Origin of the sequence: Nonomuraea sp. NPDC048916 (assembly GCF_040649575.1) — a bacterium.
Classification (GTDB): Bacteria; Actinomycetota; Actinomycetes; order Streptosporangiales; family Streptosporangiaceae; genus Nonomuraea.
In genome coordinates, this window is sequence record NZ_JBEZFS010000003.1 from 55948 (window position 1) to 113291 (window position 57344).

The following is a 57344-nucleotide window of genomic DNA, read 5'->3' on the forward strand; positions in this document are numbered from 1 at the left end:
GTAGCTGTCGATGAGCGAGACAGCGTGCGCGGCCATCTGCAGCGTGAACCCCACCTCCCGGAGAACGCCGAGGACGGCGTCGTGGTGGCGTAGCGTCGCCGGCCCCGGGTTGCGACGGGAGTCCATGAGGCCGAGAGCCCAGCTGTGCTGCGACAGGACCGCCCGTGCGGAGCAAGCGCGCGCACGGATCGCGTCGCGCCAGTCGTCGCACTCGACGCTGGGGAGCTTGATCGCCGCGAACACCATGTCGACCACGCCGTCGAGGATGGCGTCCTTGTTCGGCACGTGGTGGTAGAGCGACATCGCTTCCACGCTCAGTTCCTGCGCCACCCGTCGCATGGTGATCGCCTCGACGCCGCCGCGATCCGCGACCCGGATCGCGGCTTCGAGGACGAGACCTCTGCTGAGCGGTTGTGATGCTGGTGACACGACGGCTCCGGGGTGTGGGCGGGTTGACAGCCTTACAAGCGTAAGCCAGCCTTACAAGCGTAAGCCGACTTACTGGCGTAAGCCATTCCGGGGCGGCGATCAGCCTGGCCAGGCGCGGGCTTCGAGATCCGCACTGTTATGGGCGCCGACCGCTTGGACTCGGCGAACATCCGACCTACGACGCCTCCGGGGGCGAGAGAAGGAGATTCCGATGCCGATGCCGAGGTGGTGGGGGCACGTGAACAAGAGGGTGTTCAACCCTCGCGCGATCGCGGGCGGGAAGTGGCCGGTGCTGATTCACGTCGGGCGCACTTCTGGCGCGACGTATCGCACGCCGCTCGATGCGCATCCTGTCGACGGCGGCTACCTGTTCGTCCTGGTATACGGGTCGCGCTCGGACTGGGTGCAGAACGTCCTGGCGGCCGGCGGTGCGCGGCTCCGGGTCGACGGGAAGGAGGTGGCACTCGCCGCCCCACGCCTCGTCGGCGAAGCCGAGGCGTTCCAGGCCCTCTCCGATGAGGTGACACGCCCACCGAAGCTGCTCCGCATCACCGAGTTCCTCCGCATGGACCTGGTCACAGGCTGACCCCGGCCGCCGCCCTGGCGGTCCTCGTCCCGCGAGTCGAAGAGCCTGAACCGGCTCGCCGATTCGGCGCCGAATACACTCCGCCACCGCGACAACGTCCCCGCGCCCGCGCCGAGGGGCGTCCACGGCGCACTGTTGCTTCTCGCCCGACATTTCTGGCGTATACCGGCTCGGACGCTGTCCAAACTGAGCGGCAAACGCTGCCACTCGTCAACGACATAATCAACGGCCCCGACACGTACAGGAAAGTGTTATGCATACAAACAGGCGAGTAACCACAATTGCAGGTGTACTGGCCATCGTGGGTATGATCGCCGGCGCGCTGAGTATCGTTCCCGCCCTCGAGGAGCCACGCTATCTCGATCTCATTTCCGCACACGAGCGCCAGGTCATGGTCGGCGCAGTTTTTCAGTTCATCATGATCCCCTCCTATGTTGGGTTTGCACTGTACCTTTATCCGACATTGAGGGTGGCGAATGAAGCGCTCAGCCTGGGCTTCCTTGGATTTCGGCTGATCGCAGCGACGTTCCATTTCATAGGCGTGATTCTCTTGCCCCTGTTTCTTGTACTGGGCCATGAATTTGGCCAAGCCGACGCTTTGGGCGCATCCCGTCTTGCGGCCTTAGGCGAGCCGCTACGGACGGCGCGCGACTTGGTCAATCATGTCGCATTAATCATCTCGCTAGGCCTCGGAGATCTCCTGTTGTTCTGTATTCTGTATCGGTCGAGATCTGTCCCTCGCTGGTTGTCCGCATGGGGGTTTCTTGGGATCGGATTAGCTGTGTTGGCGAGCTTCTTGGTGCTGTTTCGTCTAACTGATGTGGTCACGCCACTCTACCTGGCCATAAATGCACCACTGGCCCTGCAGAGCTTTGTCTTCGCCGTGTGGTTGATCACAAAGGGCTTCGATACAAATGCATTAACTATGGGCCACTACCACGTCGGCCGGCGCGGCTGACGCGCACGTCGTCCCACCTTGGTGCGATGGCCTGCGGGTGCCGAGAACTCGGTCATGTCATGCGTCCGCAGATACTGGCATGAGCCGCCGAGTCGATCCCGTCTCATGGGTCGAGCAGTCGCTGCGGAGGGCCGGGGAGTGCGGGCGGCTCGCCTGCCGTACCAGCCGGGCACGGTGGCCATCCAGTGCCACACCGCCCGGTCCCGGTTCCGCCTGGCGCCCTCACTGGCCAAGGCGCTGAACGTGCCCACCCCAACACTCGATGATCATGCGGTGGCTGTATCCATGCGACCTCAGCCATGAAGATCGCGAAGTGTCACTGGAGTACTAGGTCGTGCTGCGCCTGCCCGATCCCTGCCTGGCCGGTCCGGCTCCCGCCGGCACTGCTGGAGGCCGGTGGGCTGGGAGGTTCGCCGGCCCGGAGGGTTCAGGGCCGGGTCACGAGCGAGTCAGGAGGCCATGGTGAGCCGATACGCTGAGAGGGCGATGAATCTGGTCAATCTCGAGTCTGTCTCCCATGCCTACGGGCCCAAGCCGCTGCTCCACGACGTCTCCCTCGGCGTCGAGGCCGGAGAGCGGATCGGCGTCGTGGGCCGTAACGGCGGTGGCAAGACCACCCTGATGTCGCTGATCGCGGGGGATGTGAAGCCCGACAGCGGGCGGGTGACGCAGACCCGGGGCCTGCGGGTGGGGTTCCTGTCGCAGCGTGACGACCTCGATCCGGATCGCACCGTGCGGGAGCTCGTGCTGGGTGACCGGGCCGAGCACGAGTGGGCCGGTGACCAGGGTGTTCGCGAGCTTCTCAACAGCCTGATCGGCGACCTCGACCTCGACGCGCGGGCGAGTGAGTTGTCGGGTGGAGAGCGCCGGCGCACCGCGCTGGCCAGGCTGCTCATCGACGAGCACGACCTGATCATGCTGGACGAGCCCACCAACCATCTCGACATCGAGGCCATCGCCTGGCTGGCCGCGCATCTGGCCACCAGGAAGAGCGCGCTGGTGGTCGTGACGCACGACCGCTGGTTCCTCGACGCCGTGTCCACCAGGACGTGGGAAGTGGTCGATGGGCGGGTCGAGCATTATGAGGGGGGATATGCCGCTTACGTTCTCGCGAAGGCGGAGCGGGCGCGCATCGCCCAGGCGTCCGAAGAGCGCCGCCAGAACCTCATGCGTAAGGAGATCGCCTGGCTGCGGCGTGGGCCGCCCGCCCGTACGTCCAAGCCGAAGTTCCGCATCGAGGCCGCCCAGGCGCTGATCGCCAACGAGCCGCCGCCCCGCGAGAGTGTCGAGCTGGTGAAGTTCGCCACGGCGCGGCTCGGCAAGACCGTCTACGACCTGGAGGACGTGACGCTCCACGCCGGTGGTCCCGGCAGCGGGCCGCTGGTGCTCGACCGCACCACCTGGCAGTTCGGCCCGGGTGACCGCATCGGGCTGATCGGCGTCAACGGCTCCGGCAAGTCGTCGGTGCTCCGCCTGCTCGCCGACACGGTCAAGCCCGACTCGGGGCGCGTGGTCAGAGGCAAGACGGTGCGGATGGCGCACCTGTCGCAGGAGCTGGCCGAGCTCGACCCGACCCGGCGGGTGCTGGAGACGATCGAGGACGTACGCAAGTACATCCAGGTCGGCAAGAAGGAGTGGACCGCGTCCCAGCTGCTCGAACGCCTGGGCTTCAAGGGCGACGCGCAGTGGAAGGTGATCGGCGACCTGTCCGGCGGCGAGCGACGGCGGCTGCAACTGCTCCGGCTGCTCATGGACGATCCCAACGTGCTGCTGCTCGACGAGCCGACCAACGACCTCGACATCGAGACGCTCAACGAGCTCGAAGACCTGCTCGACGGCTGGCCGGGCACGCTGATCCTGGTCAGCCACGACCGCTACTTCCTGGAGCGGGTGACCGACCACAGCGTCGCGCTCCTGGGCGATGGCAGGTTGTCGCTGCTGCCTGGTGGGGTCGACGAATACCTCCAGCGCCGGGCGGCGGGCGCCGCGCTCACGGCCAGGGTCGGTTCGGCCGGGCCTGCCGAGCAGGTGGCCGAGGCTCCGGCGCAGCCGGCGGGGATGTCGGCAAAGGAGGAGCGGGAGCTGCGCAAGGAGCTCAACCGCCTCGAACGCCAGCTCGACCGGCTCACTGGCCAGGAGGCGCGCCTGCACGCCGCGATGGCCGAGGCGGCGAGCGACTACGGCCGGCTCGGCTCGCTGGACGCCGAGCTACGCGACGTTCTCGGCCAGAAGGACACCATCGAGGCCGAGTGGCTGGAAGTCGCCGACCGCCTCGGCGACTGACTGTCACCGGGCTGAGCGCCGCCGGGGTCCGCCGGAAGCGGCGGAAGGCGTTCTTCTCACGAACGGAAGGCGTTCTTCTCATGAACGGAAGGCCTTCTTCTCATGAACGGAAGGCCTTCTTCTCAGGAGTCGAGCGGAAGGCGTTCTTCTCAGGAGTCGAACGGTGTGAGCAGGGTGCGGAGGAGCGCGGCGAGGGTGCGCCGGTCGTCGGCGCCGAGGCCGGAGAGCAGCTCCCGCTCCCGCCGCAGCAGGTCGGAGAAGGCGGCGTCGACGCGCGCCCGCCCGGCCTCCGTCAGGGAGACGAGGACCCCGCGGCGGTCCTCCGGGTCGGGCCGGCGGACGACGAGGCCGGCCTGGGCGAGCCGGTCTATGCGGTTGGTCATCGTGCCCGAGGTCACCAGTGTGGCCCGGATCAGGCTGCCCGGGCTCAGTTCGTACGGCTTGCCGGCCCGGCGTAGCGCGGTGAGTACGTCGAACTCCCAGGGCTCCAGGTCGTGCTCGGCGAACGCCGCCCTCCTGGCCCGGTCGAGGTGTCTGGCCAGGCGCGACACGCGGGAGAGCACCTGGAGCGGCTCGACGTCGAGGTCGGGGCGCTCCTCCCGCCAGGCCCGGACGAGCCGGTCGACCTCGTCGTGCGGATCCTCCGTCATGACACGAGTGTACTGTCTTGACATCGAGATAACTATCTCGCTATCAATTATCTCTATGTCGAGAGATATTTGGGATCCCGCGGCGTATGCCAGGTTCGCCGACGAGCGGTCGCGGCCGTTCTTCGAGCTGATGGCCAGAGTGGGGGCTGACCGTCCCGATTATGTCGTGGACGCGGGCTGCGGCAGCGGCGAACTCACCGTGGAATTGGCCCGGCGCTGGCCGGAGGCGACCGTGGAGGGTTTCGACTCCTCCCCAGCCATGATCAAGCAGGCGAGGGAGCTGGGGGCGAGGCCCGGGTTCGAGGTCGCGGACGTGACCAGGTGGCGGCCCGACCGCCCGGTCGACGTGATCGTCTCCAACGCCGTGCTCCAGTGGGTGCCCACGCACCGTGACGTGATCGAGCACTGGGTGGAGGCGCTGAGCCCCGGCGGCTGGCTGGCCTTCCAGGTGCCGGGCAACTTCGACGCTCCCAGTCACCGGCTCATCCGCGAGCTGTGCGCCTCGCCCGCCTGGTCCGACCGGCTCGGCGACTTCGACCGGGGCGCCCCGGTCGGCGGCCCGGTCGACTACCTCGACCTCATGGTCGGGTTCGGCTGCCGGGCCGACACCTGGGAGACGACCTACACGCACGTGCTACGGGGCGAGAACGCGGTGCTCGACTGGATCTCGGGCACCGCTCTGCGGCCCGTGTTCGACCGGCTGGGCCCGGACGAGGGCGGCAGGTTCGCCGCCGAGCTCGCCGGGCCGCTGGCCGAGGCCTATCCGAGCAGGGAGTACGGCACGCCCTTCCCGTTCCGGCGGATCTTCGTGGTGGCCCAGAATTGATCAGAGGGCTGCACCACGTACAGCTGGCCGCGCCTCGGGGGAGTGAGCCGCTGCTCCGGGAGTTCTACGTGGGCGTGCTCGGGCTGCGTGAGGTGCCCAAGCCGCCCGAGCTGGCCAAACGCGGCGGTGCCTGGTTCCGCGGCGACGGGGTGGAGATCCATCTCGGCATCGAGGACGACTTCCGGCCCGCGCGCAAGGCGCATCCCGCCTTCCTGGTCGACGACCTGGACGCGTTCGTCGCCGGGCTGCCCGGCGCGGTGCCCGACGATCTGTTTCCCGGCTACCGTCGCGTGTACGTCTCGGACCCGGTCGGCAACAGAATCGAGCTGCTCCAGCCCATGTGATTGCCCAGCTCCAGTGGCATGATTGTCCCGGAACCGGACTTTTTGCGAGGTGCAGTGGGCATCGAGATCGAGGACAAGTTCGACGTTCCGCCCGACTACGAGATTCCGGATCTGAGCGGGCTGGCCGAGGTCGTGGGCCCGAAGAGTCATCGGCTGGTGGCGCTCTACTACGACACTCCCGATCTCCGCCTGGCGGCGCGAGGAGTCACGCTCAGGCGCAGGCGCGGCGGCGACGACGCCGGGTGGCACCTGAAGCTCCCCAAGGCCAAGGGGGTCCGCCAGGAGATCACCCGGCCGCTGACCCCCAGTACGAAGGTGGTGCCGCCGGACCTCGCCGAGCTCGTACGCGCCTATACGCGCGGCGCGGAGCTGCGGGCGGTCGCCGAGCTCGACACCCGCAGGAGCGTCACCCTGCTGCGCGACGGCGAGACCAGGCTGATCGAGGTCGCCGACGACCGGGTCAAGGGGACCGTCCTCGACGAGGAGCGCAAGATCGTCCGCTGGCGCGAGGTGGAGGCCGAGATCCTCGACGGCGACCGGGCCCTGCTGGCCAAGGTCGGCAAACGGCTCAGGAAGGAGGGCGCGACCCCGTCCGGGGCGGCCAGCAAGCTCGCCAAGCTCCTCGACCGGCCCCCTGCGCCCGTGGCCGACACCGAGCCGGGCAGCGCCGGCCGGGTCGTCGTCGACTACCTCGCGAGCCAGGTCGCCGCCCTCCTCTCCGAGGATCCCCGGGTCCGGCGGGCCGAAGAGGACGCCGTGCACCAGATGCGCGTCGCCTCCCGCAGGCTGCGCAGCGCGCTGAAGGCGTTCAAGACCGTCGTGACCGGCACCGGCGACGTCCAGGAGGAGCTCCGGTGGCTGGGCACGGTGCTCGGCGAGGCCAGGGACCTGGAGGTGATCAGGGCCAGGTTCGCCGGCATGCTGGACCGGCTGCCCCCTGAGCTGGTCGAAGGTCCGGTGCGGATCAGGCTCGACGACGACCTGCTCGCCCGTGAGCGGGAGGCGTACGGGCGGATCGGCGACACCTTGAGCGGCCACCGCTACTACGACCTGCTCGACGCGCTCGACACGCTGGTGGCCGAGCCGAAGCTGGCCAAGGCCGCGGCGAAACCCGCCCAGGAGAAGCTCATGGACGTAGCGTCCGCCGCCTGGGACCGCGTCACCAAGGCGTACGACACCGCCCAGGCCATCGTGGACCCGGAGCAGCGGGAGCTCGCCATGCACGACGTGCGCAAGGCGGCCAAGCGGGCCCGATACACCGCGGAGGCGCTCGAACCCACCATCGGCGACCGGATGGGCGAGCTGGCCCAGCTGGCCGAGGCCGTACAGGAGGTGCTGGGGGCGCATCGGGACGGTGTGGTGGCGCAGGAGACGCTCGCCGAGGAGGCGGAACGCGCCCGCCGGGCAGGCGAGGACACCTTCACCTACGGCCTGCTGATCGGCCTGGAACGCGCCGCCGCCGAGCGGGCTGACACGCGGTTCCCCAAGGTGTGGGCGCGGACCGTCAAAGCTGTTAGGAAGGTGATATGAGTGACTTTCCCATCGTGCCATTCGCTCGGAGCGACCCGCTGAGTGTGCCCGCGGCCTACCGCGAGCTACGCGCGAAGGAGGGCATTGCCAAGGTCCGCACCCTCATGGGCGACGAGGTCTGGCTGGTCAGCGGCTACGAGGACGCGCGCACGCTGTTCGCCGACAGCCGGCTGAACCGTTCCCACCCCGCCCCCGGGCAGGCGGCCCGCGTCTCCGCCTCGGCGCTGCTCGGTGGCCCGCAGGGTGACGCCGCGACCGAGAAGGCCGAGCACGACCGGATGCGCAGGCTGTTCGTGCCGTCGTTCTCGGCCCGTCGCATGAAGGCTCTCAGCGAACACGTCGGTGTTCTGGTCGACGAGCGGCTGGACCATCTCGCGACGCTGACACCGCCCGCCGACCTGCACGCCGAGCTCTCCTTCCCGCTTCCGGTGCTGGTCATCTGCCAGCTGCTGGGCGTGCCCTTCGAGGACCGCGACTACTTCAGCGGCGTCTCGGCCCGCATGGGCGACGCCACGGACGAGGCTCTGGGCATGGCCGCCCGCGAGGAGATGGGCTCGTACATGGCGGATCTCATCGAGCGCAAGCGGCACGCGCCGGGTGAGGACGTCCTGTCCGACCTGGCCGGTGAGCTGGACGACGACGGGAAGATCGCGCAACTGGCCGGCGCGCTGCTGTTCGCCGGGCACGAGACCACGGTCAACCGGATCGACTACGGTGTGCTGCTGCTGGAGGCCAACCCGGCCCAGCTCGCGCTGCTCAGGGCCGATCCGGGGCTGGCGGGCGCCGCCGTGGAGGAGATCCTGCGGCTGGCCGCGCCGAGCCTGCACGGCCTGCCCCGCTACGCCCACGACGACCTCGAGGTGGGCGGGGTCACGATCCGCAGGGGCGAGGCGGTGCTGCTCATGCCTGGCGCCGCGAACAGGGACGAGCGCGTCTTCGCCGATCCCGACGCCTTCGACCTGCGCAGGCCGCCGGGCGACCCGCAGCTCAGCTTCGGGTACGGGCCGCGGTTCTGCATCGGGGCCGGCCTGGCCAGGGTCGAGCTGGAGGCCGTGTTCGGCAGGCTCTACCAGCGCTTCCCCGACCTGCGCGTGGCCGTGCCCGTGTCGGAGTTGCCCCGGGCGGAGGGCCGCATCACCGAGGGGTTCGCGGAGCTGCCCGTCACGTGGAGTGGCACTCCGCGCTGATCACCCGTCCGTCGATCCGGTGCAACACGGCGAACCCCCCCTTGCGCAGGTGCGTCTCCTCGCCGCTCAGTGCGCGGATCAGGCCGGGCAGCACCTTGCGGTGGCTGCACACGGCCGCCGGCACGCGGATCGCCCCTACCAGCGCGGGCGTCTTGCGCGGGTCCTGGCTCTCCTCGCTGAGCAGCGGTTCCAGCCGGATCTCGGCGCCGTACGGCTCCAGGGTCTGGACGCACCGGCGGCTCGGCGAGCTGAGCAGCGACTCGGGCCGGTAGGCGGGCAGCACGCCGGCCAGGGTCGCCGCCTGGGCCAGGCCGTCGGGGTCGAGCGGCCGGAGCGCGTCGTCGCCCTCCCATTCCTGCCTGGCGCCCGCGGACGCGTGCCGTATCAGGACGAGGGGGACGGTGCCGAGCGGCGCGGCCGGGAGCGCGCGCAGCAGGCCCGCGTCCCACTCGTAGGTGAGCAGCGCTCGGGCCTCGTCCGGCGGCAGCCAGCGCAGCTCGTCCACCTCGTCGCCCGGGACGAAGTCGTCGTGCGCCGCCACGCGGCCCACCCAGTAGTCGACCCGCTTCGTCCTGTCCTGGCGTGGATAGTGGACGGGCGGCAGGGCGCGGCCGAGCGTCACGGTCAGGCCCGTCTCCTCGCGCACCTCGCGCAGGGCGGCGGCGATCACGTGCTCGCCGGGCAGCAGCTTGCCCTTAGGGAAGGTCCAGTCGTCGTAGCGCGGCCGGTGGATGACGGCCACCTCCGGCCGGCTCTCGTCGCCTCGCCAGACCACGGCTCCCGCGGCCCGGAGCAGGTCAGTCGTCAACGGTCCTCCAGCGGCGGCTGCCGACGAGGTGACTCTGCAGGTCCTCGCCGTGATGGCGGACCCACGTGCCGTCGGCGTTGAGCCACCACGCGTTCGTGGTGTCGGCCATGGCCAGGTCCATCAGCTCGATCAGGTACGTCTTGTGCTGCTGGGAGGTCACCTTGACCAGGGCTTCCACGCGGCGGTCCAGGTTGCGGCGCATGAGGTCGGCGCTGCCGATCCACACCTCGGGCCGCCTGCCCAGGCCGAACTCGTAGACGCGGGAGTGCTCCAGGAAGCGCCCCAGGATCGACCTGACCCGGATGTTCTCCGACAGGTCGGGGACGCCGGGCCGCAGGATGCAGACCCCGCGTACCCACAGGTCCACCGGCACGCCCGCGCGGGAGGCGCGGTAGAGCGCGTCGATGGTCGGCTCGTCCACCAGCGAGTTGGTCTTGATCCTGATCCGCGCCGGACGGCCCGCCCGCTGGTGCGCGATCTCCCGGTCGATCCTGGCCAGCAGCCCGCCGCGCAGCGAGTGGGGCGCGACCAGCAGCCGCCGGTAGGCCGAGTGGTTGGAGTAGCCGGTCAGGTGGATGAACAGGTCGGTGACGTCCTCGCCGACCAGCGGGTCGGCGGTGAGCAGGCCGAAGTCCTCGTACTGCCGGGCGGTCTTGGGGTTGTAGTTGCCGGTGCCGATGTGGCAGTAGCGGCGCAGCTCGCCGGAGGGCTCCTGGCGGACGACCAGGGCCAGCTTGCAGTGTGTCTTCAGGCCGACCATGCCGTAGACCACGTGGCACCCGGCGCGCTCCAGCTTGCGGGCCCAGCTGATGTTGGCGTGCTCGTCGAAGCGGGCCTTGATCTCGACGACGACCACGACCTGCTTGCCCGCCTCGGCCGCGTCGATCAGGGCGTCGACGATGGGGGACTCGCCGCTGGTGCGGTAGAGGGTCTGCTTGATCGCCAGGACCCTGGGGTCGGCGGCGGCCGTCTCGATGAACTTCTGCACGCTGGTCGAGAACGAGTCGTACGGGTGGTGCACCAGCACGTCGCGTTCGCGCAGCAGGCCGAAGATGTCCTCGTCGGCGCCCACGGCCTCGGCGGGGACGAACGGCCGGTAGCTGAGCTCGCCGCGATCGAGGTCGGCGATGGCGTGCAGGCCGGTCAGGTCGAGCGGCCCGGCGATCCGGTAGATCTCGTACGGGGCCACGCCGAGCTCCTCCACCAGCAGGTCCAGCACCTCGGTGGAGATCGTGTCCTCGACCTCCAGCCGGACGGGCGGGCCGAACCGCCGTCTGAGCAGCTCCTTCTCCAGGGCCTGCATGAGGTTCTCGGTGACGTCCTCGTCGACGTCGAGGTCCTCGTTCCTGGTCACGCGGAAGACGTGGTGCTGGACGATCTCCATGCCCTTGAAGAGCTGCCCGAGATGCGCCGCGATGACGTCCTCCAGGGGGACGAACCGATCCTTGGACGCGTGGACGAACCGGGGCAACTGCGAGGGCACCTTCACCCGGGCGAACACCGTGTGGTCGTTGGCCGGATTCCGCACCACGACCGCCAGGTTGAGGCTGAGCCCGGAGATGTACGGGAACGGGTGGGCGGGGTCGACGGCGAGCGGCGTCAGGACCGGCCGGATCCGCTCTCTGAACAGTTTGCGCAGCTCCGTGCGCTCCTCGCGGCCCAGGTCCTCCCATCTGACGATCGCGATGCCCTCGGCGGCGAGCCGGGGGGAGACCTGCTCGTGGAAGGCCGCCGCGTGCCGCCGGGCCAGCCCGTCGGCGATCGTCGCGATCCGCGACAGCTCCTCGCGTGGTTTGAGTCCGCTCTTGGTCCGCAGCAGCAGGCCGGTCGCCATCCGTCGTTTGAGCCCCGCCACCCGGACCCGGAAGAACTCGTCCAGGTTGCTCGCGAAGATGGCCAGGAAGCGCACGCGTTCCAGAAGGGGGAGGGAGGAGTCTTCGGCCAGTTCGAGCACCCGCTCGTTGAACTGCAGCCAGCTCTCCTCACGGTTGAGGTACCTCTCCTGAGGCAGCGGGAGGTCGCTGTCCGGGTGGAGCATTTCAACGGACATATATAAAATATGCCCTCTTGGGTTGAACGGAACGTTAACTAAGTCGCAACGACTTATTCTGGCTGGTCAGGCTGGCCGAGCCGGGCCACGCGCTCGGCGAGCCGAGTCTCCCGCTGGCGCATCCTGTCGTCGCGCTCGCGGGCCTTCTCCGCCTCCTTCTGGAGGCGTTCGCGCTCCTTCTCGGCCTCCTTCAGCGCTCGTTCGCGCTCCTTCTCCGTTTCCTTCAGCAGCCGCTCGCGCTCTTTCAGCTCGCGGGCGCGCGCCTTCTCGGCCTCACGGAGCTCCCGCTGACGGATCTTCTCCGCCTCACGGAGCTCCTTCTCCCTGGCCTTCTCCAGCTCGCGCAGCTCCTTGTCGCTGGAGCGGGGCTTGGCCACGGTCGAATGCGTCCGGGTGGCGACGGTGATGGCCGGCTGCGGATTGAGGTTGGTCAGGCCGTTCCACGCCAGGTTGACGAGGTGCGCGGCCACCTCCTCGCGTCCCGGCTTGCGCACGTCGAGCCACCACTGGCCGGTCAGCGCCACCATGCCGACCAGCATCTGGGCGTACATGGGCGCCAGCTTGGGGTCGTAGCCCCGGCCCGCGAACTCGTCGGCGAGCACGTCCTCGACCTGGCTGGCGATCTCGCTGATCAGGCTCGCGAACGTGCCCGTGCCCGACGCGGCGTGCGAGTCGCGCACCAGGATGCGGAAACCCTCGCTGCTCTCCTCTATGTAGCGCAGCAATGCCAGAGCCGCGCGCTCCAGCTTGATGAGCGAGTGGCTGGCGGACAGCGCCTCGGTGATCATGCTGAGCAGCTTCTGCATCTCGCGGTCGACGACCACCGCGTAGACGCCCTCCTTGCCGCCGAAGTGCTCGTAGACCACGGGCTTCGACACCTGGGCGGTCGCCGCTATCTCCTCGATAGAGGTCCCGTCGAACCCCTTTTCGGCGAACAGGGTGCGGCTGATGCGAATCAGCTGCTCTCTTCGCTCTCTTCCGGACATGCGCCTACGGGATCGGGATTCGGTCACAGTTTCCATAATGGCGCTGCCGGAGGCGGAACCGGTCACCAAGGTGCCGGCGTCAGGCAACCCGCTTCGCCGCCAGCCGCTCCGGGGTGGGCCAGCGCACGTCGTGGGCCCAGCCCAGCTTCTCGAACATCCTGATGACTCCCGCGCTCAGGTCGATCTGCCCCTTCAGCACGCCGTGCCGGGCGCAGGTGGGGTCGGAGTGGTGCAGGTTGTGCCACGACTCGCCGAACGACGGGATCGCCAGCCACCACACGTTGCGCGACTTGTCGCGCACCTGGAACGCCTCCTCGCCGAAGACGTGGCAGATCGAGTTGATCGACCAGGTCACGTGGTGCAGCAGGCCGATGCGGACCAGCGTGCCCCAGAACAGCGCGGTCAGCGCGCCCTGCCAGGACCAGGTGATCAGCCCGCCGAGGATGCCGGGCAGCACCAGCGAGGTGATGGCCAGCGCCGGGAACGCCTTGTGCAGCTTGACGACGTCGGGGTCCTTGATCAGGTCGGGAGCGTACTTCTCGCGGTTGGTCCGCTCGGCGTCGAACATCCAGCCCATGTGCGCGTAGAGCAGGCCCTTGGACATCGACCTGAAGCCGGGGCCGAAGCGCCACGGGGAGTGCGGGTCGCCCTCCTTGTCGGAGAACTTGTGGTGCTTGCGATGGGTGGCGACCCAGTCGAGCACGGACATCTCCAGCGACAGGCTTCCGGCGATGCCCAGCGCGATCTTCAGCGGGCGCTTGGCCTTGAACGAGCCATGCGTGAAGTAGCGGTGCAGCCCGACGGTCACGCCGAGTCCGGTGACGACGTAGAAGACGAACGCGATCGCGATGTCCGTCCAGCCGAGCCCCCATCCCCAGGCGACCGGCACGGCCGCCGCGATGGCGATCAGGGGCAGTCCGACCACCAGTCCGAAGGTGAAGAGCTCGGTCTTGGTGCGCGCTTCCGGGTCGGCATCGGGCTTCGGTGTCGGTGTCGGGCGCTCGGAGAGAACGGTCATGGGCTACCTCTCACGACATATATGAGGACGAATGTCCGGCTACGCAACCGTAACCTACGCCATCGTAAGTTAGGAAGACCTAAGCCACGCATATGAGATAGGTGACGCTCCGCGGTGTCATGAGAGTCGGTTTCGTGGCTTGCCGGATATCGGGCTGTCTGCTAAGGCACGACCACTACCCATCGGGAGCGGAGGCAATCAGCCGTGACGTGACGGTGATCCCTTGCGGCGACGTTCCCGGCGCGCGTCAAGGCGCGGGATCGGTATCGTAGACATGTCGGGCGCGGCCGGTGTCCGATTAGTCCCGGATCGTCTAATCGGCAGGACAAGTGGTTTTGGTCCACTTTGTAGGGGTTCGAGTCCTCTTCCGGGAGCTTTGAGGCTCTCCCCCGGCGCGAACGAGCCGGGCTCGGGCGGGTATCCTCACGGTGTCGGGAGGGTTGCCGTGCGGTGGTTCGTACGAAAACCCTGATCTGTCCAGCCACAGGGAGCCTCAGTCCGTGAGTGTGCCGCGCCCGGCAGCCGTCATCGTCCTCGCCGCGGGCGAGGGCACCCGGATGAAGAGTCAGACCCCCAAAGTCCTGCACGAGGTGTGCGGTCTCGCGCTGGTCGACCACATGCTCGCCGCCGCTCGCGACCTGGAGCCCGAACGGCTCATCGTGGTCATCGGCCACGCCCGCGAGCGTGTCGGCGCCCACCTGGCCGAGACCAGCCCCGACGCGCGCGCGATCGTGCAGGCCGAGCAGCGCGGCACCGGACACGCCGTGCGCACCGTGCTGGAGGAGATCGGCGAGATCACCGGCACGGTCCTCGTCACCTACGGAGACGTGCCGCTGCTGCGCACCGAGACCCTCGCCGAGCTGCTCCAGCGGCACGCGGCCGACGGCAACGCGGTCACCGTGCTCACCGCCGAGGTGCCCGACCCGACCGGATACGGGCGCATCATCCGTGACTCCGCGGGCGCGGTGCTGGAGATCGTCGAAGAGAGAGACGCCAGCGCCGAGCAGCGGGCCGTCAAGGAGATGAACTCCGGCATCTACGCCTTCGACGGGGCCCTCCTGGCCGACGCCGTCAAGCGGGTGTCGACCGACAACGCCCAGGGTGAGGAATACCTCACCGACGTGCTGTCCATCCTGCGCGAGGACGGTCACCGGGTGGGCGCGCACGTCGCGGGCGACTACGCCGAGGTCGAGGGCGTCAACGACCGCGTCCAGCTGGCCTTCGTCCGCAAGGTGCTCAACCGGCGGCTGCTGGAGCGGCACATGCGCGCCGGAGTCACGGTCGTCGACCCGTCGGGCACCTGGATCGACGTGGGCGTGCGGATCGAGCCCGACGCGGTCATCCATCCCGGCACGCAGCTGCACGGCCACACGGTGATCGAGTCCGGCGCCGAGATCGGGCCGGGCACCACGCTGACCGACACCCAGGTGGGCGCCGGGGCGGTCGTGCGCAACGCGGTCTGCGACGGCGCCGTCGTCGGGCCGCAGGCCAGCGTCGGCCCCTACGCCTACCTCCGGCCGGGCACCGTGCTCGGGCGAGGAGCCAAGGCCGGCACCTTCGTCGAGATGAAGAACACCCAGGTCGGCGAGCGGTCCAAGGTGCCGCACCTGTCCTATGCCGGCGACGCCACGATCGGCGACGACGCCAACATCGGCGCCGCCGTGATCTTCGTCAACTACGACGGCGTCGCCAAACATCGCAGCATCGTGGGCGACGGCGCCTTCGTGGGCTGCGACACCATGCTCGTCGCCCCGGTCACGGTCGGCGACGGCGCCTACACGGCGGCAGGCTCGATCATCGACGGCGACATACCACCGGGAGCGATCGGCGTGGCGCGCGCACGGCAACGCAACATCGAGAAATGGGTCTTGCGCAGGCGCGCGGGCACGAAGTCGGCAGCGGCGGCCGAGCGGGCGCTGGCCAAGCAAGAACAGCAGGAGAGTGGCACATGACCAGCATCAAACAGCCGGGCGAGAAGAACCTGATGCTCTTCTCCGGCCGGGCCTACCCCGAGCTGGCCGACGAGGTCGCCGAGCACATCGGTGTCTCACTCACCCCCACCAAACTGATCGACTTCGCCAACGGCGAGATCTACGCCCGCTACATCGAGTCGGTTCGTGGCTGCGACGCCTTCGTGATCCAGAGCCACACCGAGCCGATCAACAAGTGGATCATGGAACAACTCATCATGGTCGACGCGCTCAAGCGGGCCTCCGCCAAGCGCATCACCGTGGTGATGCCGTTCTTCGGCTACGCCAGGCAGGACAAGAAGAGCCGCGGCCGCGAGCCCATCACGGCCAGGCTGATGGCCGACCTGTTCAAGACCGCGGGCGCCGACCGGCTGATGTCGATCGACCTGCACACCTCGCAGATCCAGGGCTTCTTCGACGGCCCCGTCGACCACCTGTTCGCGATGCCGGTGCTCGAGAGCTACCTCAAGAACCGGCTCGACCTGGCCAACACCACGGTCGTGTCGCCCGACACCGGCCGGGTGCGGCTGTCGGAGCGCTGGGCCGACACGCTCGGCACCCCTCTCGCCTTCATCCACAAGCGGCGCGACCTCGACGTCGCCAACTCGGTGAAGGTCAGCGAGGTGGTCGGCAAGGTACGCGGCCGCACTTGCGTGCTGATCGACGACATGATCGACACCGCGGGCACGATCTGCAAGGCGGCCGACGCCCTCTACGAACAGGGCGCCACCAACGTGATCACCGCGGCCACCCACGCGATCTTCTCCGACCCGGCGGTCGACCGGCTGAAGAACTCCCGCATCAGCGAGGTCGTGGTGACCAACACGCTGCCCCTGTCGGAGGCCGCCCGGTTCGACAAGCTGACCGTCCTGTCCATCGCGCCGCTGATCGCCCGGGCCATCACCGAGGTCTTCACCGACGGCTCGGTCACCAGCCTGTTCGAGGGCGACACGTGACCGGCGAAGGCCGCCGCCCGAGCCGGTAGACTGGCCAGGTTGCGCTCGTAACGCCTTCCGCTAGGGCGGGTGAGGGGGAGCGCCCAACATCCGACTTCCGCATCCCTAGGAGATGTCGTGTCCGAAGTACGTATCGCCACCGAGCCCCGCACGGAGTTCGGCAAGGGCGCCGCTCGCAAGATCCGCCGCGCCAACAAGGTGCCCGCCGTTCTCTACGGGCACGGCATCGACCCCAAGCACCTGACCCTGCCCGGTCACGAGGTGCTCCTCGCGCTCCGCACGGCCAACGTGCTGATCCGCCTCCAGGGCGACGGCGTCGACGAGCTCGCGCTGCCCAAGGGCGTCCAGCGCGACCCGATCAGGGGCTTCGTCGAGCACGTCGACCTGCTCCTGGTCAAGCGCGGCGAGAAGGTCACCGTCGAGATCCCGGTCACCACCGTCGGCGACGTCAACTCCGAGGGCCTGCTCGACCAGCAGCTCGTCTCGATCGCCGTCGAGGCCGAGGCCACCCACATCCCGACCGGCGTCGAGGTTGACGTCGAGGGCCTGGTGATCGGCACCGTGGTCACCGCCGGCGACCTCAAGCTGCCGCAGGGCACCACGCTGATCGCCGACCCCGAGGTCGTGGTCCTGCAGGTCATCTCCAAGCCGGTCGAGGCTCCGGCCGAGGGCGAGGCCGTCGAGGGCGTGACCCCCGAGGCCGAAGCCGAGAGCGGAGAGGCCGCCTCCGCCGAATAACCGCTGGGCGACGGGGCAGCCGGTCAGGTCGGCTGCCCCGTTTCGTTTGAGGGGTTGATCGAAGGGTCGTTCGAGGGTCGTTCGAGGGGAGACATGGACCGCTGGCTGATCGTCGGGCTGGGCAACCCGGGCGCCGAATACGCAGGCAACCGGCACAACGCCGGTTTCATGACCCTTGACGAGCTGGCCACCAGGGCCGGTGGGCGGTTCAAGGCGCACAAGAGCCGGGCCGAGGTGCTGGAGACGCGCGCCGCGGTGCTGGCCAAGCCCCTGACCTACATGAACCTGTCCGGCGGTCCCGTGAAGGCGCTGTCCGACTTCTACAAGCTCGGCCCCGACCGGCTGATCGTGGTGCACGACGAGCTCGACGTTCCCTACGGCGCGCTGCGGGCCAAGCTCGGCGGCGGCGACAACGGCCACAACGGGCTCAAGTCGATCACCAAGGTCCTCGGCACCCGCGACTACCTGCGAGTCCGCTTCGGCATCGGCCGTCCGCCCGGCCGCATGGACCCTGCCGCCTACGTGCTCAAGGACTTCGGCACCGCCGAGCGCAAGGATCTGCCGTTCCTGGTGGACCGAGCCGCCGACGTGGTGGAGTCGCTGATGGAACGCGGGCTCGAAGTCACACAGAACGAATTCCATCGGGCGGATCTCAAGATTTCCGGCCCTCCTCGCTGATCACCGCATAGCACCGTTCGAGGTTGCCTCGTCGCCTCACACCGCTATCATCTGGTGACTGTCCGCTATCACATGGTCACGTGGAGGCGCGTTGAGCGACGGCGAGGGGCTGATGACCGTCGTCGGTTTCGGTCCTGACGCTTCCTGGCGGGTCAGTCCGCGCCTGCCCGGCTGGGTGCGCTCCTACCGCGCGCGAGCTTTTGCGGCCGACTTCCTCGGCGCCGCCGCCGGGTCCAGCGCCGCCTTCTTCGGCCGGTTCGGCGAGATCACCCCCTACGTCACCCCGTACATCCTGGTGAGCGCGGCGCTGCCGCTGGTGTGGGTCTGCGTGGTCGCGCTCAACCGGGCCTACGAGCCCCGCATGATCGGCATCGGCTCGGAGGAGTTCCGCCGCGTCCTGCAGTGCGGCGTGGCGCTGACCGCCGCGATGGCCATCGGCTCCTACCTGACCAAGACCGACGTCGCCCGCGGCTACGTCGTGCTCGCCCTGCCGCTGGTCACGTTCTTCACCCTGGTGTTCCGCTACGCGCTGCGCCGCTCGCTGCACCGGCGCAGGGCGGGCGGCGCCTGCATGCGCAGAGTGGTGGCGGTGGGCCACGCCGCCTCGATCAGCGAGCTCGTGCAACTCTTCCGCAGGGAGCGCCACCACGGCATGGAGATCGTCGCGGCCTGCCTGCCGCGCGACGTGCCGGGCGAGATCGTCGCCGGGGTGCCCGTCGCCGGTGACTTCAGCGACGTGCCGATCGTCGTCGACCAGCTCGGCGTCGACACCGTGGCCGTGCTCGCCTGCCCCGAGATGGACGGCGTGGCGCTGCGCCGCCTCGCCTGGCGACTGGAGCGCACGCACACAGAGCTGGTCGTGGCCCCCGCGCTGATGGAGGTGGCGGGGCCGCGCACCACGATCAGGCCCGCCGCCGGGCTGCCCCTGCTGCACGTTGAGCATCCCGAGCTGGCCGGCGCCAGGCAGCTGGTCAAGAACGTCTTCGACCGGCTGGTCGCCGCCCTGCTGCTGGTCGCCCTGGCTCCGCTGCTGATCGTGATCGTCGCCGCCGTGCGCGCCACCAGCCCGGGGCCCGCGCTGTTCAGGCAGACCAGGGTGGGCAAGGACGGCAGGCCGTTCACGATCGTGAAGTTCCGCACCATGCGGCTCGACGCCGAGCACCAGAAGTTCACCCTGGTCAGCGAGGGCAACGGCGTGCTGTTCAAGATCCGGCACGATCCACGGGTGACCGGGCTCGGGGCGCTGCTGCGGCGTCACTCGCTCGACGAGCTGCCCCAGTTGATCAACGTCGTCTCCGGGCACATGTCGCTGGTCGGGCCGCGACCGCCGCTGCCCGAAGAGGTCGCCCGCTACGGCGACGACGTGCGACGGCGGCTGCTGGTGCGGCCGGGGCTCACCGGGCTCTGGCAGGTCAGCGGCAGATCAGACCTGTCCTGGGAGGAATCCGTGCGGCTCGACCTGCGTTACGTTGAAAATTGGTCCCTCACGCTCGACCTCCAGATCCTGTGGAAGACTTGGTCGGCTGTCGCCCGCGGGCAAGGAGCATATTGATGACGATTCGTGACGATCACGCCCTCGCCGCCGACCTGGCCACAGAATCAGGCGACCTGCTGCTGGGCATCCGCGAGCGCGACGGCTTCGGCGATCCCTCCGCGCTTCGGGCCGAGGGCGACCGTGCCTCCCACGTGTTGCTGATGGAGTCGCTGGCGCGGCTGCGGCCGAGCGACAGTGTCCTGTCCGAGGAGGCCACGCGCGAGGAGCGGCTGGATCCGCGCAGGCTCGCCGCCTCGCGCGTGTGGATCGTCGACCCGCTCGACGGCACCCGCGAGTTCGCCGAGGAGGGCAGGTCCGACTGGGCCGTCCACGTGGCGCTCTGGGAGGAGGGCAGGCTGACCGCCGGAGCGGTGGCGCTGCCCGCGCAGGGCCGCACCCTCACCACGGCCGAGCCGCCCAAGCTGCCCACCTTCGACGGGGGCAGGTTTCGCATCGCGGTCAGCCGCACCCGGCCGCCCGAGTTCGTGCAGCGGCTCGCCGTCCTCGTCGGCGCCGACCTGGTGCCGATCGGATCGGCCGGAGCCAAGATCTCAGCCGTGCTGACCGGCGAGGTCGAGGCGTACGTACACGCCGGAGGCCAGTACGAGTGGGATTCGGCCGCGCCGGTGGCCGTCGCGCAGGCGGCCGGGGCCCACGCCTGCCGCATCGACGGCTCGCCGCTGACCTACAACCAAGCAGACCCGTCTCTACCCGATATCCTGGTTTCCCTACCTGACTTGGCGTCATCCTTGCTCGCCGGGATTCGGGACCTGCACCGCTAGAACGCCGGAGGAAGCTCTCATGCTCCAGCGCGACTACACGACGTCGCAGCTCGACGTGCTCGAAGCCGAAGCCATTCACATCATGCGCGAGGTGGCCGCGGAGTTCGAGCGTCCGTGTCTGCTGTTCTCCGGCGGCAAGGACTCCATCGTCATGCTCCGCATCGCGGAGAAGGCCTTCTGGCCGGCGCCCATCCCCTTTCCGCTGATGCACGTGGACACGGGGCACAACTTCGACGAGGTCATCGAGTTCCGCGACCGGCGCGTCCAGGAGCTGGGCTCGCGGCTGGTCGTGGCGAGCGTCCAGGACTCGATCGACGCCGGCCGGGTGGTCGAGGACACCGGACGCCGCGCCTCGCGCAACCGGCTGCAGACCACCACGCTGCTCGACGCGATCGAGGGGCACGAGTTCGACGCCGTCTTCGGCGGCGCGCGGCGCGACGAGGAGAAGGCGCGGGCCAAGGAGCGAGTGTTCTCCTTCCGCGACGACTTCGGCCAGTGGGACCCCAAGAACCAACGCCCCGAGCTGTGGAACCTCTACAACGCCCGGATCCGCAAGGGTGAGCACATCCGGGTGTTCCCGCTGTCCAACTGGACCGAGCTCGACGTGTGGGATTACATCCGGCGCGAGGGCATCGAGATCCCGTCGATCTACTTCGCCCACACGCGCAAGGTCTTCGAACGCGACGGCATGCTGCTGCCCGACGCCGACGTCGTCCACCGGGGCGACGACGAGCCGCTCATCGAGGCGGTGGTGCGCTATCGCACGGTGGGCGACATGACCTGCACCGGAGCCGTGCAGTCCACGGCCGCCACGGTCGAGGAGATCATCGAGGAGATCGCGGCCACCCGGATCACCGAGCGCGGGGCCACCAGAGCCGACGACCGCGCCTCGGAGGCCGCCATGGAGGATCGCAAGCGGGAAGGTTACTTCTAAACCGATGGACATTCTGCGTTTCGCCACGGCGGGAAGCGTCGACGACGGCAAGTCCACCCTGATCGGGCGCCTGCTCTTCGACTCCAAGGCGATCTTCGAGGACCAACTGGAGGCGGTCGAGCGCACCTCGCGCGACCGCGGCACCGAATACACCGACCTGTCGCTGCTCACCGACGGCCTGCGGGCCGAACGGGAGCAGGGCATCACGATCGACGTGGCCTATCGCTACTTCGCGACGCCACGCCGCAAGTTCATCATCGCCGACACCCCGGGGCACATCCAGTACACCCGCAACATGGTCACCGGCGCCTCCACGGCCGACCTGGCGATCATCCTCATCGACGCCCGCAAGGGGGTGCTGGAGCAGTCGCGCCGCCATGCCTTCCTGACCTCGCTGCTGCGGGTCCCGCACCTCGTGCTCGCGGTCAACAAGATGGACCTGGTCGACTACTCCCAGGAACGGTTCGAGGAGATCCGCGAGGAGTTCACCGCCTTCGCCTCCAAGCTCAACATCGGCGACCTGACGTTCATCCCGATCTCCGCGCTCAACGGCGACAACGTGGTCTCCCGCTCGGAGAACATGCCGTGGTACAACGGCTCGTCGCTGCTCCACCACCTGGAGAACGTGCACATCGCCTCCGACCGCAACCTGGTGGACGTCCGCTTCCCGGTCCAGTACGTGATCCGCCCGCAGAAGGCGACCGACCACGCCTTCCACGACTATCGCGGCTACGCGGGCCAGGTCGCCGGCGGGGTGCTGAAGCCCGGCGACGAGGTGGTCCACCTGCCCTCCGGCCTGGCCACCCGGATCGCCACGATCGACACCTTCGACGGGCCGGTGGAGGAGGCGTTCCCCCCGATGTCGGTCACGCTGCGCTTCGAGGACGACATCGACATCTCCCGCGGCGACATGATCGCCCGCCCCAACAACCAGCCGCAGGTGGCCCAGGAGCTGGAGGCGATGGTCTGCTGGATGGCCGACAGCGTCAAGCTGGCCCCGCGCTCCAAACTCACCATCAAGCACACCACCCGTACGGCCCGCGCCCTGGTGCGTGAGCTCCACTACCGCCTCGACGTCAACACGCTCCACCGTGACGAAGAGGCCACCTCGCTGGGCCTCAACGAGATCGGTCGGGTGTCGCTCCGGGTCACCCAGCCGTTGTTCGTCGACGACTACGCGCGCAACCGGCTCACGGGCGGCTTCATCCTGGTCGACGAGGCCACGAACGGCACGGTCGGCGCGGGCATGATCACCGACGTTCGCTGACCCCGTTCATCCCTGACGGCCCCCGCCTCGCCGGGGGCCGTCGGCGTTTCCCGGGCCGCCAGGTAGATCCTTAGATGGTTCGCAGATCGTGTGATTACTCTCCGCGCTAGAGTCTCCACGTTCCGTGTTCATCTCAGTAAGGCCCATCCCCTGTGATCGACCCTTCGCCCGCCGTCCGGGTGGTCTTCCTGGGCGGCCTCGGCCGCAGCGGCAGCACGCTGCTCGAAAGATTGCTCGGTGAGCTGCCCGGTGTGGCGCCTCTCGGCGAGGTGGCCCATCTCTGGGCTCGCGGCGTGCTGGCCGGCGAGCCGTGCGGCTGCGGCGAGCCGTTCCCCGACTGCCCGTTCTGGCGCAAGGTCGGCGAGCGGGCGTTCGGCGGCTGGACGGGCCCGCTGGCCGAGCGGGTGCTGGCCCTGCGGCATCGCGTCGACCGTACGCGCAGGGTGCTCCGCATCGGCCACCCCGACCTGGCCGAATACGTCGAGACCTATCGCCGCGTCTACGACGCCGCGGCCGAGGTGGCCGACGCCCGGGTGGTGATCGACTCCAGCAAGCACGCCTCCCTGGCCCACTGCCTGGCGGCGGGCGGCGCCGATCTCCACGTCGTCCAGGTGGTGCGGGATCCGCGGGCCGTGGCCCATTCGTGGCGCAAGACCGTCGAGCGTCCCGAGGACGGCCGCCCGATGACCCGGTGGGGTTCCGGCCGCACCGCGCTCCACTGGACGGCCCAGAACCTCGCCCTCGACCTGCTCGCCCGCCGCGGCGCCCCGGTGACGCGGATCCGCTACGAGGACCTGCTCGCCGCTCCGCGCGCCACACTGGCGGACCTGGCGGGCCGCCTGGGCCTGCGGACCGAGTTGCCCTTCATCACCGGCTCGACCGCCTGCCTCACCATGGCCCACACCGCCTCCGGCAACCCGATGCGCTTCACGGTGGGCCGGGTCGAGCTGGCCCTCGACGACACCTGGCGCTCCGGCTCCCGCCGCAGGCTGGTCGCCGCGCTCACCTGGCCGCTCAGATCCCGCTACGGCTACCGCGGGGTCGCGGTGTGAATCCCCGATCAGGAAGAAGCACGATGCACCCATCTGTCGGCGTGGTGGTCCCCACCCGGGGCGACCGCCCCCAGCAGCTTCGAGCCGCCATCCTGGGGGCGTTGAGGCAGCACCATCCCGGAGAGACCTCCGTGGTCGTCGTGGCCGACGGCGTCGATCCGGAGGCGGTCGCCGCGCAGGTGTCCGGCCTGGCCGCCGGCCGGATCCGGGTTCTGCCCAACACCCTGAGCCCGGGGCTGCCGGGCGCCCGCAACACCGGCATCGCCGCCTGCGACACCGAGCTGGTCGCGTTCTGCGACGACGACGACATGTGGCTGCCGGGCAAGCTCGCCGCCCAGACGGACGCGCTCGAGAGCTGCGGGGCCGAGTTCGCCAGCTGCGGCATCGAGGTCGAGTACGGCCGCCGCCGGGTGCCGCGCCTGGCCGGGACGAGCACGGTGACCCGCGACGACCTGGTCCGCTCCCGCATGGTGATGGTGCACGCGTCCACGTTCCTGTTCCGGCGCGGCGCCCTCTGGGTCGACGAGAGCGCCCCCGGCGGCCAGAACGAAGACTGGGACCTGGCCCTGCGCGCCGCCAAGCGGCGGCCGATCGCCAACGTCGACCGTCCGCTCGTCCGCGTCCGGTGGGGGGCCTCCCATTACGTCACCCGCTGGGCCGACCGCATCGCCGGGCTCGAATGGATGCTCGCCCGGCACCCCGAGCTGGCCGTGGACCCACGCGGCGCGGCACGGATCTATGGCCAGCTCGCCTTCCACCACGCCGCGCTCGGCCACCGGAGGCAGACCGGGCGGTGGGCGGTGCGCGCCTTCGCCGCCCGCGCCGGTGAGCCCCGCGTGCCGCTGGCGCTAGCCGTGGCGACCGGGCTCGTCCCCGCGCCCGCCGTCCTCGCCCTTCTGCACGGCCGGGGGCACGGCATTTGACCAGCTCGCCACAGATCGCGTCGGCTTCTGCCGACCCGCCGCTCGCGTCCGCCCGGTCACCACTCGCCACCGAGACGCCGCCCGTGGCCCCGGCGGGCCTGTCGGCGGCGCGGGTGGCCGTCGCCGGCATCACGGTCGACCGGCTCACCGAGTCCCAGGTGGTCGAGCGCGTCGCCGCCGAGCTGGAGTCAGGACGGGGTGGCCGGATCGTCACCCCCAATGTGGACATCTGCCGGTCGGCCGGCCGCGACCCCGCCCTGAAAGAGCTGGTCGACTCCGCCGATCTGGTCGTGGCGGACGGCATGCCGCTCGTGTGGGCGTCGCGGCTGCTCGGCACCCCGCTGCCCGAACGCGTCACCGGGGCCGACCTCATCTGGTCGCTCAGCAAGCTGGCGGCCCGCCGGGGCTGGCCGATCTACCTGCTGGGCGGGCCACCCGGCGTGGCCGTCGCCGCGGCCCGCGAGCTCACCGGCTGCTATCCCCGGCTGCAGGTCTGCGGGGTCGAGTCGCCGCCCTACTCCTTCGACCAGACCGGCTCCGGCCGCGAGCGCGTGCTGCGCAGGGTCACGGCCGCCCGGCCCAGGCTGGTGTTCGTCGGGCTCGGCTTCCCCAGGCAGGATCTGCTCGTCGCACGGCTGCGCGAGCGGCTGCCCGGCGCCTGGTTCGTCGGGTGCGGCTCGGCCATCGCGTTCGCCTCCGGCGCGGTGCCCAGGGCGCCCGGCTGGATGCGGCGCTCAGGGCTGGAGTGGTCGTTCCGGCTGGTCAGCGAGCCGGGGCGGCTGGCCCGCCGCTACCTGGTGGACGACCTGCCGTTCGCGCTGCGGCTGCTCGGCGGATGCCTGGCCGAGTGCCTTCGCCGGGCCGGGCGGCGCCGTCTCAGGTGGTGAGCTCGCGCACCCGTGACACCTGTGCCGGGGTGAGGCCGCGGGTGGCTCTGTCGAGGACCTGACGTGAGTTCATCGGGCGAAAGGCGGTGCGTGACATGCCCGACCAGGCAAAGCCCCGGTCGGTCGCCCCGGTGCCCGTGCACGCCCGGTCCACGCGGTGCTCCACGGTGTTCGACCACGTCAGGCCCGCGTAGTCGTACAGGCGCCGGAAGCCGGGCACCGGGTCACGCGCCAGGTCCTCGTAGGCGGTGACCAGGACGCCCGGGGTGCGGCGGAGGATCCGGTGGGTCACCCGCCAGAGCGCGGCGGTCTTGGCGACGTGGTCCTGGGAGCCGGCGAAGGCGCGCAGCTCCAGGAGCTCGGGGTGGTCGCGGACGAGCAGGGGCTGTTCGAGCAGCTCGTGGAAGTGGACCGTCCAGCCCAGCCGCTGCCAGCTGGCCACGAACGACACCGGGTCACGCTCCAGGACGATCACCCGGCAGCCGAGGCGGGAGGCGAACCAGCCGGCCGACAACACCGCGAACGGGTCGTCGAGCAGGGCACGCCGCCCGGTCAGGCGGCCCCAGGTGAAGGCGGTGCCGTACTTGACCAGACGGGCGAGATCGTATGGCGAGTGGTTGGCGCGGAGCTCGGGCAGGAAGCGGTAGCGCAGCGTGGTGGTGTCGCGGAAGGCGGGCAGCCAGGTGGAGGTGTTGTCGTCGCAGATGTACTGGAAGCGGTGTGTGACCTCGGCTCGCAGGACACCGGGGCAGCGGCCGGGCGGATGCTGGGGGTTGAGCGGCTCGTTGACGTAGACGACCTCGCCGCCGGCCGCCAGCATCTTGCCGGTCCAGCTCGTGCCGCTCCGGGGCAGGCCCGTCACCAGGATCGGGGGCGGCCCGGTCACGCCGCCGCCCACGATCGGATCCGCAGGGCGCCGAGGCTGTGGCGGCCGAAGGGGCGCAGGCCGTAGCGGTGGTGGAGCTGCCAGAGCGGCAGCAGGTTCTTCGCGAGCATGCCGCCCGACCAGCCCAGCACCGCGCCGAGCGCGCCGTGGGCCGGGATCAGCGCGACGTCGAGCGCGATCGTGATGGCGGTGGCCGCCACGAGGTTGAGCAGGCTGGCCGTGGTGTGCCCGGCGGCGGTGAGGACGACGTCGACCATGCCGCAGGCGGTCGCGACCATCATCGTGGCCGCCAGCACCAGGGCCACGGGCACGGCGGAGCCGTACTCCGATCCGAACAGGCGCAGCAGCCACGGCGCCAGGGCGGCGTATCCGAGCCAGACCGGCCAGGTCAGCATGACCAGCCAGACGGTCGTGACCTGGTAGAGCTCCCGGGCGCGGGCCAGCTCGCCGTCGGCCAGCGCGCGGACCAGGCGTGGCTGCACGGCCTGTGCCAGGCCCTGGTTGGCGAGCTGGCCGACGACCTTGAAGCGGGTGGCCGCGGTGTAGACGGCGGCCTGCGCGGGACCTCCGAGCAGGGCGATGATCACGATGTCGAGCCGCTGGAACACCGCCTGGATGGCGCCCGCCACCGACCGGGGAGCCGTGTAGCGCCACAGGTCACGGGCGGTCCCCGGCAGGTAGCGGGTGCGGGGCACGCGGCCGCGCAGGCTGGTCGCGGCCAGCACCAGCACGGGAAGGTACGGCAGCGCCCACGCGACGGGCAGCCGGCCGGGAGCCGCGACGACGGCCGTGGCGGACACCAGCAGGAGCTGGCCGGCGGGCAGCAGCATGCCGTCGAGGAACACGGTGGGGCGCATGGCGCCGAAGCCCCGGGTGGCGGCCAGCAGGATGTCCGCGGCGACCATCACCGGCACCGCCAGGGCGAGGGGGCCGAGCCGGGGATAGAGGGCGACGGTCGCGACCAGGGCGACGATGACGCTGGGGAGGAGGGCCGCCCGGATATATCCGGATACGCCGAGGTATTCGTCGGCCCTGGCGCGGGCGATGAAGTACACGAGACCGTTGCCCGCGTCGAGCCTGGCCACCCCGGCCGCCATCAGCACCAGGGCCGTGGCGGTGAAGAAGGCACCGGCCTGCTCGGCGCTGAAAGCCCGGGTCACGACCACGACCAGCAGGAACTGGGCCAGCGCGCTGGTGGTGGCCCCCGTCACCCCGGCGAGGCCACCCCTCGCCACCGCCGTCAGCGACGCCACGACGGGTCACCGCCCAGCCACCGGACCAACTGCGTGTCATACACCTCGAAATGGTCGCTCAGCGCCTGTCGTACCGACTCCGGGAGCGGCTTGGGCAGCGACCGGCCGTTGTGCCGCTCGAACATCGGATAGCCCAGCCGCGGCATCTCCAGGAAGTCGAGCACCCGATCGTAGGTGTGCTCGGGCTCGGCGAAGAACCGGTGGCTGTCGAGGACCAGGATCCGCTCGCGCCCGAACAGCGGCTCCAGCCGGTCGAGCTGCTCGGCGTAGCGCCCGCGCGCCAGGTAGGCGTGGTGGCGGTGTGAGTGGTGGACGGAGTAGGGCCTCGCGCGCAGGGCGTCGTCGGCCCCGGCCAGCCGCTGGGCCTCCAGCTCGACCGCGTACTCGAAGTGCGACTCGGTCTCGAACCCCCTGGCCAGCTCGTGGGCGTGGGCCGAGCAGGCCCGCTCGACCGGGTCGCGGACCAGGACGATCAGCTTCACTCCGGGCAGGTCGCCGGCGATGCGCTCACCGGCCAGCGGATGGAACAGGTAGTAGGGCGACGACTCGAAGGCCAGCGGCCGGGCGCCGTGACGACCGGCGAGCAGCGTGGCGCCCACCCGCAGGGGGAAGTGCGCCTGATACCAGGACAGCTGGTGCGAGTAGCCGACGTCGAAGTAGTGGACGCCCTTGTGGAGCACCGGCTTGAGCAGCAGCGGGTGTTGCGCGAGCGCCCGGTAGAGCGAGGTGGTGCCGCATCGCTGCGCCCCCATGATCAGGAAGGCCGGCAGGAGCCGCGCGGCTGACGTGAACCTTCCGGCGGTCCGTGACGCGGACAGCACCGACTGCTTCAGGGCCTTCACGTGAGCAACTCCTGATGGTCGAGGAGCGGGTTGAGCCAGACGGCAGGGGAGCCGAGCGGGGCGTGGCCGTCGGCGGCGTGCCGGTCGGCCAGCGCGATGAGGTAGTGCAGCGCGGTCAGCCGGGCCCGCGCGGCCGACAGCCCGAGCGGCGCGAGCACGCCGACGGACTGCGCGAGGCAGGCCCGTGCGGCCGTCGCCGGGTCCATCCTGCGCAGCGCGCGCTGGAACAGGTGGTGCAGGGCGTCGAATCCGTAGGGCACGCCGACCGCGTAGCGCTCCCAGTCCCAGACGAGCAGCCGGCCGTCGGTGGAGGGGGAGATGTTCCACGGAGACAGGTCGCCGTGCCAGGCGGCGCCCGCCGGGCCGCCGGTCGCGGCGATCTCCTTGATCGCGGCGGTGAGCAACGCGGCCGGGACCCGGCCGCGCCTGACGGGCAGCGGAGAGACCGCCAGCACCGCCAGGTCGCGCCAGTGACCGTGGTGCAGGACGGTCGGGGTGACCACGGTCTTGAGCGCGTGGTCGGCCAGCTTCCGCAGCGCGGCGGCCTCGTTGGCGACCAGTTCGCGGGTCCGCGAGGTGTCACCGATCTTCACGAACGCCAGGCGCTCGCCGCCCGAGCGGGCCTCCAGGATCGGCTTGCGGTTGGCCCGCCGGGCGGGACGTGCATGGAGCACGGTCTCGATCGGGGCGCCCAGCACCTCGCTCAGGTGGGCCGCGATCGACCCCTCCGAGGGAAGCACGACCTTGCGGCCGGTGTGCCACCACCGGCGGGGCGCCAGGCGGCGCGGCAGCAGCCGGTGCGGGAGCACGCTGTAGGCCAGCGGCGAGCCGGAGCCCGGATAGAGCAGCCGCACGGTCTCGCCGAGATAGCGCAGCCGGATCTTCGCGTCGTTCACGAGGTGTTCCTCCACAGGAGGGCGAAGGAGACGAGGTAGAGGATGAGCGGCGTGACGAACCCGTCGTAGATGAACATGTAGAGCAGGACGAGCGCCATCACCAGCACTCCCGCGAGCCCGATCGGGCTGCGGTCGCTCCAGTGGCGGCGGATCGCGCCGACGAAGAACGCCACGTAGAGGGCCGCGCCGGCGAACCCCTGGGTGATGATCAGCAGCCAGAGCTGCCCGTCGCTGCCCAACGGCGGGTGGCCGCAGCCGCCGCACCACGTCGTCTTGCCCGTGGTGATCGTGCGGTGGTTGCCCATCGCGTTGCGGGTGTTGCCGTAGCCGATCAGCGGCGAGTGGCCGGCGGCGTTGATCGTCGCCGACACCGTGAAGGCCCTGATGTCGTTGGAGTGGGGGTTGTCCAGCCGTTGGGCGACCAGCGCGGCGAGGGGGCTGAGCGCGAACACCAGCGCCCCCGTCACGGCCGCGGCGCACACCGCGGCCCTCATCCGGCCGCCCACCCTGACGACCAGGTAGAGGGCGCCCAGCCCGAGCCCGATCCACAGGCCCCGGTTGAGGGAGTAGACGATCGGGATGGCGGCCAGGCCGATCAGCACGACCGCCACGGCCTTGCGGTGCCGGCCCCCGTAGACCCACCAGCCGACCACGAACCAGATCAGCAGCACCGACACGTTGCTGCCCCAGGCGTTGGCCCATTCGAACGGCGCCTCCGGGCGGGGGGAGGCGTAGCCGAGCACCTTCTGCGTCTGCGCGGTGGTGGGGTGGATCAGGTTCTGGACGAACGAGTTGCCGCCGATCCAGTCGGGCAGCACCAGCTCCAGCGGCGAGGTGAACGAGAAGCCCGGGAAGAACACGCCGAGCAGCCCGCCCGCCACGGTCGTCACGAACAGCGCGCCGAGCATCCGCACGAGCCGTAGCTGCGGCAGCTCCCGCTCGCTCAGGTTGCCCAGGTAGAGCACCGTGACCAGCAGTGACACGTAGAGCATGAGCCGCATCAGGTAGCCGATGACCCGGCCCGCGCCGAACTCGCCGTAGGTGTCGGGCGGCATCTCCGACAGCATCAGCGCGCTCAGCCCGTAGCCGGCGAGCAGCAGCAGCCAGAACCCGAACCCGCGCGGCACCCTGATCGGCCTGCGCCGCCAGAGGAGGACCGCCATCGGCACCGCCAGCACGATCACCGCGAGCCCGCCGAAACCCAGGGCCCACCACACGGGATAGCCCACGAGCAGCGCGGCGATGGGCCAGGCGGGCCCTCTCACGTCAGTTTGCCCGGCGGATGCGGCAGCGCCTGCATGGGAGTGGTCTCGGTCGCGATGCCGGGATCGAGTTCGGCGCCGGCCACGAGCTTGCCGAGGGAGGTGCGCGACCGGGCGGTCACGGTGGTGCAGAACACCGGCTCGCGGGTGGCGGTCACGACCCCGATGATCGGCACGTGCTGCCTGGCCAGGGGGCGTATCGCGGCCGTCGCCTCCGCCGAGGTGACCTGGTCGAGCCCGACGACGAGCACCGCGGCGTCGGCTCGGGCCAGGTCGCCCACGTCGGAGCCGTCGAGCACGGTCAGCATCGTGGTGGCGGCGAGCGCCTCGGCCACGGCCGGGCCCGCGAACCCGTTGGGCACCGCCTTGATCAGGAGCCGCTTGCCCTGGCAGCCGGCGATCACGGTGGAGGCCAGGTTGTGCAGCATGTCCTGGTCGGGCCGGGCCGGCAGGTCGGCGATGACGGGCAGCCTGGTCAGCCGTTCGACGTCGCAGGCGGTGCGCAGCCGCGTGTCGATCCGGTCGCGGAAGACCGCCGCCGCGGTGCCGGCGAGCAGGCCCAGCATCAACCCCGTGCCCAGGTAGAGCGGCAGGCTGGGGGAGCTCGGGTCCTCCGGTGGGACGGCCTGGCTGAGGATCGAGCCGGGGGTCACCGTGAGGGTCTTCAGGGCGTCGTACTTCATGGTCAGGTTGTAGGCCTGCCGGTTGAGCACGCCCTGCCTGTGCTGGGCGAGGGTGTGCTCGGCGGTGCCGGCGGGCAGCGTCGGGAGCTCTCTGACCACGGTGTCGAGGTCGGTGTTGACCTGCTTGAGCTTGGCCAGCATGGCCTTCTGCTGGAGCGTGATGGCCGCCTGGGCGGCGTCGGCGCGGACGGCGAGGTAGGCCTCGGCGTAGGCCCGCGACTGGGTCGCCGCGGTGGCCGGGCCGGGGGCGGTCACGGAGATCGACAGCACGGCCGAGTTGGGCGGCACGGTCACCTCGACGGGCTCGGGCTCGGAGGTGTGCAGCAGCTCCGCCGCCTTGGCCGTCACCAGGGCGGACTGCGCGATCTGCGCCTCGGTGTCGAGGTTGAGCGGCTCGCGCTGCCGGTTGGTCACCTGGTTGCCCTGCTCCTGCGGGCCGACGGCCGTGACCAGGACCTGCGTGGTCGCGGTGTAGGCGGACGGCACGATCCACAGCAGCGCCAGGCCCGCCGTGCCTCCGGCCAGGACGAAGCCCAGGAAGAGCTGCCAGCGCCTGCGCAGCAGGGCGAAGTGCTCCCCGAGGTCGGTGCCGGAGCGGCGGGCCGGGAAGTCCGGCGACAGGCTCATGAGGCTCCCAGATGTGTGCGCGTTGTCATCGTGTGGCGACTCAGCGTCACATGTCGAGGCGCCCGCCCACTATAGGCCGGGCAGATATCGCCCATGCTGATTACGGAAGATTTTCTCCGGTAAACCCGGCGATTCGCCCGTCGATAATGCGAATTCAGGTGAAATGTCGGGCCGGGTTTAGCCCATGACAACCAGCGGGAACAGCCGCACCGGCTGACGTCATGGGAACGGCATGGCATGGTTCAGCATTGACAGGGCGGGGGTCCTGGGAAAAGGGGGCGGAGGCTCCAGATGCTAAACGGCATTTCACGTATATCTAAGAGAAAAGGCATGGTCCTGCTGGTCGCCGGGCTGGTCGTGGGGCTCGTCGCCGGGCTGACCGGATGTTCGGGATCAGAGGGCGCGCGCAAGGGCACGGCGTTCCCGGTGGAGGTCAAGCCGTCGAAGGGCAGGGCCGCCTGCACGGTCACCGACAAGCTCATCCCGTCCTGCGGTGCCTGGTGGGGCATGGCGCCCGAGATCTTCACCGGCGTGCCCGTGGACCAGGCCGTGCGCAGCGCCGAGAACCGGATGGGGACCCACGCCGACGTGGTGCACGTCTATCACCGGACCAACGAGTTGTTCCCCACCGAGCGGGAGATCCGGCTGGCCCGTGACGCCGCCCGGCCGAGGCTGTTGCTGATCAACTGGAAGCCGTCGTTCGACCGCACCTGGGCGGAGATCGCCGGCGGGGCCCTCGACCACCGCATCGACCGGCTGGCCGCCTACATCCGGCGCACGTTCCCCGAGCGGTTCTTCCTGACGATTCACCACGAGCCGGAGAACGACGTCCGCGCCGGCCAGGGCTCCGGCATGCAGGCGGCCGACTACGCGGCCATGTTCCGCCACGTCGTGCTCCGGCTGCGCGAGAAGGGCGTGAAGAACGCGGTCACGGTCATGACCTACATGGGCGCCCCCAACTGGGCGGCCAAGGCGTGGTTCGAGGAGCTCTACCCGGGCGACGACGTGGTCGACTGGGTGGCGATGGACCCCTACGCCGACAGCGAGGTGCGCGACTTCGCCGGCCTGGTCAACAAGACCCGGCCCGACTTCCCGCGCTGGCCCGGCTTCTACCGGTGGATGCAGCTGCGCTTTCCCGGCAAGCCGGTCATGGTCGCCGAGTGGGGCGTGTTCGAAAGGGCTGACGACCGCGCGGCGAAGGGCGACTTCTACAATTCCGTACGCGCCCAGATCCGGCATTATCCGCAGATCAAGGCCCTGATCTACTTCGACTCACCCCAGGCGCCGCGGGGCAACACCAGTTTCGACACCGAGCCGATGACCAGCAGGGCGTTCGCCACGCTCGCCCGGGACCCGCACTTCCGCTCGACCCGGGTGCCGTTGCCCTGACCTCCGCCGGTCAGCGCACCCAGCCGCCGCTCCGCAGCGCGCCCATCACCTGGGCGACCGCCGCCTCGATCGACAGGTGGGTGGTGTCGATGACCAGGTCGGCGTCGTCCGGCTGCTCGTAGGGGTCGGAGATGCCGGTGAACTCGGGGATGAGCCCGGCGCGGGCCTTGGCGTACAGGCCCTTGCGGTCGCGGCGCTCGCACTCCTCCAGCGGGGTCGAGACGTGCACGAGCAGGAAGTCGGCGCCGACCGACTCGACCATCTCGCGCACCTCCGCGCGGGTGGCCTCGTAGGGGGCGATGGGAGCGCAGATGGCCAGGCCGCCGTGGCGAGCCGCCTCGGCGGCGACGAAGCCGATGCGCCGGATGTTGAGGTCGCGGTCGGCCTTGGAGAACGTCAGGCCCTTGGACAGCAGGGCGCGCACCACGTCGCCGTCGAGATAGGTGACCGTGCGGGTGCCGAGCTCCAGCAGCGCGTCGCGCAGGCCGCGGGCGACCGTCGACTTGCCCGAGCCGGACAGGCCGGTGAAGAACACCACGAGGCCGCGCCGGTGTGGCGGGCCGGGGATGCTCACCGGCTCGGGCCCGGCCAGGTGCTCGGTCGCGCCGTAGGCGGTGGCGACGTGCTCGCGCAGCTCCAGGTCGATCTCCGGCTCCTCGCGCGGCGCGAGCGGGACCGGCACGACGAGGGTGCCCTCGGGCAGATGGTCTCTGGCCCGCAGCGCCGCCCTGACCACGGACGGGCCCGGCTCGCCGTACGACAGGGGGAGCAGCACGATCACCGCGTCGAGCTCCTTGGCGGTGGCGATGATCTCGGTGAGGTCGTCGAGCGGCCCGCGCATCGTGACGACCAGCGCCGGGCGGCCGCCGAGCGCCTCGCGCACCTGGGCGGGAGTGCGGTGGAGCCGGGCGAACGGGCCGTGCTCCGGCGCGCCGAGGCTCCGGACCGGACCGGCGGTCAGCCCGTCGGGCTCGTGCTCGGTCACGGTAAGGACGGCGAGCGGCACGCCCTCGGGGTCGAGCAGCGTGACCTCGTCGCCGGGGGAGGCGTCGGCGGGCAGGCGCAGTGTGACCGGCGCCGGCCAGGGCGTGCCGTCGGCGAGGGTGCCGCGCTCGGCGACCGAGTGGAGGTCGTCGTGGCCGAGAAACCCGGTCAGGGGCTGGAACGCCCCGGACAGCAACAGCTCGAGATCGGCCAGCTCGCGCGCGTCGGGGGTGTGCTCCACGTTCGAATCCCCAGTGTTCCGGTTCAGTGACCGTCATAGTGTGTCACTAGATGAGGCGGGCGAAGTGGTTCTGCGGCTTCCTGATGACCATGGTGATCTCGTCGTGTGACGAAGGGTAACGGCCGCGGCTCAGCCGGTCGGCCAGCGCGACGGCCGTGCGGCCGAGCCGGCCCAGCGCGGGGCCGCTGGTCCTCGTCTCGTCGTCGGTGATCAGCAGTCCGCGGCTCAGGCAGAAGGCGTGGATCCCGTCGTGCGAGGTCAGCGGCTCATACACCGCGGGCAGCGGGCCGGGCGTGCCGCCGGTCACCAGGTGGCGCCAGAGCACCCGCCGCAGCCACCCCGGCGTGAGGCGGTCGCACAGGCCGTAGGCCGATCTGCGGTCGCGCATCCGCAGCAGCACCAGCCCGCCGGGGCGCAACGCCTGCAGCAGCCGGTCGAAGACCAGCTCCGCGTGCTGGATGCGCTCGAGCAGGAACGACAGCTGGATCACGTCCACCGACCTCGGCGGCACCGGGGCGGAGCGCAGGTCGCCGAGCGACCACGTGATCAGGTCGGCTCGCTCCTCGACCACGCTCCTGATCGCCGGCAGGTCCTCGTCGACCCCGGTCAGCCGGGTCTCGATCCGGTCGAGGACCAGCGGCTCGTCGTGCGCGCATCCGGCGATCAACAGGTCGAGCCGCCTGCCGAGCTGCCCGGCCCACTGCTCGCGGATCCGCTGATCGAAAAGGTCGCCTCCCGGCGCGACCGACCGCACTTCAGACATGTCACTTACAGTAGTCGAGCTATGGCGATTAGTGAGGGATTTCCCCTGCTGTCGCCCGGGCGGGCCGTGCTGGCGGCGCGGCGCGGCGACTACGTGGCGTGGGGGCGGGGCGTCGACCACTCCTGGCGTGCCGAGGAGGAGCCGGCGGCCCTGACGGTTCGATGGCCTTCTGTGGCGGGGTACGCGGTCGTGCGGGGCGAGACGGCCAGTACTCTGGAGAACTGACACCCCCGCGACCTTCCCGGCCGGGGGTAATCGTGTTGCCGTCGTGGGGCTGTGGGCGTATCTGATGAGTCTTTCCGGGCTGCTTGACCTTGTTGCCGCCGACCCGAAGCTGACCGCCGCTCTCGAAGAGGGCGGCGACGTCTCGCTGGTGGCGCCCTCCGCGCTGCGCCCGTTCGGCGTGGCCGCGCTGACCGGGCACGACCAGCGCACCGTGCTCGCGGTGACCGCGACGGGCCGTGAGGCCGAAGATCTGGCCTCCGCCCTGACCAGCCTCATCGAGCCCAGCTCCGTGGCGGTCTTCCCGGCCTGGGAGACGCTGCCGCACGAACGGCTCTCGCCGCGCAGCGACACGGTGGGCCAGCGGCTGGCCGTGCTGCGCAGGCTCGCCCACCCGGTCAAGGGCGACACGGCGGCCGGGCCGCTCAGCGTCGTCGTGGCCCCGGTGCGCGCGCTGCTGCAGCCGATCGTCAAGGGCCTGGGCGACCTGGAGCCGATTCGCCTGAGGGCGGGCGACGACGCCGACCTCGACGCGGTGGTCGACGCTCTCGTGGGCAACGGCTATCACCGGGTCGACATGGTGGAGAAGCGCGGCGAGGTCGCGGTGCGCGGCGGGCTGCTCGACGTCTTCCCGCCCACCGAGGAGCACCCGCTGCGGCTGGAGTTCTGGGGCGACACCGTCGAGGAGATCCGCTGGTTCAAGGTGGCCGACCAGCGTTCGCTGGAGGCGGCCGAGGAAGGGCTGTTCGCGCCGCCCTGCCGCGAGCTGCTGCTGACTCCCGAGGTGCGGGCGGCGGCGCGCGAGCTGGCCGAGCGATACCCGGCGCTGGCCGAGGTGCTCGACCAGCTGGCCGAGGGCGCACCGGTCGAGGGCATGGAGGCGTTCGCGCCCGTGCTGGCCGGCGAGATGGACCTGCTGCTCGACCACCTGCCCGCCAGGGCCGCGGTGTTCGTGTGCGATCCCGAGCGGATCAGGGGCCGGGCCGAGGAGCTGGTGCGCACCTCGCAGGAGTTCCTGGAGGCGTCGTGGATCAACGCGGCGGCCGGCGGCGAGGCGCCGATCGACCTCGGCGCGGCGGCCTTCCGCGGTCTCGACGAGATCCGCGACCACGCCGGCGTGCTGGGGCAGCCGTGGTGGACGATGGCGCCGTTCGGCACCGGGGTCGAGCTCGACGCCCACGACTCCGAGGCCTACCGGGGAGACACCAGGAGGGCGCTCGGCGACGTCAAGAGCTGGCTCGCCGAGGGCAAGGCCGTCGTGCTGCTGAGCGAGGGGCATGGCCCGGCCGAGCGCATGGTGGAGGTCCTCAAGAGCGTGGACGTTCCCGCCCGTCTTGAGAAATATCTGGATGAGGCGCCCGAGGCCCAGGTCGTCCACGTCACCACCGGGCTGATCGAGCACGGCTTCATCACCCCCGGCCTGGCCGTGCTCACCCATCTCGACCTCGTGGGCCAGAAGGCGTCCACGAAGGACATGCGCCGCCTGCCCTCCCGCCGCCGCAACATGGTCGACCCGCTGCAGCTCAAGGTCGGCGACCACGTGGTGCACGAGCAGCACGGCGTCGGCCGCTACGTCGAGATGGTCCAGCGCACGGTCCAGGGCGCCACGCGCGAATACCTGGTCATCGAGTACGCCAAGGGCGATCGCCTGTACGTGCCCACCGACCAGCTCGACGAGGTCACCCGCTACGTCGGCGGCGAGGCTCCCACGCTCAACCGGATGGGCGGCGCCGACTGGGCCAAGGCCAAGTCCCGGGCGAAGAAGGCGGTCAAGGAGATCGCGGGCGAGCTCATCCGCCTCTACTCCGCCCGCATGGCCTCGCCCGGCCACGCCTTCGGCGCCGACTCGCCGTGGCAGCGCGAGATGGAGGACGCCTTCCCCTACGCCGAGACCGGCGACCAGCTGGAGGCCATCGACGAGGTCAAGCGCGACATGGAGCGCGGGATCCCGATGGACCGTCTGATCTGCGGCGACGTCGGCTACGGCAAGACCGAGATCGCCGTGCGGGCGGCCTTCAAGGCCGTCCAGGACGGCAAGCAGGTGGCCGTGCTGGTGCCGACCACGCTGCTGGTGCAGCAGCACATGTCGACGTTCACCGAGCGCTTCTCCAGCTTCCCGGTCACGCTCAAGCCGGTCTCGCGCTTCCAGAGCGACGCTGAGGTCAAGGGCACGCTCGAAGGGCTTCGCGCGGGCGCCGTGGACGTGGTCATCGGCACCCACCGGCTGCTCGGCCCCGAGGTGCGGTTCAAGGACCTGGGCCTGATCGTCATCGACGAGGAGCAGCGGTTCGGCGTCGAGCACAAGGAGGCCATGAAGCACCTGCGCACCCAGGTCGACGTGCTGGCCATGTCGGCCACGCCGATCCCGCGCACGCTGGAGATGGGGCTCACCGGCATCCGGGAGATGTCGACCATCCTCACGCCGCCGGAGGAGCGCCATCCGATCCTCACGTTCGTGGGGCCGTACGACGAGAAGCAGATCGGGGCCGCGATCCGGCGCGAGCTGATGCGCGACGGCCAGATCTTCTTCGTGCACAACCGGGTCGCCTCGATCAACCGCGTCGCCGCGCGGATGCGGGAGCTGGTGCCCGAGGCGCGCATCGCGGTGGCCCACGGGCAGATGAACGAACAGCAGCTCGAGAAGATCATGGTCGGCTTCTGGGAGCGCGAATACGACCTGCTGGTCTGCACCACCATCGTGGAGTCGGGGCTCGACGTGCCCAACGCCAACACGCTGATCGTCGACCGGGCCGACAACTACGGCCTGTCCCAGCTCCACCAGCTCAGGGGCCGGGTCGGGCGCGGCAGGGAGCGGGGCTACGCCTACTTCCTCTATCCGCCGGAGAAGCCGCTCACCGAGACCGCGCACGAGCGGCTGGCGACGATCGCCCAGCACACCGAGATGGGCGCGGGCATGTACGTCGCGATGAAGGACCTGGAGATCCGCGGCGCCGGCAACGTGCTGGGCGCCGAGCAGTCGGGCTTCATCGCGGGCGTCGGCTTCGACCTCTACGTCCGGCTCATGGCCGAGGCCGTGCAGGAGCAGAAGGCCAAGCTGTCCGGCCAGGAGGCGCCCGAGGAGCACCACGATGTCAAGGTCGAGCTGCCGATCAACGCGCACATCCCGCACGACTACGTCACCTCCGAGCGGCTGCGGCTGGAGGCGTACAAACGGATCGCCGGCATCTCGGCCCGCGTCCACATCGACGAGGTGCGCGACGAGCTGACCGACCGCTACGGCAAGCCGCCCATGGAGGTGGAGAACCTCCTGGAGGTGGCCGGGTTCCGCATCGAGGCCCGCAGGGCCGGGCTCACCGACGTCACCCTGCAGGGCCAGAACATCAAGTTCGGCCCGGTCAGGCTGAAGGAGTCGCAGCAGGTACGCCTCGACCGCCTCTACAAGAAGGCCATCTACAAGCAGGCCGCCGAGACCCTGCTCGTGCCGGTGCCCAAGACCAAGCCGCTGGGCGGCCAGCCGCTCCGCGACCTCGAGTTGCTCACATGGTGCGGCGAGCTGGTGAAGGCGATGTTCCTGGAACCAGCACGGGTAAGCTAGCGGCGGTTTTTGTCGGAAAGGGACGCATGTGAAGTCGATTCGAGTGGTTGTGGCCGCTGCCGCACTGGGTGTCGTGCTGACCGCCTGTTCCTCCCCCATGGAGGCGGGCGCGGCGGCCGTCGTCGGGAGCGAACGCATCCCGGCGAGTGAGCTGAACAGAAACGTCCAGGAATACGAGGCCGCGCTGCGCAAGGCCGGCGTCTCAGCCGATCAGATACAGCTCCCGGGCACGGTGCCCGAGGTCGTGCTCTACCAGCTGGCCAACATCAAGCAGGCCGAGCAGCTCGTGCGCGGGGCCGGCGTGGAGGTCAGCGAGGGCGAGATCGACCAGGCCATCGCCGCCGCCCAGCAGCAGGGGGGCACCCTGGACCAGAACATGATCTCCCGCGGCATGGCGCCGAGCCGGGGGCGCGACTACATGCGCGTCTCGATCGGCATCCAGAAGCTGCTCCAGCAGTACGGCGGCGGCACCGACGAGGCGGCCCAGCAGCGCGGCAACGAGCGGCTGCAGAAGGAGGCCGCGGCGATCTCGATCACCTTCAGCCCGCGCTACGGGGTGGTCAACCAGCAGCGGACGGCGGAGAACCAAGCGCTGTTCGCCGACGCGGGACGCTTCGGCAAGGCGGCCGAGCCCGCCCAGCAGCAGCCGCAGGGCTAGCCGTGCCGCTGATCGTCGTCACCACCTCGCCGCGGATCCCGCCGGGCCTGCTGAGTCACCAGGCCTGGCAGGCGCTGCGGTCGGGCCGCGTGCTGACCGCCTCGGAGGACCATCCGCAGCTGCCCTACCTGGCCGAGGCGGGAGTCGAGGTGACGGTGGTCACGCCCGACCCCCACCGGCTGGCGGGCGAGGCGGTCACCGAGACCGTCGTGTGGCTGGCTGGCGACGACGAGCGGTTCATGCGCGACATCGGGCACGCCGCGATCGCGCTGGACGAACCTCCGGTGATCGAGGTGGTGCCGGGCTCCTACGACCTGCCGGGCGCGCGGGTGCTCGACCTGGTCGCGGTGATGGACCGGCTGCGCGCGGAGTGCCCGTGGGATCGCAAGCAGACCCACGAGACGCTGGTGCCGTACCTCCTCGAAGAGGCGTACGAGGTGCTGGAGACGATCGAGCAGGGCGACTATCCGGCGCTCCGGGAGGAGCTGGGCGACCTGCTGCTGCAGGTGGTGTTCCACGCGCGGGTGGCCGCCGACTTCGACATGGACGACGTGGCCGCCGGGATCGTCGACAAGCTGGTGCGGCGCCACCCCCACGTGTTCGGCTCGGTGCGGGCCGACAGCGCCGAAGAGGTCAACGACAACTGGGAGGCCATCAAGGCCGCCGAGCGGGCCGCGAAGGGCGAGGAGACCTCGCTGCTCGACGGCGTGCCGCTCGGCCAGCCGGCCCTGTCGCTGGCCGCCCAGCTCGTCCGCCGGGCCGAACGCGCCGGCGTGCCCGAGAGCCTGGCCTCGGCGGTCGGCCAGGGGGTCGGCCGCGAGCTGTTCGAGCTGGTACGCCGAGCCCAGGAGGCGGGCGTCGACGCCGAGGCCGCGCTGCGCGCCGCCGCCCGCTCCTACCGTGACCGGGTGCACGCCTGGGAGTCCCGCGAGTCCTGAGGGCGGGCGCGCCGACGAGGCGGGACCGTACCGATAGGCTCTGAACGCATATTACCTTTCGATTTAGGAGCGCATCCCGTGGCTACCATCGAGGTCGTTTACGCTCGCGAGATCCTCGACTCCCGGGGCAACCCCACGGTCGAGGTCGAGGTGGTGCTCGACGACGGCAGCAGTGGCCGCGCGGCGGTTCCCAGCGGCGCGTCGACCGGCCGGTTCGAGGCCGTCGAGCTGCGTGACGGCGGCGAGCGCTACGCCGGCAAGGGTGTCGAGCAGGCCGTGCTGGCCGTCACCGACGAGATCTTCGACGAGGTCCACGGCGTCGAGGCCGAGGACCAGCGCATCGTCGACCAGATCATGATCGATCTTGACGCGACGCCCAACAAGTCGCGGCTGGGCGCCAACGCCATCCTGGGCGTCTCGCTGGCCGTCGCCAAGGCCGCCGCCGACAGCGCCGACCTGCCGCTCTTCCGCTACCTCGGCGGCCCCAACGCCCACCTGCTGCCCGTGCCGATGATGAACATCCTCAACGGCGGCGCCCACGCCGACACCAACGTGGACATCCAGGAGTTCATGATCGCGCCGATCGGGGCGGAGACGTTCCGCGAGGCCGTGCGCATGGGCACCGAGGTCTACCACGCGCTCAAGGGAGTGCTGAAGGAGAAGGGCTACGCGACCGGGCTGGGCGACGAGGGCGGTTTCGCGCCCAACCTGCCGTCCAACCGCGACGCGCTCGACCTGATCCTGGTCGCGATCGAGCGGGCCGGCTACACGCCGGGCCAGGACGTGGCGCTGGCCCTCGACGTGGCCGCCTCTGAGTTCCACAAGGACGGCGTCTACACGATCGACGGCAAGGGCCTGTCGGCCGAGGAGCTCATCGCCTTCTACGCCGACCTGGTCGACACCTACCCGCTCGTCTCCATCGAGGACCCTCTCGACGAGGAGGACTGGGCGGGCTGGAAGGCCATCACCGAGGCGCTCGGCGACCGGGTGCAGCTCGTCGGCGACGACCTGTTCGTGACCAACCCCGAGCGGCTGGCCCGCGGCATCGAGCACGACACCGCCAACGCGCTGCTGGTCAAGGTCAACCAGATCGGCACCCTGACCGAGACGCTCGACGCCGTCGACCTGGCCCACCGCAGCGGCTACCGCTGCATGATGAGCCACCGCTCGGGCGAGACCGAGGACACGACGATCGCCGACCTGGCCGTGGCCGTCAACTGCGGCCAGATCAAGACCGGCGCGCCCGCCCGCTCCGACCGGGTGGCCAAGTACAACCAGCTGCTGCGCATCGAGGAGACCCTCGACGAGGCCGCACGCTACGCGGGTCGCGCGGCCTTCCCGCGGTTCCGGCGCTAGTTTCGGGTACGGCTCGCGGCGGGGCTCCGTCGCGGGCCCGCTACCAAGGGGGGTGCAGCATTGGCGAAGAGGCCGCAGCTGACCGGGCGGGCCGCCATCCTCGCGGTCGTGGTGTGCGCGATCGCGATGAGCCTGGCCTACCCCGTGCGCGAATACATCGCCCAGCGGCGCGGCATCGCGGAGCTGCAGGCGGAGAAGGAGCGGGTCGAGGCCGACCGGCGGGCGCTCGAGGCGCAGGCGCGGCAGATCCGCGACCCCAACTGGATCAAGCGCACCGCCAAGGAGCGGCTCCACTACTGCGGCCCGGGCGAGAAGTGCTTCGTGGTGATGGAGGCCGAGCCTGGTAAGAGGCAGACGGCCGCGAAGCAGGCCGCCCCGCCGCCACCGTGGTACCAAACGCTGTGGGAGTCCGTCGAGGCCGCCGACGCGGGCACCGGCCGCCGGGCGGGCACGGGAGAGAAGGCGAACGTTGAACAGTAGCGAGACCCCGAGCGAGAGCGACGTCGAAGCGGTGCGGCGGCAGCTCGGGCGTCCGCCCCGGGGGCTGCGCGGGGTCGCCCACCGGTGTCCGTGCGGCAATCCCGACGTGGTGGAGACCTCGCCGCGGTTGCCCGACGGGTCGCCGTTCCCCACCCTCTACTACCTGACGTGTCCCAGGGCGGCCGCCGCGATCGGCACCCTGGAGGGGTCCGGCCTGATGCGCGAGATGCAGGCCAGGCTGGCCACCGATCCCGAGCTGGCGTCCGCCTACCAGGCGGCCCACGACGACTACGTCGCCAGGCGCGACAAGGTGGCCGAGGACGAGGGCGTGGAGCCGTTGCCGCGCGACATGCAGAGCACCGGGGGGATGCCGCTGCGGGTCAAGTGCCTGCACGCGCTCGTCGCGCACGAGCTGGCGGTGCCCGGTGCCAACCCCTTCGGCAGGGAGGCGCTCGACGCCCTCCCCGACTGGTGGAGTGGCGGACCATGCGTGTAGCCGCCGTCGACTGCGGCACCAACTCGGTGCGCCTGCTGATCGCCGATGTCTCCGACGACACGCTCGTCGAGATCGAGCGGCTGATGGAGATCGTCCGGCTGGGCCAGGGGGTCGACGAGACCGGCCGGTTGGCGCCCGAGGCGCTGCAACGCACGTTCGCCGCGATGCGGGGCTACCGCAAGCTCATCGACCAGCACGGCGCGAGGCGCACCCGGGTCGTGGCGACCAGCGCGACCCGCGACGCGGCCAACCGGCAGGAGTTCGTCGACGGGGTGCGCGAGATCTTCGGGGTCGAGCCGAGGTGGTCACCGGCGCGGACGAGGCCGAGCTCTCGTTCACGGGCGCGACCAGGGGGCTGGTCAGGCTGTCGCCCGAGACCGGGGTGCCCCAGGGCCCGCTGCCGCCCTACCTGGTGGTGGACATCGGCGGCGGCTCGACCGAGTTCGTGGTCGGCTCGCAGCACGTCGAGGGCGCGATCTCGGTCGACATCGGGTGCGTGCGGCTGACCGAGCGGCACCTGCGCGACGCGGGCGACCCGCCGTCGGCGACCGCGCTCGAGGCCGTGGTGGCCGACATCGAGGCGGCGCTCGACCGGGTGGCCGCCGCGGTGCCGGTGCAGAGGGCGCACACGCTGGTGGGGCTGGCCGGCTCGGTGACCACGGTCGCGGGCATCGCGCTCGACCTGCCCGCCTACGATCCGGAGCGGATCCACCACTCACGCATCGCCGCGAGCCAGGTGCACGACGTCACGCGGCGGCTGCTGGCGATGACCCACGGCGAACGAGCCCGCCTACCCGTGATGCATCCGGGGCGGGTGGACGTCATCGGGGCTGGTGCGCTAATTCTTGATCGAATTGTGAGGCGTTTCGGGTTTACCCAGGTCGTGGTGAGCGAACACGACATTCTGGATGGAATTGCCTGGTCTATCACCTGAAATGCAGTCAAATCGGGGCATTTCGGGTGTGTGTCACTAGTTGAGTACACGATCACTTTTGTGCTTAGGTGAGGGAGCATTACGGGGGCTTTGCCATATTGCCGGACACGGATGATGTCGGCGTGGCGACCGTTCCCGAGCGCATCTTTTCCCTCACGGAATGGAGCACTCTCCACATGATGTCCTCTCCCTTAGCACGCAAGGCGGTGGCGTTCGGCGCCTCCACCGCCCTGCTGGCCGGCATGGTAGCGGCGCTGGCAGCCGCTCCCGCACAGGCCGCCACCTCGGCCTCGGCGGGCACGGCCACCACGGCCGCCGCCCAGGCCACCTCGAAGAAGCCGCAGCCGAAGGTCTCGGTCTCCACGCCGAAGGCCGCGACGCGCGACTACGAGGGAGCCTGTCCCGTCAAGGTCAACGTCTCGGCCAAGATCAAGGTCAAGGCCACCGGCAAGACCACGCTGGCCTACCGCTGGCTCCATGGTGACGGGTCCAAGGGCAAGGTCAAGACCGTCCCGATCAAGGGCCACGGCACGAAGACCGTCACGGTCAAGCAGTCGGCCACCTTCAAGGACGACGTCAAGAAGGGCTGGGAGGCCGTACAGGTCCTCAGCCCGCGCAAGGTGACCTCCAAGAAGGGCTACTTCTCGGTCACCTGTGCCAAGGTCGTCGAGGTGAAGGAAGTCACCAAGGTCTCCGCCCGCGCGTGGGCGAGCCCGAGTTCCTACGTCGGCGCCTGCACCCCTGGCGACAAGATCCACTTCACCGGCCTGATCAAGGTCAGCGACCCGTCCTGGGTCCGCTACCGGTGGATCCTCAACGGCAGGATCGTCGACTACGGCAAGACCAAGGTGTGGCACTCCAAGAAGGTCGGCTTCGGCATCTCCCCGCGCAGCAGCGAGCACGGCTACGCGGTGCTCCAGGTGCTCGGCCCTGACCGCACCTACTCCAACAAGGCCCACTACAAGGTCTGGTGCGAGACCGAGGCTCCGGCCACCCGTGTCGCCGCCACCGACCTGGTCACCGCGACCAACAACGACGGCTGCAAGGTCGGCGCCCACGCCGTCATCCGGTCGACCGGCCCCGGCCGCGTCGAGTGGGTGTGGTCGCTGAACGGCCAGACCGTCCTCAAGGGCGACACCGTGTTCAACCACGGTGGCAAGCGCACCGTCACGCTGCCGGAGAAGGTCCTGACCGGCGCCGCGACCAAGGGCGGCAAGATCACGCTGACGGTCTTCGGGCCGCGCAACAGCGACTCGATCACGCAGTCCTACGCCGCCTGCCAGGCCCCGCAGCCGACGGTGTCGGTCTCGGCGGTCTCGGTGACGGGTCAGCGCAACGAGATGTGCGCTGACAAGAGGGGGCCCGGCGTCGACTTCAAGGCGACCCTCACCAGCACCGGCCCGACCACCGTCAAGTACTACTGGGTGATCAACGGCCAGCGCGACCACAACACGCTCGAGCGCCAGGTCAACGGCAGCCTCGACGTGCAGTGGGGCGTGGGCGGCACCCACGGTGCCTCCGTGACCTCGGGCTCGATCGAGCTCGTCGTCATCACCCCCAACGCGGCGTCTTCGGGCGTTGCGCAGTTCACGGCGACGTGCCCTCCGGCATCCGCCCCGGCGTCGGCCTCCACGCCGTCCGCCTGATCGGTCTCTCCGACCGGTTGACCTGACCGGGTGGCGCCCCTGCGGCGCCACCCGGTTTTTCTTTTCCTGCGTTCCTGCGAGTGCCCGTGACCGCCTGCGACCGCCTGCGACCGCCCGCGACTGCCCGCGACCGCCTGCGACCGCCCGCGCCGCCTCCGGCCACGGCACGCCGTCGCGAAGACCCTGAGCGGTGGCCTGAGCGAAGACCTGGCCGACCGTCCGGGGCCGCACCCGGTCCGAAGAAGTCCGGTTGATCGGGCACCATCGGTGTCATGAGCTTCGTACCTCCTGGCACCGGGTGGCCGGACGATTCCGCGACCGCTGACACCCCGGTCGCCCACGACGCCGCCGACGTCCGCCGTCTCGCCACCACCAGCCCCACCCTCGCGGAGCTCACCGCCCGGGTGTCCGTCTGCCGCGCCTGTGCCCGCCTGGTGGAGTGGCGTGAGGAGACCGCCCGGGTGAAGCGATGGGCGTTCGCGGACGAGACCTACTGGGGCCGGCCGGTCGCGGGCTGGGGCGACGACCACCCGCGCATCCTGATCGTCGGCCTCGCGCCGGCCGCCCACGGGGGCAACAGGACCGGGCGGATCTTCACCGGTGACCGCAGCGGCGACTGGCTGTTCGCCTCACTGCACCGCTGCGGCCTGGCCGTACAGGAGACCAGCGAGCACGCGGGCGACGGGCAGAAGCTCATCGGCACCCGGATGCTGGCGTCCGTGCGGTGCGCGCCGCCCGCCAACAAGCCCACGCCGGACGAGAGGAACACCTGCCTTCCCTGGATGGCGCGGGAGTTGGCCACGGTCGCGCCGAGCGTGCGGGTGATCGTCGCGCTCGGCGGGTTCGCCTGGCAGGCCATGTGGCCGGCGCTGAAGGAGGCGGGCTACGGGCTGCCGCCCAGCAGGCCGAGGTTCGGGCACGGCGTGGAGGTCGAGGCGACGCACGGCGAGGCGGCGGTGACGCTGATCGGCTGTTATCACCCCAGCCAGCAGAACACGTTCACCGGCAGGGTGACCGCGCGAATGCTCGACGACATCTTCACCAGAGCCGCCGCGCTGGCGCTGTGACGCGCGTCATGGGTCACGGATTGGTAATCGGGAGGGTGCATGACGTAGGCTTGTGAAAGCTTTCACAAGCATTCCACGAGGATGGGCCTCAGGATGAACAAGCACATCTTGATCGTCGGCGGCGGTTACGTCGGCCTGTACACCGCGCTGAGACTGCAGCGCAGACTCCACCGTGAGCTGCGCGGCGGTGAGGTGAGCATCACCATCATCGACCCCCAGTCCTACATGACCTACCAGCCGTTCCTGCCGGAGGCGGCGGCCGGCAACCTCTCACCCCGGCACGTGGTCGCGCCGCTGCGGCGGGTGCTGCCCAAGGTGCGGATCCTGAACGGCACCGTCACCAGGGTCGACCACGCCGGGCGCAGCGTCACCTTCCAGCCCGCCGAGGGCGAGCCCCGGCAGATCGGCTACGACCTCATCGTGATGGCGGCCGGCTCGATCTCGCGCACTCTGCCGATCCCCGGCCTCACCGACATCGGCATCGGCCTCAAGACCGTGGGTGAGGCCATCGCGCTGCGCAACCGGGTCCTGCACCTGCTCGACGTGGCCGAGTCCACCGACGATCCCGAGGTGCGCCGCCGGGCGCTCACGTTCGTCGTGGTCGGCGCGGGCTTCGCGGGCGTCGAGGTGCTGGCCGAGCTGGAGGACATGGCCAGGCACTCGACGCGTTACTACCGCAACATCAAGCCGTCCGACATCCGCTGGGTGCTCGTCGAGGCCACGCGGCGGGTGCTGCCCGAGGTCGGCCCCGAGATGGGCAAGTGGACGCTGGAGCAGCTTCGCGAGCGTGGGATCGACGTCAAGCTCGACACGCGCCTGGAGTCGTGCGTCGACGGCCACGTGGTGCTCTCCGACGGCTCGGCGTTCGACGCGGACACCCTCGTGTGGACCGCGGGGGTCAAGCCGAGCACGGTGGTGCAGGCCAGTGACCTGCCGCTCGACGAGCGCGGCCGGGTCAAGACGACCACCATGCTGACCGTCGCGGGCACCTCCGACGCCTTCGCCGCCGGCGACGCGGCCGGTGTGCCCGACGTCACGAACCCGGGCCAGTACTGCGCTCCGAACGCCCAGCACGCGGTGCGGCAGGCCAAGGTGCTCGCCGACAACATCGTCCGCCGGCTGCGGGGGGAGGCAACTGGCTGATTACCGCCATAAGTATGTCGGGTCGGTTGCCGGTCTCGGCCTGCACCAAGGCGTCGCGAACGTCTACGGGGTCAAGCTTCGTGGATTCCCTGCGTGGTTCATGCACCGGACCTACCATCTGTCGCGGGTGCCGACGCTGAACCGCAAGGTCAGAGTCGTCGTCGACTGGACCCTCGCGCTCTTCTTCAAGCGGGAGACCATCTCACTGGGTGAGATGGAACACCCGCGCGACGGGTTCAGGGCAGCCGTGGCGACGACTCATCGCTAGCCCCGGTACGGCAGCGCCCCGGTGTCCTCACGCCGGGGCGTTCTCGGCGCCCGTGAGATCTTCGGACGAGAGGGGATCCTCGGGTGGGTCTCTCTGCGGTGACCGTGCTCGGCGTCGACCGGCCCGGCGTCATCGCCGCGGTCACCGGCTCGCTCGCAGACTGCGGAGCGAACATTCAGGACTCGACGATGACGCTGCTCGGCGGCCACGTGGCGATGATGCTGCTGGTCTCCGGCGACCTCAGCCCGGAGCAGCTCGCCAAGCAGCTCTGCACCCTCGACCTGGTGGTGACCGCCTCGGCCGTCGAGGCCCGCCGCCACTTCGGCTGCAGGGCCGGCGGCCTCGGCTACGTCCTGACCCTCCACGGCCCCGACCGGCCGGGCATCATCTCCGCCGTCAGCGGCGCGCTGGCCTCGGTCGGCGGCAACATCACCGGCATGAGCACCCGGCTCACCGGACGCCTCTACGTGCTCATCGCCGACGTCGACATCCCCGAGCAGGTCGACGTGGCCGCGCTCATGTGCGACCTGGCCGCCGTGGGCTCGGGGCTCGACTCCGAGATAACCTTCCGCCCCGTCGAACCCGACCTGCTGTGAACGGGCCCGCCGGACGGGCCCGTCACGTGCTCGGCGCCCCGCATCCGCTCCTGTCCACCTCCGCCGAGCAGGTGGATCCCACCGACCCGAACGTGGTCGCCGCCGCGGCCGACCTGCTCGCCACCCTGCGCGTCGAGCCGAGCCTGACCGGCCTGGCCGCGCCCCAGATCGGGCTGAGCTGGCGGCTGATCGCCTTCGACGCGGGCCGCCATCCGCGCAGCCGTTCGTGGGCGGGCGAGCTGGTCGTGGTCAACCCGCTCCTCGCACAGGCCTCGACCTGGTGCGGCGGGCGCGAGGGCTGCGCCTCCGTCACCGGTCTCACCGCGGACGTACGCCGCGCGACCCGCATCACCGTGCACGGACGGCTACCGGGAACGGGTGATCCGGTCACCATTGAAGCCGATTCCTTCGAAGCTCGGTGCATTCAGCACCAACTGGACCATCTAGACGGTTTACTCTTCCTTGACAGAGTCCCTGGTGCCTTGGCACTTCACCGCAAACTACACAGTTGTGACAGCTGATGCGAAGTTGTGCTCCTCGGGAGCATGTTCCCTTTCGTATGATTGCGGCGCCCCCGTAGCCCAATGGCAGAGGCAAACCCCTTAAAAGGGTTGACGTGCGGGTTCGAATCCCGCCGGGGGCACCGGCCTCTACCATGGGAAACCGATCTTTCAACCACCCTCGGCGACGGGGGAACTTCACCAGCGACACGTTCGTTCTCTCGCTGCTGAAGTCTCGAAACCACATAGATCTGAGCGCGAGTCGACCTAGGTGACGCCGGGTCTCGTAGGCTCGGCGCAGGAGGCAGCGATGGAGAGCAGAAACCCCGTTTTCAACAGGTCCCGGCAGCAGGCCGGGGCATGGGCGCCACCCGCCCCGACCCCCGACCAGTTGCAGCACATGTACGACTCCCCGTCGTACGCACCCCCGACCCAACCCGCCTACCGCACGATGACGATCGACGACGTCGTGGTCCGCGGGTTCATGACCCTGGGCACGCTCGTCGTGGCCGCCGCGCTGGCGTGGTACTTCGAGGTCCCGATGGGCGTCGCCGTCGGCTCGGCCATCGTCGCGTTGGTGCTGGGGCTGGTCGCCTCGTTCAAGCAGAGCACCAGCCCGGCCCTCATCCTGGCCTACGCCGCGTTCCAGGGCGTGTTCCTGGGCGCGCTCAGCAGCCTCTTCCAGTCGGTCTTCGACAACAACATCGTGCTCCAGGCGGTCCTCGGCACGGCATTCGCCTTCGGCAGCGTGCTGGCCGTCTACGCCCTGCGCATCGTGCGCGTCACGCCGAAGGTCACCAAGTTCGTCATCGCGGCGGCCATCGCGGCGCTCGGCCTGATGCTGGTCAACCTGCTCGTCGGCTTGTTCCACGACGGCGGCATCGGCATCCGCACCGACTCCCCGCTCGGGTGGATCTTCAGCATCGCGATGATCCTGATCGGCTGTTTCTTCCTGCTGCTCGACTTCGACGCCGTCGAGCAGGGCATCAAGCAGGGCGCTCCCGAGAAGTTCGCCTGGCAGTGCGCGTTCGGCCTGACGCTGAGCCTGGTCTGGATCTACCTTGAGGTGCTCCGCTTCATCAGCTACTTCAGCGGTAACGACTGAGTTTGAGAGCGACGAGGGCCCCGCCGATCCGGTGGGGCCCTTCTGCTGTGCGGCTCCGCTGCGAGTTTCGGTTGCGAGGCTCGGCCGCGAGGCTCTGTTGTCCGGCCGGACATGAACCTCATGTAACGAATTGGTGCCGACTTGGGGGTTGCCTTTCCGGTGGCGGTGTTGCAGTGTCGAGCAAAGGACCTTAATCCGTGGAGGTGCCCATGTCCTTGAACCACTCACCGGAGACGCAGACGAAGCTCATCGCAAGGGTCCCGACGATAACGGGACGCCAGCTCCCCGAGTGGTTCCAAGCCATCGACAACGGTCCGTCGTTCCTCAGGTGTGACGAGCGGGCCAACTGGCTCGCCGACGAGCACGGGCTGACCCACGGCTACGCCGCCGCGATCGTCCACGAACACGAGCGGCACCGCCGTAATCGCATGGGCTTCATTTAGAGGCCTCCCCGACTCGCGCCCGTGCCCTCGGTACGGGCGCGTCATCATGGGGGGATGGATCAAGACAGGGCACGAGAGTTCCTCCGGCGCAACCATCGCGCCGTGCTGCAGACCCGGCATCGCGACGGCCGCCCACAGCTGTCACCGGTGACGGTCGGCGTCGACGCGGGCGGCCATGTGGTCATCAGCACCAGGGAGACGGCGGTCAAGACACGGAATGTCCGCCGTGATCCCCATGTGTCGATCTGCGTCTTCACGGACGCGTTCTTCGGCGAGTGGGTCCAGGTCGACGGGCGGGCCGAGGTCGTCTCGCTGCCGGAGGCCATGGACCATCTGGTCACCTACTACCGCGACATGGCGGGCGAGCACCCCGACTGGGACGACTACCGCGCCGCGATGATCCGCGAGCGCCGCGTCATCCTCCGGGTCACGCTCACTCACGCGGGCCCCGACTTCCAGGGCTAGGCGGCAGGTCGCCCCGGCCACCCGAAGGGGCCGGGGCGACGTCGGCTGCTAGCTCAGCCGCTCGAGGATCATGGCCATGCCCTGGCCGCCGCCGACGCACATCGTCTCCAGCCCGATGGACTTGTCGTGGTGCTGGAGGCTGTTGATCAGCGTGGAGGTGATGCGAGCCCCGGTCATGCCGAACGGGTGGCCCACCGCGATCGCGCCGCCGTTGACGTTGAGGCGGTCGAGGTCGATGCCCAGCTCCCGGTAGGACGGGATGACCTGGGCCGCGAACGCCTCGTTGATCTCGACCAGGTCGATGTCCTCGATCGCCATCCCGGCGCGGGCGAGCGCCTGCTTCGACGCCTCGACCGGGCCGAGGCCCATGATCTCGGGCGACAGGCCGGTGACCCCGGTGGAGACGATGCGGGCCAGCGGCGTGATGCCGAGCTCGGCCGCCTTCACGTCGCTCATCACGATGACCGCAGCCGCGCCGTCGTTCAGCGGGCAGCAGTTGCCCGCCGTGACCGTGCCGTCGGGCCGGAAGACCGGCTTGAGCGACGACACGGCCTCGTAGGTGGTGCCGGCGCGTGGCCCGTCGTCCTTGCTGACCACGGTGCCGTCGGGCAGCGTGGCCGGGGTGATGTCCTTCTGCCAGAAGCCGTCGGCCAGCGCCTTCTCGGCGAGGTTCTGGGAGCGTACGCCGAACTCGTCCTGCTCCTTGCGGCTGATGCCCTTGAGCTGGGCGAGGTTCTCGGCGGTCTGGCCCATGGCGATGTAGATGTCGGGCAGCGAGCCGTCGTCGCGCGGGTCGTGCCAGGTGTGGCCGCCCTCGCCGAACGACTTGCTCCTGGCCACGGCGTCGCCGAAGAGAGGGTTCTGCGTGTCGGGCAGCGAGTCGGAGTTGCCCTTGACGAAACGTGACACCACTTCGACCCCGGCCGAGACGAAGACGTCGCCCTCGCCGGCCTTGATCGCGTGGAACGCCATCCTCGTGGTCTGCAGCGAGGAGGAACAGTAGCGGGTGATCGTGGTGCCCGGCACGTTGTCCAGGCCCAGCATCACCGACACCACGCGGCCCATGTTGAACCCCTGCTCGCCGCCGGGCAGACCGCATCCCAGCATGATGTCGTCGATCGTCGTGGGATCGAGCTGGGGCACCTTGTCCAGCGCGGCCCTGATCATCTGCACGGTCAGGTTGTCGGGACGGATGTCCTTCAGTGACCCCTTGAACGCACGGCCGATGGGGGAGCGTGCGGTTGCGACGATGACTGCCTCGGGCATGTTGGCCCCTCCTTTGTCAGCACTCTTCTAGAACTATATTTCAGTATTGTCGGCATGCTCGTCGCCCCCCTCCCGGTAATTTCCGCTCGATTGCACGAACGTGTGAGATCGGGGCTTCTAGCCGTACATACCCGGTGCCGTGGCGGTGCTGTCGTTGAGAGCGTGCATCGCGCCCTTCTCGTCGCGCCACAGACGCCAGCCGTCCTGACTGCCTGTGTACCAGGAGGGTGGGGCCGAGGAGCTCGTGACGCGCTTGCCGGTCGCGAGGTCATAGTCGCAGACGGCCGCGACCGAGTAGAAGCCGGGAGCCTGGCCGCGCAGCGGGAGGGGCTTGGGGTCGGTGACGCAGAAGGACCAGCCGCGCTCCTCCTCGATCGGGACCTGCCGGCCCGTGGTGAGGTCGAAGGTCGTGCCCTCGGTGTCGTGCTTCAGGAAACCCAGCTTCTCCATGCGGTCGGGGAAGGCCAGCCACCAGCCCGAGCCGGGCACCTCCGAGGCGGTGATCTGGCCGACCACGCGTCCGGTGTCGGAGTCGAGCCGGGCGAACCCGCCGTAGGCGCCGTGCTGGTCGACCGGGCGGACCACCGGGGCGAGGCCCGGGCTGCCGCTGGGATAGACGCGCACGACCGAGGGGCGCATCCAGTTGACCGTGCCATCAGCGATCTTGATGGAGAAGAGGCCGAACGCCGAGGCCTTCTTCGTCCGCGGGTTCGTGTAGGGGGCGACGTAGCCGACGAGGTCGTCGCCGGTCGCGCCGAAGGCCCACCCGCCGGACAGGTCGATGCCGGGCCCGAGCGCCTGCTCGATCGGCTGCTGCCACTGCAGCTTGCCGGTCTTGAGCTCGTACGACTCGATCATGGGGTTGGACGAGAGCCGGAGCAGCAGCACCCGCTCGGAGTCGGACCACTCGACCTCGGCGATGCCGGGCAGCTTCCACTTCAGCTCGCCTGTGGCCGGATCGAGCACGACCACGCGCGCCGACGACAGCGCGGTCTGCTCCGGCAGGCAGATGTACGGGCCGCAGCGCTGGGGGCCGAAGGTGGAGTGGACGGGCCTGGTCCACTTCTGCCGGCCGGTGCGGGCGTCGCGGGCGATGAGCGTGGCGTTCCAGTGGCTCGTCTTGGCCGGGTCGAGCGCGACGACGACGGCCTGGTCCTTGCCGGTGGGCACGATGGCCGGAGCCGAGACCCCCATGCCCGGCAGCCGGCCCGCCATCGTGGCGGGGTGGGCCCAGAGCGTCTTGCCGCCGGCGAGGTCGAGCGCGACGGTCTCCAGAGCCCCGTCGGGTTTCATGGACGTGGCCGTGACGACCCCGCTTGCGGTGGTCATCCGGCTGACGGCGTTGACCTGGGTGTTGTGCCATGTCGGGAAGGCGGCCGTGGCGGCGTCGCTGTCGGAGCAGCCTGCCAGGACCAGGATCCCGGCGAGGGCCAGGGCGGGTTTCGCGAGGGGCCGGAGCACGATCAATCCACTCCAAAGGAGACGAAGAGTGACGGCTCTGGCGCGGAGGGCGACCGGAATCAGGCGTCGTTGAGCATCTCTCCGTCTCGCCTGCGGAACAACGTCGCCCATCTGCCGTGGGGACCTGTCGCCCGTCCTGCGACCCGGGTCGGGGACACCTCGGTGCCGGACTCCTCCGCGGCAGTGGCCGCCGCTAGGTAAATCGGTTGCAGTCCTTCGCCACGCCCGGGTCGCGGCTCAGGCCACAATCCCAACGCAGCGCATACAGAAGGTAGCACCGCGTAAGCGGCCTGTGCGTAACCTCGGTCAGATGGATGGAAACGATCCGGTCCGAACATCTCGCCCGGATTTGTTGCGAATTCGGGACCCAAGACGTCGGCGAACGCCACCGTGCGCCCGCCCGCGTCCACCACCGCGACGGTCTGCGCGGCCGCCAGCTGCCGGCTCCAGCGCCTGGTCACCCAGCGCAGCGGCTGGGCGATGGGCCGCACCGTGCCGAGGTCGGGACAGGTGCCCACGACCACCTCCGCACCGGCCTCGCGCAGCCGCCGCACCGCCTTGGTGAGGTGTCGCACGGCCGTCGCGGGCGGGGTCTGCGTGACCACGTCGTTGGCGCCAACGAAGATCACGGCCACCTCGGGTTGGAGCCTCACGGCCTTGTCGACCTGCTCGCCGAGCTCCGCGGACGGGGTGCCCGACTTGCCGAGCACGCTGAGCCGCACCGGCCGCTCGGCCACGGCGGCCAGGCCGTTGGCGATCAGCACGGCGGGGGTCTTGCCCGGCTCGCTCACGCCCAGGCCCACCGAGGTCGAATCACCCAGCATGACCATGTTGAGCGGAAATCCGGAGAACTCTCCGTAGATGCCGTCGGATGCCGGTCCTTCGAGTCCGTGGGGGCGCCCGATCACCTTGCGGGCCAGCATGCTCTCGGCGATCAGCAGGCCGTAGGCCGTGGCTCCCAGGGCCGTCAGGCCCCCGCCCCCCAGCGCGGCCGCTGTCGCGATCCTGCGGGCGGCTCGCGCCACCCCCGCCGACCAGACCACGTGGGTGACCTCCTCATCGGAACTCGACGGTAGCGTTTGCTTGAAACTAGCCGAGAGCCCGCCACCCATACGCGACCTCGGCATCGAGCAAGCTGATCAAGCTTCGGCAAAGAAGGTGAACACCTCGGTGCGCGTTTATGATTCCCTGGTCGACCTGATGGGTGACACACCCCTCGTCCGGCTGCACAAGGTCACTTCCGGCCTGCCTGCCCAGGTGCTCGCCAAGGTCGAGTACTTCAACCCAGGCGGTTCGGTGAAGGACCGCATCGCCGTCCGCATGATCGAGGCGGCGGAGGCGTCCGGCGAGCTGCGCCCGGGCGGCGTCATCGTCGAGCCGACGTCCGGCAACACCGGCGTGGGCCTGGCCATCGTGGCCCAGCAGAAGGGCTACCGGTGCCTGTTCGTGGTGCCCGACAAGGTGGCCCAGGACAAGATCGCAGTGCTGCGGGCCTATGGCGCCGATGTCGTGGTCTGCCCGACCGCGGTCGCGCCCGACCACCCCGAGTCCTACTACTCGGTCTCCGACCGGCTGGCCCGGGAGACGCCCAACGCCTGGAAGCCCGACCAGTATTCCAACGTCAACAACCCCGACTCCCACTACCACTCGACCGGCCCCGAGCTGTGGGAGCAGACCGAGGGCCGGATCACCCACTTCGTCGCGGGCATCGGCACCGGAGGCACGATCAGCGGCACCGGCCGCTACCTCAAGGAGGTCTCCGGCGGCCGGGTCAAGATCATCGGCGCCGACCCCGAAGGGTCCGTCTACTCCGGCGGCTCCGGCCGGCCCTACCTGGTCGAGGGGGTCGGCGAGGACATCTGGCCGGCCACCTACGACACGGAGATCTGCGACCGGATCATCGCGGTCTCCGACAAGGACTCCTTCAACATGACCCGCCGCCTGGCCCGCGAGGAGGGGCTGCTGGTCGGCGGCTCGTGCGGGATGGCCGTGGTGGCCGCGCTCCAGGTGGCGGCCGAGGCCGGGCCCGACGACGTGGTGGTCGTGCTGCTGCCCGACGGCGGCCGGGGCTACCTGTCCAAGATCTTCAACGACGACTGGATGGCCGACTACGGCTTCCTGACCACCTCGTCCGACGAGGGCCTGGTGGGCGACGTGCTGGCCCGCAAGGGGCCCGGGCTGCCGGAGTTCGTGCACGCGCACCCTTACGAGACGGTCGGCACGGCCATCTCCATCATGCGCGAATACTCGGTCTCGCAGCTCCCGGTGATGAAGGAGGAGCCGCCGGTCATGGCGGCCGAGGTGGTCGGCTCGATCGTCGAGCGCGACCTGCTGGAGGCGCTCTACCGCGGCAAGCTGTCGTCCGACGACCCGATCAGCGAGCACATGTCGTCACCGCTGCCCACCATCGGCGGCGGCGAGCCCGTGGCCCGCGCGGTCGAGGCCCTGGAGAAGGCCGACGCCGCGGTGGTGCTGGAAGAGGGCAAGCCCGTCGGGCTGATCACCCGACAGGACCTGCTCGCCTTCCTGGCCAACCACTAGGACACGGATCGCCTTCCTGGCCAACCACTAGGACACGGATCGCCTCTCTGGCCAACCACTAGGAATCGGATCCAGGAATCGGATCCAGACACGGATCTCTAGGACGAGACGGATCGTGGTGCCGGGCCTCCGCGCCCGGCACCCGCGATCACGGCAGCGGGAACTCGGCGACCACTTCCCAGGCGCCCTCGGGGGTCGGGCCCGCGTGGAGCCGGCCGCCCAGCACCTCGACCCGCTCGGCCATTCCGACCAGCCCGAACCCGCCGCCGAGGTGGACCACCCGGGCATCGGACGCTGAGCCGAAGTTGCGCACCCGCAACACCGCCACCCGGTCGAAGAGCCGCAGGCCGGCCTCGACCCAGGCCGCTCCCGGCGCGTGCTTGCGGACGTTGGTGAGCGCCTCGCGCAGCACCCGGTGGAGCGTCGTCATCACCTCGGGCGGCAGGGTGGCGTCGTCGATGCCCGGCCCGATCTCGAACGCGACGCGGGGCCCGTTCGCCGAGAACCGCTCGGTCAGCAGGCGCAGGTCGGCCAGCGAGGTGCCCGGCGTGCGGGCCGCCTCGTCTCCGTCGCGCAGCACGGTGACCAGCCGCCGCATCGAGGTGAGCGCCTCACCGCCGGCGCCGGCGATCGCGTCCAGGGCGGGCAGCACGGCCTCGGGCTTCATCTCGGCCACCGTACGGGCGGCCTGCGCCTGCACCACGATGCCGGTGATGTGGTGGGCCACCAGGTCGTGCAGCTCCCTGGCCAGCTCCAGGCGCTCGCTGCGTCGTACGGACTGGATGGCCTCCGTACGGCGCTCCTGCTGGAAGCGGAGGTAGCCGCCGGCGCCGGCGGCCATCGACCAGCCCGCGAACAGCAGGAACGAGGAGGCCAGCCCGCTGTTCTGGAAGTCGCGCGCCGAGCCCTCCGCCAGGAGCACCACCAGCGCGCCGACGGACAGCGTCGCGGCCCGCCTGACCGGCTGGACGTGGCGCAGCACGCCGATGGTGAGCACGAGC

General features: G+C 70.1%; 51 protein-coding genes, 2 tRNA genes and 3 pseudogenes (2 of these 56 only partly in view). 38 read left to right on the forward strand and 18 right to left on the reverse strand.

Going from position 1 to position 57344, the window contains the following annotated elements:
* A protein-coding gene (locus tag AB0C16_RS03230) for a TetR/AcrR family transcriptional regulator (RefSeq protein ID WP_357678337.1) crosses the window boundary here: on the reverse strand, nt 1-429 show its 5' portion. 243 nt of this gene lie to the left of the window's left edge; 429 of the gene's 672 nt are visible here — the first part of the coding sequence; it begins with the start codon at nt 427-429; the stop codon falls past the left edge of the window.
* Nucleotides 430-640: 211 nt separating this feature from the next.
* Between AB0C16_RS03230 and AB0C16_RS03235 the strand changes: the two genes are divergently transcribed.
* From AB0C16_RS03235 to AB0C16_RS03245, 3 genes are all read left to right on the forward strand, one after another.
* On the forward strand, nt 641-1015 hold the full coding sequence (locus AB0C16_RS03235) for a nitroreductase family deazaflavin-dependent oxidoreductase (RefSeq protein WP_357678339.1): 375 nt from the start codon (nt 641-643) through the stop codon (nt 1013-1015).
* Between the two features lie 253 nt (nt 1016-1268).
* Complete coding sequence (locus AB0C16_RS03240; protein ID WP_357678340.1) at nt 1269-1973, forward strand: DUF4386 domain-containing protein; 705 nt, start codon at nt 1269-1271, stop codon at nt 1971-1973.
* 486 nt (nt 1974-2459) lie between these two features.
* Entirely contained in the window at nt 2460-4256 is a 1797-nt protein-coding gene (locus AB0C16_RS03245; protein WP_357678342.1) for an ABC-F family ATP-binding cassette domain-containing protein, read from the forward strand.
* A 149-nt stretch (nt 4257-4405) separates the two neighbouring features.
* Here AB0C16_RS03245 and AB0C16_RS03250 read toward each other — a convergent pair whose 3' ends face one another.
* Nucleotides 4406-4906, reverse strand: coding sequence for a MarR family transcriptional regulator (locus AB0C16_RS03250; protein ID WP_357678344.1), 501 nt, complete (start codon nt 4904-4906; stop codon nt 4406-4408).
* 55 nt (nt 4907-4961) lie between these two features.
* Here AB0C16_RS03250 and AB0C16_RS03255 point away from each other — a divergent pair, with 55 nt between their 5' ends.
* From AB0C16_RS03255 to AB0C16_RS03270, 4 genes are read left to right on the forward strand one after another with little or no spacing between them, the layout of a single operon-like run.
* Complete coding sequence (locus AB0C16_RS03255) at nt 4962-5732, forward strand: trans-aconitate 2-methyltransferase (RefSeq protein ID WP_357678346.1); 771 nt, start codon at nt 4962-4964, stop codon at nt 5730-5732.
* On the forward strand, nt 5729-6076 hold the full coding sequence (locus AB0C16_RS03260; protein ID WP_357678348.1) for a glyoxalase: 348 nt from the start codon (nt 5729-5731) through the stop codon (nt 6074-6076). The genes AB0C16_RS03255 and AB0C16_RS03260 overlap by 4 nt, the downstream gene beginning before the upstream one ends.
* Before the next feature lie 54 nt (nt 6077-6130).
* Nucleotides 6131-7606 carry a CYTH and CHAD domain-containing protein gene (locus AB0C16_RS03265; RefSeq protein WP_357678350.1) on the forward strand — a complete coding sequence of 492 codons (1476 nt, stop codon included), beginning with the start codon at nt 6131-6133 and terminating at the stop codon, nt 7604-7606.
* A complete protein-coding gene (locus tag AB0C16_RS03270) occupies nt 7603-8793 on the forward strand; it encodes a cytochrome P450 (RefSeq protein WP_357678352.1) in 1191 nt (396 codons plus the stop codon). Before AB0C16_RS03265 ends, AB0C16_RS03270 begins: the two co-directional genes overlap by 4 nt.
* Here the strand turns inward: AB0C16_RS03270 and AB0C16_RS03275 are convergent.
* From AB0C16_RS03275 to AB0C16_RS03290, 4 genes are all read right to left on the reverse strand, one after another.
* Nucleotides 8768-9601, reverse strand: a complete 834-nt coding sequence (locus tag AB0C16_RS03275) for an NUDIX hydrolase (protein ID WP_357678354.1) — start codon at nt 9599-9601, stop codon at nt 8768-8770. The genes AB0C16_RS03270 and AB0C16_RS03275 overlap by 26 nt on opposite strands.
* Nucleotides 9591-11651, reverse strand: coding sequence for an RNA degradosome polyphosphate kinase (locus tag AB0C16_RS03280; protein ID WP_357678356.1), 2061 nt, complete (start codon nt 11649-11651; stop codon nt 9591-9593). Before AB0C16_RS03280 ends, AB0C16_RS03275 begins: the two co-directional genes overlap by 11 nt.
* Nucleotides 11652-11704: 53 nt before the next feature.
* Nucleotides 11705-12637, reverse strand: coding sequence for a TetR family transcriptional regulator (locus AB0C16_RS03285; protein WP_357678358.1), 933 nt, complete (start codon nt 12635-12637; stop codon nt 11705-11707).
* Between the two features lie 79 nt (nt 12638-12716).
* A complete protein-coding gene (locus AB0C16_RS03290) occupies nt 12717-13655 on the reverse strand; it encodes an acyl-CoA desaturase (RefSeq protein WP_357678360.1) in 939 nt (312 codons plus the stop codon).
* Nucleotides 13656-13957: 302 nt separating this feature from the next.
* Between AB0C16_RS03290 and AB0C16_RS03295 the strand changes: the two genes are divergently transcribed.
* From AB0C16_RS03295 to AB0C16_RS03350, 12 genes are all read left to right on the forward strand, one after another.
* Nucleotides 13958-14029: transfer RNA gene (locus AB0C16_RS03295), tRNA-Gln, on the forward strand.
* Nucleotides 14030-14155: 126 nt separating this feature from the next.
* Nucleotides 14156-15607 (forward strand): bifunctional UDP-N-acetylglucosamine diphosphorylase/glucosamine-1-phosphate N-acetyltransferase GlmU, encoded by a 1452-nt coding sequence (glmU, locus tag AB0C16_RS03300; protein ID WP_357678362.1) that lies wholly within the window; start codon nt 14156-14158, stop codon nt 15605-15607.
* Nucleotides 15604-16581 (forward strand): ribose-phosphate diphosphokinase, encoded by a 978-nt coding sequence (locus tag AB0C16_RS03305; RefSeq protein ID WP_357678363.1) that lies wholly within the window; start codon nt 15604-15606, stop codon nt 16579-16581. The genes glmU and AB0C16_RS03305 overlap by 4 nt, the downstream gene beginning before the upstream one ends.
* 117 nt (nt 16582-16698) lie before the next feature.
* Nucleotides 16699-17319 carry a 50S ribosomal protein L25/general stress protein Ctc gene (locus AB0C16_RS03310; RefSeq protein WP_357678364.1) on the forward strand — a complete coding sequence of 207 codons (621 nt, stop codon included), beginning with the start codon at nt 16699-16701 and terminating at the stop codon, nt 17317-17319.
* A gap of 93 nt (nt 17320-17412) precedes the next feature.
* Entirely contained in the window at nt 17413-17997 is a 585-nt protein-coding gene (pth, locus tag AB0C16_RS03315; protein ID WP_357678366.1) for an aminoacyl-tRNA hydrolase, read from the forward strand.
* Between the two features lie 112 nt (nt 17998-18109).
* On the forward strand, nt 18110-19549 hold the full coding sequence (locus tag AB0C16_RS03320) for a sugar transferase (RefSeq protein ID WP_357678791.1): 1440 nt from the start codon (nt 18110-18112) through the stop codon (nt 19547-19549).
* A complete protein-coding gene (locus tag AB0C16_RS03325) occupies nt 19549-20313 on the forward strand; it encodes a 3'(2'),5'-bisphosphate nucleotidase CysQ (RefSeq protein WP_357678368.1) in 765 nt (254 codons plus the stop codon). The genes AB0C16_RS03320 and AB0C16_RS03325 overlap by 1 nt, the downstream gene beginning before the upstream one ends.
* A 19-nt stretch (nt 20314-20332) precedes the next feature.
* A complete protein-coding gene (gene cysD, locus AB0C16_RS03330; protein ID WP_357678370.1) occupies nt 20333-21247 on the forward strand; it encodes a sulfate adenylyltransferase subunit CysD in 915 nt (304 codons plus the stop codon).
* 4 nt (nt 21248-21251) lie between these two features.
* Nucleotides 21252-22514 (forward strand): sulfate adenylyltransferase subunit CysN, encoded by a 1263-nt coding sequence (gene cysN / locus AB0C16_RS03335; RefSeq protein WP_357678372.1) that lies wholly within the window; start codon nt 21252-21254, stop codon nt 22512-22514.
* Nucleotides 22515-22666: 152 nt separating this feature from the next.
* Nucleotides 22667-23566, forward strand: a complete 900-nt coding sequence (locus AB0C16_RS03340) for a sulfotransferase (protein ID WP_357678374.1) — start codon at nt 22667-22669, stop codon at nt 23564-23566.
* A gap of 23 nt (nt 23567-23589) precedes the next feature.
* Nucleotides 23590-24489 (forward strand): glycosyltransferase family 2 protein, encoded by a 900-nt coding sequence (locus AB0C16_RS03345; protein ID WP_357678376.1) that lies wholly within the window; start codon nt 23590-23592, stop codon nt 24487-24489.
* Nucleotides 24486-25376 carry a WecB/TagA/CpsF family glycosyltransferase gene (locus tag AB0C16_RS03350; RefSeq protein WP_357678378.1) on the forward strand — a complete coding sequence of 297 codons (891 nt, stop codon included), beginning with the start codon at nt 24486-24488 and terminating at the stop codon, nt 25374-25376. Before AB0C16_RS03345 ends, AB0C16_RS03350 begins: the two co-directional genes overlap by 4 nt.
* Here the strand turns inward: AB0C16_RS03350 and AB0C16_RS03355 are convergent.
* From AB0C16_RS03355 to AB0C16_RS03380, 6 genes are read right to left on the reverse strand one after another with little or no spacing between them, the layout of a single operon-like run.
* Nucleotides 25366-26274: a sulfotransferase gene (locus tag AB0C16_RS03355; protein ID WP_357678380.1), complete on the reverse strand. Its 909-nt coding sequence runs from the start codon at nt 26272-26274 to the stop codon at nt 25366-25368. The two genes, AB0C16_RS03350 and AB0C16_RS03355, sit on opposite strands and share 11 nt — an antisense overlap.
* Nucleotides 26259-27515: a polysaccharide biosynthesis C-terminal domain-containing protein gene (locus AB0C16_RS03360; RefSeq protein ID WP_357678382.1), complete on the reverse strand. Its 1257-nt coding sequence runs from the start codon at nt 27513-27515 to the stop codon at nt 26259-26261. The genes AB0C16_RS03355 and AB0C16_RS03360 overlap by 16 nt, the downstream gene beginning before the upstream one ends.
* Nucleotides 27503-28357 (reverse strand): sulfotransferase domain-containing protein, encoded by an 855-nt coding sequence (locus AB0C16_RS03365; RefSeq protein ID WP_357678384.1) that lies wholly within the window; start codon nt 28355-28357, stop codon nt 27503-27505. Before AB0C16_RS03365 ends, AB0C16_RS03360 begins: the two co-directional genes overlap by 13 nt.
* A complete protein-coding gene (locus tag AB0C16_RS03370) occupies nt 28354-29253 on the reverse strand; it encodes a hypothetical protein (RefSeq protein ID WP_357678386.1) in 900 nt (299 codons plus the stop codon). Before AB0C16_RS03370 ends, AB0C16_RS03365 begins: the two co-directional genes overlap by 4 nt.
* Complete coding sequence (locus AB0C16_RS03375) at nt 29250-30518, reverse strand: hypothetical protein (protein WP_357678388.1); 1269 nt, start codon at nt 30516-30518, stop codon at nt 29250-29252. Before AB0C16_RS03375 ends, AB0C16_RS03370 begins: the two co-directional genes overlap by 4 nt.
* Nucleotides 30515-31825 (reverse strand): Wzz/FepE/Etk N-terminal domain-containing protein, encoded by a 1311-nt coding sequence (locus tag AB0C16_RS03380; RefSeq protein WP_357678390.1) that lies wholly within the window; start codon nt 31823-31825, stop codon nt 30515-30517. Before AB0C16_RS03380 ends, AB0C16_RS03375 begins: the two co-directional genes overlap by 4 nt.
* A gap of 330 nt (nt 31826-32155) precedes the next feature.
* On the opposite strand from AB0C16_RS03380, the gene AB0C16_RS03385 reads away from it, so the two are divergent.
* Entirely contained in the window at nt 32156-33214 is a 1059-nt protein-coding gene (locus tag AB0C16_RS03385; protein WP_357678392.1) for a hypothetical protein, read from the forward strand.
* A 10-nt stretch (nt 33215-33224) separates the two neighbouring features.
* Here the strand turns inward: AB0C16_RS03385 and cysC are convergent, their stop codons facing one another.
* Together cysC and AB0C16_RS03395 are read right to left on the reverse strand one after the other, a co-directional pair.
* Entirely contained in the window at nt 33225-34439 is a 1215-nt protein-coding gene (gene cysC, locus AB0C16_RS03390) for an adenylyl-sulfate kinase (RefSeq protein WP_357678394.1), read from the reverse strand.
* Nucleotides 34440-34485: 46 nt separating this feature from the next.
* Nucleotides 34486-35202, reverse strand: a complete 717-nt coding sequence (locus tag AB0C16_RS03395) for a class I SAM-dependent methyltransferase (RefSeq protein ID WP_357678396.1) — start codon at nt 35200-35202, stop codon at nt 34486-34488.
* Nucleotides 35203-35223: 21 nt separating this feature from the next.
* On the opposite strand from AB0C16_RS03395, the gene AB0C16_RS03400 reads away from it, so the two are divergent.
* From AB0C16_RS03400 to AB0C16_RS03480, 17 genes and pseudogenes are all read left to right on the forward strand, one after another.
* Entirely contained in the window at nt 35224-35427 is a 204-nt protein-coding gene (locus tag AB0C16_RS03400; protein WP_357678398.1) for a hypothetical protein, read from the forward strand.
* Between the two features lie 64 nt (nt 35428-35491).
* Nucleotides 35492-38980, forward strand: coding sequence for a transcription-repair coupling factor (mfd, locus tag AB0C16_RS03405; RefSeq protein ID WP_357678400.1), 3489 nt, complete (start codon nt 35492-35494; stop codon nt 38978-38980).
* 25 nt (nt 38981-39005) lie between these two features.
* Nucleotides 39006-39638 (forward strand): annotated as a pseudogene (locus tag AB0C16_RS03410) (SurA N-terminal domain-containing protein); the annotation flags it as partial.
* A 2-nt stretch (nt 39639-39640) separates the two neighbouring features.
* Nucleotides 39641-40576, forward strand: a complete 936-nt coding sequence (locus AB0C16_RS03415; RefSeq protein ID WP_357678401.1) for a MazG family protein — start codon at nt 39641-39643, stop codon at nt 40574-40576.
* A gap of 78 nt (nt 40577-40654) precedes the next feature.
* The gene (gene eno, locus AB0C16_RS03420) at nt 40655-41932 is read left to right on the forward strand and encodes a phosphopyruvate hydratase (protein ID WP_357678403.1); all 1278 of its coding nucleotides are present in this window, start codon (nt 40655-40657) and stop codon (nt 41930-41932) included.
* A gap of 60 nt (nt 41933-41992) precedes the next feature.
* Nucleotides 41993-42412: a septum formation initiator family protein gene (locus tag AB0C16_RS03425; RefSeq protein WP_357678405.1), complete on the forward strand. Its 420-nt coding sequence runs from the start codon at nt 41993-41995 to the stop codon at nt 42410-42412.
* Complete coding sequence (locus AB0C16_RS03430; protein ID WP_357678406.1) at nt 42402-42908, forward strand: DUF501 domain-containing protein; 507 nt, start codon at nt 42402-42404, stop codon at nt 42906-42908. The genes AB0C16_RS03425 and AB0C16_RS03430 overlap by 11 nt, the downstream gene beginning before the upstream one ends.
* Nucleotides 42899-43842, forward strand: a pseudogene (locus AB0C16_RS03435) (Ppx/GppA phosphatase family protein). The gene AB0C16_RS03430 and the pseudogene AB0C16_RS03435 overlap by 10 nt, the downstream one beginning before the upstream one ends.
* A gap of 176 nt (nt 43843-44018) precedes the next feature.
* Entirely contained in the window at nt 44019-45488 is a 1470-nt protein-coding gene (locus AB0C16_RS03440; protein ID WP_357678408.1) for a hypothetical protein, read from the forward strand.
* Nucleotides 45489-45760: 272 nt separating this feature from the next.
* Nucleotides 45761-46555: a uracil-DNA glycosylase gene (locus AB0C16_RS03445; RefSeq protein WP_357678410.1), complete on the forward strand. Its 795-nt coding sequence runs from the start codon at nt 45761-45763 to the stop codon at nt 46553-46555.
* Between the two features lie 93 nt (nt 46556-46648).
* Nucleotides 46649-47966: pseudogene (locus tag AB0C16_RS03450) on the forward strand (NAD(P)/FAD-dependent oxidoreductase).
* An 83-nt stretch (nt 47967-48049) separates the two neighbouring features.
* Nucleotides 48050-48562: an ACT domain-containing protein gene (locus AB0C16_RS03455; RefSeq protein WP_357678411.1), complete on the forward strand. Its 513-nt coding sequence runs from the start codon at nt 48050-48052 to the stop codon at nt 48560-48562.
* Nucleotides 48559-49083, forward strand: coding sequence for a peptide deformylase (locus AB0C16_RS03460; protein ID WP_357678413.1), 525 nt, complete (start codon nt 48559-48561; stop codon nt 49081-49083). Before AB0C16_RS03455 ends, AB0C16_RS03460 begins: the two co-directional genes overlap by 4 nt.
* A 49-nt stretch (nt 49084-49132) precedes the next feature.
* Nucleotides 49133-49205, forward strand: a tRNA-Leu gene (locus AB0C16_RS03465).
* A gap of 167 nt (nt 49206-49372) precedes the next feature.
* Nucleotides 49373-50167 (forward strand): Bax inhibitor-1/YccA family protein, encoded by a 795-nt coding sequence (locus AB0C16_RS03470; protein ID WP_357678415.1) that lies wholly within the window; start codon nt 49373-49375, stop codon nt 50165-50167.
* Between the two features lie 209 nt (nt 50168-50376).
* On the forward strand, nt 50377-50610 hold the full coding sequence (locus tag AB0C16_RS03475) for a DUF4287 domain-containing protein (RefSeq protein ID WP_357678417.1): 234 nt from the start codon (nt 50377-50379) through the stop codon (nt 50608-50610).
* A gap of 54 nt (nt 50611-50664) precedes the next feature.
* The gene (locus AB0C16_RS03480; protein ID WP_357678419.1) at nt 50665-51075 is read left to right on the forward strand and encodes a PPOX class F420-dependent oxidoreductase; all 411 of its coding nucleotides are present in this window, start codon (nt 50665-50667) and stop codon (nt 51073-51075) included.
* A 48-nt stretch (nt 51076-51123) separates the two neighbouring features.
* Here the strand turns inward: AB0C16_RS03480 and AB0C16_RS03485 are convergent, their stop codons facing one another.
* The 3 genes from AB0C16_RS03485 to AB0C16_RS03495 form a co-directional block, all read right to left on the reverse strand.
* On the reverse strand, nt 51124-52341 hold the full coding sequence (locus AB0C16_RS03485) for an acetyl-CoA C-acetyltransferase (RefSeq protein WP_357678420.1): 1218 nt from the start codon (nt 52339-52341) through the stop codon (nt 51124-51126).
* Between the two features lie 117 nt (nt 52342-52458).
* Complete coding sequence (locus AB0C16_RS03490; RefSeq protein WP_357678422.1) at nt 52459-53802, reverse strand: PQQ-binding-like beta-propeller repeat protein; 1344 nt, start codon at nt 53800-53802, stop codon at nt 52459-52461.
* A 59-nt stretch (nt 53803-53861) separates the two neighbouring features.
* A complete protein-coding gene (locus tag AB0C16_RS03495; RefSeq protein WP_357678424.1) occupies nt 53862-54845 on the reverse strand; it encodes an SGNH/GDSL hydrolase family protein in 984 nt (327 codons plus the stop codon).
* A 127-nt stretch (nt 54846-54972) separates the two neighbouring features.
* Between AB0C16_RS03495 and AB0C16_RS03500 the strand changes: the two genes are divergently transcribed.
* Nucleotides 54973-56343, forward strand: coding sequence for a cystathionine beta-synthase (locus AB0C16_RS03500; protein ID WP_357678425.1), 1371 nt, complete (start codon nt 54973-54975; stop codon nt 56341-56343).
* A gap of 148 nt (nt 56344-56491) precedes the next feature.
* Here AB0C16_RS03500 and AB0C16_RS03505 read toward each other — a convergent pair whose 3' ends face one another.
* Nucleotides 56492-57344, reverse strand: the 3' portion of a protein-coding gene (locus AB0C16_RS03505) for a histidine kinase (protein WP_357678427.1). Its footprint extends 290 nt past the window's final position; only the last 853 of its 1143 coding nucleotides appear in the window; the start codon falls outside the window, past its right edge — the gene reads right to left on this strand; its stop codon occupies nt 56492-56494.

Coding starts and splice junctions, on each gene's coding strand:
- AB0C16_RS03235 (WP_357678339.1), top strand. CDS start 641: ATGCCGATGCCGAGGTGGTGGGGGCACGTGAACAAGAGGGTGTTCAAC.
- AB0C16_RS03240 (WP_357678340.1), top strand. CDS start 1,269: ATGCATACAAACAGGCGAGTAACCACAATTGCAGGTGTACTGGCCATC.
- AB0C16_RS03245 (WP_357678342.1), top strand. CDS start 2,460: ATGAATCTGGTCAATCTCGAGTCTGTCTCCCATGCCTACGGGCCCAAG.
- AB0C16_RS03250 (WP_357678344.1), bottom strand. CDS start 4,906: ATGACGGAGGATCCGCACGACGAGGTCGACCGGCTCGTCCGGGCCTGG.
- AB0C16_RS03255 (WP_357678346.1), top strand. CDS start 4,962: ATGTCGAGAGATATTTGGGATCCCGCGGCGTATGCCAGGTTCGCCGAC.
- AB0C16_RS03270 (WP_357678352.1), top strand. CDS start 7,603: ATGAGTGACTTTCCCATCGTGCCATTCGCTCGGAGCGACCCGCTGAGT.
- AB0C16_RS03280 (WP_357678356.1), bottom strand. CDS start 11,651: ATGTCCGTTGAAATGCTCCACCCGGACAGCGACCTCCCGCTGCCTCAG.
- AB0C16_RS03285 (WP_357678358.1), bottom strand. CDS start 12,637: ATGTCCGGAAGAGAGCGAAGAGAGCAGCTGATTCGCATCAGCCGCACC.
- AB0C16_RS03290 (WP_357678360.1), bottom strand. CDS start 13,655: ATGACCGTTCTCTCCGAGCGCCCGACACCGACACCGAAGCCCGATGCC.
- AB0C16_RS03305 (WP_357678363.1), top strand. CDS start 15,604: ATGACCAGCATCAAACAGCCGGGCGAGAAGAACCTGATGCTCTTCTCC.
- pth (WP_357678366.1), top strand. CDS start 17,413: ATGGACCGCTGGCTGATCGTCGGGCTGGGCAACCCGGGCGCCGAATAC.
- AB0C16_RS03320 (WP_357678791.1), top strand. CDS start 18,110: ATGACCGTCGTCGGTTTCGGTCCTGACGCTTCCTGGCGGGTCAGTCCG.
- AB0C16_RS03325 (WP_357678368.1), top strand. CDS start 19,549: ATGACGATTCGTGACGATCACGCCCTCGCCGCCGACCTGGCCACAGAA.
- cysD (WP_357678370.1), top strand. CDS start 20,333: ATGCTCCAGCGCGACTACACGACGTCGCAGCTCGACGTGCTCGAAGCC.
- cysN (WP_357678372.1), top strand. CDS start 21,252: ATGGACATTCTGCGTTTCGCCACGGCGGGAAGCGTCGACGACGGCAAG.
- AB0C16_RS03345 (WP_357678376.1), top strand. CDS start 23,590: ATGCACCCATCTGTCGGCGTGGTGGTCCCCACCCGGGGCGACCGCCCC.
- AB0C16_RS03380 (WP_357678390.1), bottom strand. CDS start 31,825: ATGAGCCTGTCGCCGGACTTCCCGGCCCGCCGCTCCGGCACCGACCTC.
- AB0C16_RS03385 (WP_357678392.1), top strand. CDS start 32,156: ATGGTCCTGCTGGTCGCCGGGCTGGTCGTGGGGCTCGTCGCCGGGCTG.
- AB0C16_RS03395 (WP_357678396.1), bottom strand. CDS start 35,202: ATGTCTGAAGTGCGGTCGGTCGCGCCGGGAGGCGACCTTTTCGATCAG.
- AB0C16_RS03400 (WP_357678398.1), top strand. CDS start 35,224: ATGGCGATTAGTGAGGGATTTCCCCTGCTGTCGCCCGGGCGGGCCGTG.
- mfd (WP_357678400.1), top strand. CDS start 35,492: ATGAGTCTTTCCGGGCTGCTTGACCTTGTTGCCGCCGACCCGAAGCTG.
- AB0C16_RS03440 (WP_357678408.1), top strand. CDS start 44,019: ATGATGTCCTCTCCCTTAGCACGCAAGGCGGTGGCGTTCGGCGCCTCC.
- AB0C16_RS03445 (WP_357678410.1), top strand. CDS start 45,761: ATGAGCTTCGTACCTCCTGGCACCGGGTGGCCGGACGATTCCGCGACC.
- AB0C16_RS03470 (WP_357678415.1), top strand. CDS start 49,373: ATGGAGAGCAGAAACCCCGTTTTCAACAGGTCCCGGCAGCAGGCCGGG.
- AB0C16_RS03475 (WP_357678417.1), top strand. CDS start 50,377: ATGTCCTTGAACCACTCACCGGAGACGCAGACGAAGCTCATCGCAAGG.
- AB0C16_RS03480 (WP_357678419.1), top strand. CDS start 50,665: ATGGATCAAGACAGGGCACGAGAGTTCCTCCGGCGCAACCATCGCGCC.
- AB0C16_RS03485 (WP_357678420.1), bottom strand. CDS start 52,341: ATGCCCGAGGCAGTCATCGTCGCAACCGCACGCTCCCCCATCGGCCGT.